We start from the raw sequence: 57,671 nt of genomic DNA, 5'->3' as shown, positions 1-57,671 counted from the left end.
GCTACAATACCGCGTTCTACTGCAGGTGAGGTAGATGAAGCGGTAACGGTTGCGAAACAGGCACAAAAAAACTGGGCATTAGTACCCGCGCCTAAACGTGCTGACTATTTATATGCCATCGGTCAAAAAATGAAAGAGAAGAAGGAGCATTTAGCGACCGTTTTAACAAAAGAGATGGGAAAGGTTATTGAAGAAGCTAGAGGTGAAGTACAGGAAGGGATAGATATGGCCTATTATATGGCTGGTGAAGGACGACGGTTATTTGGGGAGACAACACCGTCTGAGCTAGCCAATAAATTTGCCATGAGCGTACGGGCACCTATTGGCGTTGTAGGTTTAATAACTCCGTGGAATTTCCCTGTAGCTATTGCTACTTGGAAGTCATTTCCTGCAATTGTTGCTGGCAATACGTTCATTTGGAAGCCATCTAATGAGACACCAATGATGGCGTATGAAATGGGCAAGATTTTTGAAGAGGTTGGCTTACCAGGTGGAGTAGCAAATATTGTTTTTGGTACAGGACCAATAGTTGGTACGGCATTGATTGAACATCCAGACGTTAAGGTCATTTCATTTACCGGCTCTACAACAACAGGGAGTAAGGTAGCGGAGCTAGGTGGTAAAAACCTGAAGAAGGTTTCATTAGAGATGGGTGGGAAAAATGCAGTCATAGTTATGGATGACGCCGATTTAGAGCTAGCCACTGAAGGCATCTTATGGAGTGCGTTTGGAACTGCTGGTCAAAGGTGTACAGCATGTAGTCGTGTTATCGTGCATAAAGATGTAAGAGAGGAACTAGAAAAACGTCTATTAGACAAAATGCAAAAGCTAACAATTGGAAATGGCCTAGATGAAGGTGTGAAAATCGGCCCTGTCATTAACAAAGCCGCAATGGAAAAGATTAATCACTATGTGCAAATCGGTAAACAGGAAGGGGCGACGTTGTTAGCTGGAGGTAGAATCTTATCTGAGCCACCTTATGACAAAGGGTTTTATTATGAGCCTACACTATTTACCAATGTGAAGCCTGACATGATTATTGCACAGGAAGAAATCTTTGGCCCGGTCGTTTCTCTTATTGAAGTAGCAAGTTTGGATGAAGCAATAGAAGTAAACAATGGCGTAAAATTTGGCTTATCCAGTTCAATTTTCTCGCAAGATGTTAATACGATTTTCCGCGCACAACGAGATTTAGACACAGGTATTGTTTATGTGAATGCTGGCACAACAGGTGCTGAAATCCATTTACCATTTGGGGGCACAAAGGGTACGGGGAATGGTCACCGCGACTCGGGTGTAGCTGCCTTGGATGTCTATACAGAATGGAAAAGTATTTACGTGGACTATAGCGGTAAATTACAAAGAGCACAAATTGATACAGAATAACAGATCAATGAAAGGGGATGTTCTTGATGAAAGTTGTTGTATTAGGTGCAGGTTTAATGGGGAAAGAGGTAGCTCGTGATTTAATAAAAAATAGCAAAGTGGAGCGTGTGTTTTTAGGTGATATAGACGTGAATATAGCGCAAAAATTTGTGGATTCGTTAAATACAGATAAGATCGAGGTTGTAGAGCTTCATGCTGAGCGTGATGACTCGTTGATGGAGGTAATCTCAAAAGGCAATGTAGTCGTTAATGCATTATTCTATTCCTTTAATGAGCGTGTAGCAAGAGCGGCAATTGCGGCTGGTGTTCATTCTGTGGATTTAGGTGGTCATATTGGCGGTGTAACAGAAAAAATATTAGATCTCGATGAAGAGGCAAAAGCAAAAGGTGTAACAATTATTCCTGACTTGGGTGTTGCTCCAGGTATGGTCAACATTTTAGCGGGCTACGGTGCTTCGAAATTAGATGTGGTAGAATCTATTAAACTATTTGTAGGCGGTATTCCAACAGAGCCGAAGCCACCTCTTAACTATACACGAGTATTTTCTCTAGATGGTGTCTTCGATCACTATACAGAGCCATCAAAAATGATTCAAAAAGGTAAACTTCAAGAAGTTCCATCGTTATCAGGTGTTGAACCTATTTATTTTAAAGATTTTGGTGTACTTGAGGCATTTTATACATCTGGTGGTATATCGACATTGTATAAGACATTCCCAAATGTCCAAACATTAGAATATAAAACAATTCGTTATAAGGGACATGCAGAGAAATTTAAGCTATTAGCAGATTTAGGATTCCTTGATGCAGGTAATAAGGTAGAGGTAGAAAATCAGGAGGTTTCTGTACGTCCAGTTGTACGTGAGGCACTTAAAAAGAAACTTGAACTTGGTACAAAACCAGATGCTGTACTGCTGCGTGTTATTGTAGCTGGTGAAAAAGCGCAGCAACAAGTGACTTATGAGTTCGAAATGGTTGTGCGTAAAGATATGACGATTAATGAAACGGCTATGGCTCGTGCAACAGCAAATACAATTTCTGTCGTTGCCCAAATGATTGGAGAAAATAAAATTACAGAGCGCGGTGTATTTGCACCTGAATCAATTGTACCGGGCGACACTTATATTGAAGAGATGGCTAAACGTGGTGTTGCCATTAAGGAGACGTCTCATATATCTGCAATGATTGTGAAATGGTAGGTGCTTGGTCATGAATTTCGAATTTACCACTGAGCAGGAAATGTTACGTAAAACAGTACGGAAATTTGTGGATGATGAGATTATTCCACATATTGCGAAGTGGGATGCTAAGGGTGGCTTCGATCCGAAGATTTGGTTAAGACTTGCTGAGCTTGGTTTTATGGGTGTTTGTATACCAGAACAATACGGTGGCAGTGGTATGGATTACAATGCACTGGCCATCGTTTGTGAAGAACTGGAACGTGGAGATACAGCGTTTCGCACAGCTGTTTCAGTTCATACAGGCTTGAATAGCATGACCTTAATGCAATGGGGGACAGAGGCTCAAAAACAGCAGTATCTTGTTCCGCAGGCGAAAGGAGTTCGGATTGGGGCATTTGGTTTAACAGAGCCTGGAGCAGGGTCAGATGTAGTCGCAATGTCTACCACTGCTTTAAGGGATGGGGATTTTTACGTATTAAATGGGCAGAAAACATGGATTTCATTATGTGATATAGCAGACCATTTTATCGTTTTTGCCTACACTGATAAATCGAAGAAGCATCATGGCATTAGTGCATTTATCGTAGAGCGTTCCATGCCGGGCTTTACATCGAAGGCCATTAAAGGTAAATACGGTATTCGTGCTGGTAATACTGGTGAACTCTTTTTTGAAAATCTACGTATACCTGTAGAGAATCGCCTTGGAGAAGAAGGAGAAGGTTTTAAAATTGCTATGTCTGCGTTAGATAATGGCCGTTTTACAGTAGCAGCAGGAGCTGTCGGCCTAATCCAAGCATGTATCGAGGCAAGCGTAAAATACTGTCACGAACGCGAAACCTTTGGGAAGCCTATCGGTGAGCATCAGCTAGTAGGGCAAATGATTGCTAAAATGGAAGCGGGCTATCAAATGAGTCGCTTGCTTGTATATCGTGTTGGAGAGTTAAAAAACAAAGGTGTACGCAATACGAGAGAGACATCATTAGCAAAGTGGCAAGCTTGTGATTTTGCCAATAAAGCTGCGGATGATGCTGTACAAATTCATGGAGCATATGGTTATTCGGATGAATATCCAGTCGCCCGTTATTTACGTAACTCAAAAGCACCGGTTATCTATGAAGGTACACGTGAAATTCATACAATTATGCAGGCTGACTATGTATTAGGAAAACGTCAAGATAAGCCATTGACGAAGATGCTACCAAGATGGCCATTTGAAGAGTAAACGAGAGGGGTGCATTCCCCCTCGTTTTTCTTTTTTGGGGCAATTTGAATACTACTGCAATGCTCAGAACTAGTATTTGTCTGAAGGTAGTATTGATTCTAAAAAAATTCTAAAAAATGTAACTTTCCTATTCTTTGGTAGTCTAATTAATAAACAACTTTATGAAAGGAAGGGAAAATGATGAAAAATAAATGGATAACCATTTTACTCATCGCCGTACTAGCTATTTTGCCAGGAACTTTTTCGTGGATGGCGCTCCCGAAAGCGGAGGCACAGACAGCAAGTGCTGGTATGAAAACGCATAGCTGGCAAGTGTCCTTTACAGAGGCATTAAAGGAAAGCGAAATAACGGATGCCAGTGTATACGTAACAAATAGCAAAAATAAAAAGGCGCAAGCAACAATAACATTGGGGGACGATAAAAAAACACTTATCGTTAGCGATTTAGCGCCTGGTAGCTATAAATTACATGTGAATAAAGAAGCATTTGCATTAAGCGGAACTAAAACAGCCTCACAAGTAATACCATTTACAATCATTGATAAGCTAGAAGCGGTAAAATCAGAAAAAGAGCTGCAACAATATTTTGAAGCACTTTTAGCCAACCACTCACAAAAAGAATTGGAATATGAAACAACCGTAGAAATGGCAAGCAGAGAAGATAAAGCGAGCACAAACAACGCCTCTACAACAAATAATCAAGTCGAAGGAGTGGAGGAAGGTGATATAGTTGTTGTCAAAGGCGGCTTTATTTATGCAGTAAAAGATCATGGTATTACTGTAGTAGATGCTAAAGATCCGAAAAATTTAAAGTTAGCAACAACTATCAAGCTGAAGGGGTCACAATATATATCGAAGCTAGCAATATATGATAATTTGCTAATAGCGATTGGAGATGAATATTTAGAAAAAGTAGGCACAAGCATGTCGACAGCTACTTTATATGATATTTCAAATCCAAAGAATCCGAAGCTAATACGTGAAGTAGGGCAAGAGGGGTATTTACAAGATATTCGAATTGCAAATGGCACATTATATTTAATCGGAAATATGTATCCAAATTACTGGATGCTTAGAGAGCAAAAAACGCTGGATTTGAAACCGAAAATATTTGATAGTGTAGAAGGGAAAGAGTACGAAAGCTTACCTATAGAGAAAATTTCTATTTTACCAAATACAATGGATGGAACATATAGCTTAATTACTGCAGTGGATTTAAAAAATGGTGCTAAGACATCTGCGAATACTAAGGGATACTTAGGTGGTACTAGTGGACTTTATATGTCGGAGAATGCACTTTATTTAACAACACCAATTTATGATGTGAATCTAGTGCCTGCTGCTGGTCGCATCATGGATATGATCTGGATGCCAAGAACAACTGATACACAAGTTTTTAAATGGAATGTTGATGGAACTGCCATGAACTTTGTAGGTACTACGGAAGTAAAAGGATCAGTGTTAAATCAATACTCAATGGATGAATATGAAGGTAATTTCCGCATCGTTACGACTGAAGGAAATACATGGGATGAACAAAAAATATCACGAAATCACCTATTTATTTTAGATAAAAATTTACAAGCGCTCGGTGCTGTAAAAGATTTAGCTCCTGGTGAAAAAGTGTATTCTGTACGCTTCATGGGCGAAAAAGCATATGTGGTAACATTCAAGCAAGTGGATCCACTGTTTGTTATTGATGTGGCAAATCCGAAAAAGCCAACTGTGCTAGGGGAGCTAAAGATTCCAGGCTTTAGTAACTATTTGCATCCACTTGACGATACACATTTAATCGGCATTGGCTATGATACCGAGCAACGCTATGATGCCTATTCGAAGCGTAATTTTACGGTTACAACTAATATGAAAATGTCATTATTTGATGTTTCAGATTTCAAAAATCCAAAGGAACAATCAACAGTAAATATCGGTGGAAAAGGCTCGTACTCTGATGTTCAATACAATCCTAAAGCGCTATTCCACAATAAGGAATACAATTACTTTGGTTTCCCAGTTGTTCTTTATGATGCAGGGAAGGGTGATGAAACCGTCTACAAAGGTCAAGGCGCACAAATCTATGAAATCACTGCGGATAAAGGAATTGTACTAAAAGGAAATATTGTTAATAAAAGCACTAGTGATCAGTATGAAAGTTGGGAGCAGCGTGTACAGCGGGTAGTCTATATAGATGACGCTCTTTACACAGTAGCTAACAATGAAGTAAAGAGTTATCAGCTAAAAGACTTCAAACCACTTGATACCTTAACAATTAAATAAGCAGAAAGTCCAATAAACTCAAGGTTTATTGGACTTTTTTGTGTTAAAAACCTATTATCTCAATGATTCTGCAAAACGAGAGGTTGATTTCCGTTCCGACTGGGCGCTTTGCCGCTGACGCTTCGCTTTCGCGCAGAGCAGAGCTTCCTGGGGGCGTCCGATGAGCCGCTTCACTCGCGATGCTCGCTCCAGGGTCTCGGGCCAACAGATGTTTTTTGCGCGAAAGCGTAGTGCTAACGCAGCGTCAGCAGCACCGATGTTGGTCACGAAGGCGTTATCACAGGATGTGATGGTTTTAGTCTTCGTTCCTCTATCGCTAATCCCCGAGGAGTCGCCCAGCCTCCACTCCAATCAACATATCCACATGACATACGTTTTACAAAATGTTATCCAACTTTTGAGTTTTATCGGAACACTTTTACGTTTTATCGTCCAGCCTTATTCCAATCAACCTTTTCACTTAGAACATATATTTTCTTTCATAAGCAACAATTGTTTTTTGTGCGAAAGCGGAGTGTCAGCAACAACAGATGTACAATCGCTTTCTCTGTTATAAGTCTATTCTGATCGATTATGGTGAGTAGCATATCTTTCACTTTTAACATTAAATTAAATTTATCAAAGTACTACGTTATTACTGATTGGAGTGGAAGGCTACTCGACTCCCGTGGGAAAGCGAGACAGGCGAGACCCTGAGGCCAACACGATGTTGGTCACGAAGGCATTGTCACAGGACGTGACGCACTTAGCCTTCGTTCCTTTAGCGGAGGAAGCGGCTCGACGCTCGCCCACAGGAAAGCGAGTAGCCTGGAACGGAAATCACCCCCTTGTTTTGCAGAAGTTCATTGACACAATAGGTTTTCTGTAAAAAAAGTCCAATAAACTCAATCTTGAGTTTATTGGACTTTTTCTTTGGTTGGTTATTTTTGACGATATTGAAGGATTTCCGAAACTGTCACGAATTCATAGCCTTGCCCTTGTAAATAAGCAAGTACGGCATCAAGACCATCGGCAGTCGATTGATGAATATCATGCATTAAAACAATGGCATTATTGTGTAAATTATTTTTAACATGAGGTAGTAACTGTTGCGAATTGCGATACTTCCAGTCTAATGTATCGATCGTCCATAAAACAACAGGAATTGGAATTTGAGCGTTAATAGCATCGTTTGTTGCTCCGTATGGTGGTCTAAATACAGTTGGCTTTTGATTAATGGCCTTTTCTATCTCCGCAACTGTAGATGTGTATTGTTTCACTGCCGACTCTAGTGGCAGTTTTGTTAATACAGGATGGTTCCATGAATGATTACCTATTTCATGTCCTCGTGCAAGTACATCTTTAGCGATATTAGGATAATATTGTACACGGCTACCAAGCATAAAGAAGGTAGCTTTTGCATGGTATTTATCGAGAGTATCTAAAATCTGTTCAGTAACCTTTGGATGTGGGCCATCATCAAAAGTTAAGGCAATACGTTTTTTATTTGGATCACCTGTATTGATTGGCTTCGTCGGCTTTTCCATTGCAATTTGGAAATCAGAGGCTAACAACGGATTAATAAGTGAAAGGGGAAGCTTCACAATTGGCGGACCAGCTGCTCCACTAGCAATCTCATACTCATCAAAGTAGAATTGTAACGAATTATCAACGATAGCAAAGCGATTGAAGTTAGACCACTTTGGCTCAGTGGACTTTATTAACTCATCCTTGAAAAGCTCATCCTTTAGCTTGAGGTTTTGTTGTAAGTCATTACGTACATGAGTAGCTAATGACGATAAGCTGTTTTCATCATTGTTCAATAATGTTTTAATGGAAATTAGATCACCAGTTTCAATATTAATGAAGAATGTTTTTGTTGAAACCTCGTGATTGGCTCCACCTATATACAGCGTTTTTGTTAGCACAAAGGAATAGTAATGCTTTTGATATGGGAAAGTTTCTAGACTAATATTAAGCTCGCCCATTGCCTCTTTATCTTTATTTTTTTTCATCGATGACAGATAGTTTTCTTTTGAATCCGTTATGTACTGTAGTACAGCATCGTTAAAAGCTTTATTATCTGTTTCTGGATAGTGAATAGCAAAAGGTGTTCGCTTATCGTTAGAAACATCTGTTACAATACGTATACCTGGAAACGCAGAGCCTTCTGTGGATAGATTACTCGTTATTGAATCTGAATTTGTCTCTTTTGAGGCACTAATTTTTTGAAACTTAAAGTCATCCTTTGATAGGATGATAACTAAAATAATAGTTGTTAATGTAATAATGAGGCCAATTAATAGGAAATCAATCATTGGGCCGCGTCTTTTTCTGCGTTCCGGCATTTTGATGGATACGCTCCTTTCCTTATTTATTTTTCTATACAATCTGACGTGTTAGTCATTGAAAAAGTTATACGAATCTACGAAGTTTTGTTATCAATTTATGGGAAACCAATCTTCATAAATAAATTATCCATTAGCTTACCATTTTTAACTTATGAAAGCCAAAGTACTTTTGTTAAAAGTTAAAATTTTTTGTTGAGTTTTTATTTGCAGTTCGATACTATTGGCAAGGAACCTTAACTTCCTTCGGCGGGTGCCAAACACCCGTTGAAGAAGTTAAAGCCTCCGGCGGATGTCACGGAATCGGAAAGGAGTTCACATAGGATGTTAGCCTAAAATCATCGCATCCATGCGATAACGGCTAACTGACCTGCATCACGCAGGCCCAAGCACAAAGCCGATTCCAGACGCAATTATGCCGAGGCATAATTGAGGGAGGTAGATAACTGTAATGGTTTTACATGAAGTGGATAATGAATTTACGATGGACTGCTTATTGCTTGCAGGTCGAATTATGATTGAAAGTGGTGCAGAAACATACCGTGTGGAGGATACAATGCTACGCATGGCACATTCTCAAAATATGCTAGATGCGCAATGTTATGCCACACCTACAGGGATCATTTTTTCGTTGGGCAAGACACAGCCGACGAGAATTAAATCGATTTCCAATAGGGTAACAGATTTACAAAAAATAGCCTTGGTAAATTCAGTATCTCGGAGACTCACATCTCACATGATAACATTAGAAGAAGCTTATGACGAGCTAAAGTCGATACAAAAAACAAATTATTTTTTACCAATATATATTCAAGTCATATCAGCGGCTCTTGCGAGTGGTTGTTTCCTTATAATGTTTAAGGGAGGATGGTCTGATTTCCTTTATGCATGTTTAGCAGGGGGAATAGGCTTCCTAGTGCTTTTATTGATAAATGATTTAACAAAAGTGAAATTTTTCTCGGAATTTACGGCTTCATTAGTAGTAGGATATATTGCAGTCTTTGTAGTGGAATATGGCCATGGTACGGAATTAGATAAAATAATAATTAGTTCCGTTATGCCACTGGTACCGGGTATTTTAATTACGAATGCAGTTCGGGATTTAATGGCAGGTCATTTTATGTCAGGGATGGCAAAGGGCGTAGAGGCCTTTTTAACAGCTTTTGCAATCGGTGCAGCTATTGCCGTCACTCTATCGTTTTAGGAGGCAGAGGACATGGACTATATCATACAGTTGGTTCTTAGCTTTTTTGCGACTGCAGGAATCGCAATTATTTTTAATGTACCTAGAAAAACCCTAATTTATTGTGGTTTTGTTGGGGTAGTAGGCTGGATGATTTACTTCGTCCTAACAGAGCATGGCATGGATATTGTAAATGCCTCATTCTTTAGCTCTTTCGTAATTGCTATCGTTGCTCATTTGTATGCTCGACGCTTCAAAATGCCGATGATTATTTTTATTGTTGGCGGTATTATCCCGTTAGTTCCGGGGGGCATGGCTTATAATGCAATGAGAAATATTGTAGAAGATGATTATGTACAAGGGCTACAGTATGGATTAAAGGCATTTTTAATTACAGGTGCCATCGTTATAGGACTTGTATTTGCAGAGGTGCTTATACAGCTTATTTTCCGCTCTGTCCGTTCTAGTAAAGAGACATTAAAAAAAGTCTACAAGAAATAAGGCTCGGCTCTACAATAAACGTAGGGTAAGCATGGCGTATAAATATAAAGAAGGAGGTTACATTTTTAAGTGTAACCCCCTTTATAATATGAAAAAGCTTTCCTACAGATAAACATTATTGTTGCTGAAGCTAGCTAACCATACGCTTTCACACAGACAAACCTCCTCGCTTTGCGTAGAGCCATACCTTAATTAATATGATACTTTCAATGACATAAAAGTTTTTCAACAACAAGAAGGAGGTTACGTTCTTAAACGTAGCCTCCTTCTTTAAAATTGACTATTTAACGAGTAGTGCTTCAATTTCCTCGGCGGAAATTGGCTTACTAATATAGTAACCTTGAATAGCGTCGCAGCCATAAGTAATCAAAAGGTCTGCTTGTTCAGCAGTTTCGACACCTTCTGCTACAACTTTAAGATCCATAGATTTTCCGAGTTGCACCATACCGTTCATTAGCTTTTGGGTTTTTTCAGATTTTAATAAAGAACTTGTAAATGTTTTATCGATTTTTAATGTATCGATTGGTAAAATTTGCATGTATCTAAATGAACCATACCCGGTACCGAAATCATCTAGTATAAAGGCAATGCCTTCATTTTCAAGCTTACGCATTTGCTGTGTAATAAAGGTAGCAGCTTCTGCTTCTAGGGCGAATTTCTCTGTTATTTCGATTTGAATAAGGCTTGCAGGGCAGCCAGTCTTCGCTAACATTTCAAGAATTGACTTTGCCATGTTTTTATCACGGAATTCGCGTACAGAAGAGTTAATGGATACTTTTAAATTATGACCAGCATTTTTCCAGATAAGAGCCTGTTCACAAGCTTTTTCTAGCATAAAGGAACCAATATTATTAATAAGACCAGTTTCCTCAGCAATTGGAATGAGCTCATCAGGTGAGACTACGCCTATTACTTCATCTTCCCAACGAACTAGTGCTTCTACAGCTGTAATTTTGCCTGAATAAACATCAATTTGCGGCTGATAGAGGACTTTTAGGTTTTTTTGGTCAAGAGCTTGAAGTAAACGTTTTTCAATTAAAGCTTTACGATTTAATGCCTTATGTGATGCTTTTGATAGTGAGACGATTTTATCGCCACCTGCTTCACGGACAGTTGTAATAGTAGCAATGGATGCCTTCATTAGTTGGGAGAATGTAGTTTGATCTTCGGGATAACGTGTGATTCCGCCACTAATAGAAATAGGGACAGCAACATTACTGTTATAAATTGGATGCTGTTGTAAGTAAGACAGGAAGCCTTGAATAAACCATTCACTTAATGGTGTAATCACGACAAAATCATTTTCGTTAATACGTGCCATTGTGCTATCTTGGAAGTACATTTTTATACGATTTGTAAACTCTACAATAAGGCCTTGATCGATTTGCTGGTCGTGTAACTCTTTCAATGTATAAAATTTATCTATACTTAAATAAACAAAAGAGAAGCTTCTCTCATCCTCAATCATGTTGGAAATCACTTTTTCGAGTCTATGTGCATTCATGAGACCTGTTTCTGTATCGATATAAGCGATTTTTTCAAGCTGATGTTGTATTGTTTTTGATTTAGTGATATCTTTTTCAATTAAAAAAAATTGTTGCTCATTTGTTTCAAGATTAAATGTTGGAATAGCTGTTAGTAGCACCCAATAAGACTGACCTGTTTTTGTAACTTTTTCGACTTCACCTTGCCAAGTTTGGCCATTGTTTAAATTACGCCAGATAGTATTTGTGATCTTTTCGCTTTCTGTATTATCAGGGAATAGCTGCCAAAATGTTTTACCAATAACGCGTTTTGGTGTCCATTGACTCGTTTTTAGAAATTCAGCATTACATTCTAAAATGAACCCATCATAATCAAGTGTTACGGTCATAAATGTGGAGTCTAAACCCTGTTTTAAGTCTACGAGAGTGTTGCTACTTGAGACAGAATTAATCATTAATTCTGGTAACATAAACATCATAAGAATGAGATGCTCTCCTTGTTCAGTAAATGGTTTAGCTAGTAGCGCTGTTGTAATTTCTTCATTTGTATATGTGTTCAGTTGAATTTGATTTATATACGTGCTGTCATCATTTTGTAAAATAGATTGGAACGTTTCCAATGAAAGTTGACGTAGTAAATTCTCATGAATGAATGAAGCGGTATGTTCTTTAATAGTAGTAGCTGAAAAACCAAACAGCTGTTCAGCAAGTTTTCCCAAAATTATAGCTTGTCCATCTTGATTCATGACAATTGCAGGAAAAGGAAGTGAATTTAAATAATGTTCATCAATCGTAAATGATTTATGCATATGACTCATGATTATTCGATCTCCTTGAGTAATCTATATATACTATTATTATAGTTAATTCTCGGGAAATAGTCATTATGAATATGATTGTAAAAATTTGATAATGAAAAAAATTGGGACTTTTTTAGTGAGATGTAAGGGAAAATTTGAAGAAAAATAACATTTTTTAGTATGTATATAGGAAGAGAGAATTGTATGAACCGAATAAAAGGAATAGTATTTATCGTCTCTGGTGCGATGTTATGGGGAGCAACTGGACCTTTGATGGAGTGGTTACTCAACCATACGCCATTGACAGTCTCCTTTATGTTAACAGTTCGTTTATCGGTGGCAGGCATTTTATTACTTACATACTTATTGTTAACTGGAAAGGATATTTTCAGAATTTGGCAACAAAAACTATGGAGTAGACAACTCTTTGTGTTCGGGGTAGCAGGAATGTTGGGCGTTCAGTTTGCTTTCGTGGCGGCAATCAACGAAAGTAATGCTGTATTTGCTACCTTATTACAATTTCTAGCACCGATATTTGTTGTTGCTTATGTCTCTCTTAGTTTAAAGAAATGGCCACCCAAATATCAAGTGATAGGTATTATTGGTACACTTGTAGGTCTGTTCCTCCTACTAACGAACGCTTCATTTGACGCTTTGTTAGTTAGTAAAAAAGCCTTATTATGGGGAGTTGCTGTTGGTCTTACGTTTGCCTTCTACACGTTGTATCCTGCACGTTTGATGAAAGAATGGAGTGTACTACTTGTTGTCGGCTGGGGAATGCTTATAGGAGGATTTGCATTAGGAACTATTAGTCGTATTTGGCATTCAAATCTGTGGTTAGTCTTCACAGATCTTAAGATTACATGCTTTATGATTGCTTTAATATTCTTCGGAACTGTGGCTTTTGTGTTGTTTTTAAGCAGCATGAAATACATTACAGCAATTGAGACTAGTATTCTTTCTAGTATTGAACCGCTAACGGCAATGGTTATTTCAGTTATCGTGTTTGGTACATCGTTAGGTTTCTGGCAATTAGTTGGTGTGTTCGTTATGCTTGCTTGTGTAACATGGCTTTCTGTAGGTGGAGGAAAAGCATAAAAATACTATCTATATAGGAGTTATTCACTATATTCGAATTTTGTGGAACTCCTTTATTAAGAACAAGGGGGAACAATGTGAAAGAAATTTTTTCCTATGTAAAGCCTTATAAATGGACTGCATTTATTGCGTTTTGTTTAATGCTGTTGGAATTGTTTGTGGAGCTTGCTCAGCCACTTATCATGGCTAAAATCATAGATGATGGAGTACGAGCTCAAAATCAAGGGATGATTTGGCAATGGGGAATTGTTTTACTTGGCTTATCTTTCGTAGCCTTTATAGCCGGTGTCGTTAATTCATATTTTTCGTCGCATACAGCACAGAGCTTTTCCTATGATTTACGAAATGCATTGTTTGAAAAAATACAATCCTTTACACTAACTACTTATCAAAAATTTTCAACGGCTTCCCTTATTACACGGTTAACGAATGATGTGACGCAAGTTCAGACGGTGCTGTTTATGAGTTTGCGTATAATGCTTCGTGCACCACTTGCCGTTGTTGGTAGTATTGTCATGGCTTTTATTGTAAATGCAAAACTAGCGTTGTTTTTAATTATAGGTGCACCGATTATTTTTATCTTTCTTATTTTTATGGTGACAAAAGGTGTGTCTTATTTTGGAGTTGTGCAAAAAAGAGTAGATCGGTTGAATCGAGTACTGCAGGAAAATTTACAGGCTATTCGATTAGTGAAGGCTTATTTACGAGGTGCATATGAATCCTCTCGTTTTGATGAAGTTGCCTCACACTTAAAAATAGATACTGTAAAGGCTTTACGCACAATGGAGTATATTATGCCTGTATTGTTATTCATCATGAACATGAGTCTACTTGCAGTGCTGTGGTTTGGGACGAAACAAATAGCTTCCAATATAACACCACTAGGAGATGTTGTTGCCATTGTCAATTATGCAATGCGTATGACAGGCTCGTTTTCGATGTTTGCCTTTATTATTATTTTTTTCGCGCGTGCGAAAGCCTCAGCAGAGCGTATGTCAGAAGTTCTTTCAACTGAGAATGAGATTGAGCTTACATCGTCTTCAGAGAAAACATCGAATGGCTTGAATTTTGGAGAATTAGCTTTTGAGCATGTTAGCTTTACTTATCTTGGGGGAGAATCGCCTGTACTCTCCGATGTAAGCTTCCGAGTGAAATCTGGTGAAAAACTTGCCATTATGGGGGCAACAGGTTCAGGGAAATCAACGTTGTTACAGCTAATTCCTCGCTTCTACGCTGTTACAGAAGGCAAAATAGTAGTAGAGGGAAAAGATGTACAGCAATGGGACTTACAAGAACTACGTGAAATCATCGGCTATGTTCCACAACAGTCCTTATTATTTACAGGAAGCATTGCTGAAAATGTTCGTTGGGGCGATGCGGAAGCTGAAATGGATGCAGTGCTACAGGCTACAATGAAAGCACAAATCCATGCTTCTGTGGAGGATTTCCCAAATGGTTACGAGACAAGAGTCGGTCAGAAGGGCGTTAATCTTTCAGGTGGTCAAAAACAAAGATTATCGATTGCAAGAGCGTTATTAAGAAAAGGGCGTATATTAATGCTGGATGATAGTACAAGTGCGCTTGATGTTAAAACGGAGCAGGCATTATGGGAGGCATTGAGTGAAGAACAAGCAACAATGCTAGTAGTTACTCAAAAAATTCGGACAGCTAAAGGTGCAGATCGCATCTTACTCATTGATGCAGGAAAAGTGGTCGCATACGGGACGCATGAAGAGCTTTTACAAAACTCAGTGCTTTATAAAAAAATCGCAATCTCCCAACAGGAGGTAGAGGAATAATGGGATTTTTCCAAAAACCTTTTGGCTATGAGCCGATTTTGACGAAAGATGATGTGAAGCAAACTGTTAAGAAAAAGAAGGGACCTCGTGCGACACATTGGCAAAGTACATTACTACGTTTATGGAAAATAGTTGATGAACAACGTGTACTACTAATTATTGTGCTATTACTTGTCTTGGCGAGTTCCATTTTGACTCTCTTTGGGCCGTATTTGATCGGCAAAATGATTGACATGTACGTAATGCATGGAGAGCTTACAGGGCTAGGTAATGGAATTATGTTGTTAATCGGCATTTATGCTCTATTAGCAGTATCATTATTTTTACAAAACTATTGGATGATTGGTATTGCCCAACATACAATTTATAGATTACGAACGACTGTATTTACCCATTTCCAAAGACTTCCGATTGCCTTTTTCGATCGTCGTCAGCATGGAGAATTAATGAGTAGAATGACGAATGACATTGAAGCAGTTAGCTCAACATTAAATAGCTCTTTTATCCAAGTGTTTTCTAGTGTATTAACGCTTACGGGAACAGTGATTATCATGCTAAGTTTAAGCCCTTTATTAACGGTAATAACGATGGCGATTATACCAATTATGTTTTGGGCAATGCGTTGGGTCACACGGAGAACCGCACCATTATTTAAGGAACAGCAAGCAGCCATAGGAGCTCTGAATGGCATGATTGAAGAAACGATTTCGGGCCAGAGAATTGTGAAAGCTTTCTCACAAGAGGAACGAATGAAAGAGGAGTTCCGCGAAAAAAGTTTACGATTAAAAAGTACTGGCTTTTGGGCACAGACATACTCAGGATATATTCCAAAGGTCATGAACTTTTTAAACAATATGAGCTTTACAATTGTGGCTGGTATTGGCGGTGTTCTTGCTCTTTATGGGCATGTGTCAATCGGAGTAATTGTAATTTTTACAGAATATGCAAGGCAATTTACACGACCGTTAAATGATTTGGCCAATCAATTTAATACCGTACTCTCAGCGATTGCTGGTGCTGAGCGAGTATTTGCGTTATTGGATGAACAGCCTGAAGAGGAAGCGGCTTCAGCACAGAAGCACAAACTATTAGGACAGGTGAGCTTTCAACATGTGTATTTTAAATATGAGCTAGAAGCGGAAGCTTACACTTTGAAAGACATAAATTTTAATGTAGAACCCGGACAAACAGTAGCTCTTGTTGGAGCCACTGGAGCAGGCAAAACAACGATCTTGCAGCTTATTGCAAGATTTTACGAAGTATCAAAGGGTGAGGTTTTATTTGATGGTGTAAACATTCAGCAAATAGAACGACAAGCATTGCGCTCACAAATGGCTTTTGTGTTACAGGATCCGTTTTTGTTTGAAGCATCTGTACTTGAAAATATTCGTTATGGTAGATTAGATGCTACTGATGAAGAGATAGTGGAAGCGGCGAAGCGTGCAAATGCACATGACTTTATCAAAACGTTAAAGGATGGCTATGATACAGTACTTGCCGCAGATGGTAGTGGAATTTCGCAAGGTCAGAAGCAGTTATTGTCAATTGCACGAGCATTGATTGCCGACCCGAAAATTTTATTGTTAGATGAGGCGACAAGTAGTATTGATACCGTTACGGAGCTTGCGATTCAAGAGGCTCTTAATATGTTAATGCAGGGACGCACTAGCTTTGTTATCGCTCACCGTTTAAATACAGTGCACAATGCCGATCTTGTGCTTGTTATGCACAAAGGTGAGTTAGTCGAAGCAGGCCCCCAACAAAAGTTAATGGAATCCGGTGGCATCTATGCGCAGATGTTACAATCTTCATCCCATCATCTTGATGAGTAGGGTGGAAAGCAGTAAACTCTATAATATTAAAGATAAGTAAATGTACATTACTAAATTTAACTTCTTTCAGCGGGTGTCCAAACACCCGCTGAAAGAAGTTAGCTTCCGGCCGATTCCGGACCCAATTATGCTGAGGCATAATTGATTATTAGTAGTGTACATTTTTATTTTGTCTTTCGTCTAAAAACTAAATTGATACAAAAGATATTTATAACTCGTTTCACTTACGTTACATAAAACACTTGTAGCTGCCGCTTAGCTTTCGCAAAAAAAAACACTTGCTTAAAGAAGTTAAATTATTTGACTTTACAAATAATTCTGATGTAATTCGTTTACAAAAGTAGTATAATTATGGTTAAATATTGGAAGTTGTGAGTGACATATGATATATATTGATTTCGTCCGTCGGTTAGATTGGAATAATAGAATCAACTTCAAGTTGAGATTCCGAGAATGAGTATAGGAGAGAAATGATATTACGTTTGTTGGCCAGCATCTTTTTGCTTTTTAGTGCTCATCGTATATCATCTAAAAATCCTAAAGTTATGGTGAGGGGAAATAAAGGATTGAAATATCTGAATATTTCAAAAATGTAATTGGTAAACGTATAGTATGGTAATTTTCTACCTACTGATTCTAGTAATTTTCAGTCATTATAACTACCAATAGTCATATAAAACCTTTAAATTTCACTATATTTGAGGTAAAATTGTTAATAATTAGGAGTATCTAGTATAATTTGTTGCCAGCTTATTTTCTTTCTTGCTACAATAGGCAATAGTCTGATATAAGAACGGGGTAAATGATGAATATTTCAGTGATGACAGTGTCTTTTCCGTTAGATGGAGAAACATTAAATGAATTAAAATTATTGTGTGAAGAAGCGACCACACATGATTATCGTGTATATGAAACTGTTATGGGTTTGCCCATGGCAAGTTCCTTTGAATCGAAGGGCTTTATGGTACTTGCTTATGAAGATGACCAAGATGTATTAGTTGGTGTAGCTAGTGCAATAGATTTAATGGGCCTTCATACTTATGAATGGTCTTTAGTTGTAACACCTATGTACCGTCAAAAGGGAATTGGAACCGCTTTAATAGATGCTTTACAGACCGGACTTAAAGAGCGTGGGGCAGAAGGTCAATTGGCGGTAGTGATAGATGGATCACCTTTCGGACACACGTTTATTGAAAAGAAGGGCTTTACATATAGCTTTTCAGAGGCCACTTTAGAAACAAGAGCAGAGTCAGTAGAGTTAAAGAATGATATTGAAATCATTCCTTATGCAGGTGAACAGACAGAGCTAATTGCCATCTATAGTGCTGCGTTTGGAGACCTACCTGAAGAGTCTGAGGAACTAATCGCTTTTAATACGTCAACGAACGGAAGAAAGCTGTGGATAGCGCGTAAAGACGGTGAAATTGTTGGAACAGTGGCGACTGCCCAGGAAAACGAAATTCAATGGGTAACAGCATTGGCAGTCCACCCAACTTATGAAGGGCAAGGGATAGGTACTGCGATGCTTTCATTCTCTAAAGATTATGCGAGCAAAATTGGAGCGAAAATCGTCATGCTGGATGTAGAAATTGACAATAGAAAGGCGCTTTCTGTTTATGAGAAGGCAGGCTTTATGAAGGCTCAGCAAATAGACTATTATGTAAAACAATAAGTGAAGAGTGAGGAGTGTGCTTTATGCATCGCTTCTCACTTTTTTGTGTTCAGCATAAAGTCCATCAACCGGTGATAAGGATGCGGAGAATTTTCAGATGGAGATAAACGAACTACAAAAAAGGGTGGGGGAGTCTTTTCTTTGAAAAGGAGTGCAAGCGCAAAGCCGATTCTGGACGTAATTATGCCGAGGTATAATTGATCTTGGTAGTGTTTATTTATAATGTCGGCAAGTTGGCAGGGTGGAATTGTGTATAGCTCTAGTTCTTCAGGTGATTTAGGATGGTCAGAGGCTAAAGTTTATTACTCTTTAATGATAGGGGCAATAGCGTTATTAATCTTTAACGTTCGTCAGTTAAAAATCGACAATCCAATTCTAGAACTGCGTACATTTAAATTTCCAATGTTTACTTTGTCAGTTGGGTTAATATTCATCGTCATGATGTCCTTGTTCTCAACGATGACATTATTACCGATGTTTTTACAAATGGTTTTACTTGTTACAGCCTTTAAATCAGGGCTAATCATGCTACCAGGAAGTATTATTAGCGGCATCATGGGACCGGTTGCAGGTAAATTATTTGATAAATTAAATCCAAAAATTATTATCATCCCAGGCATTGGGCTAGTAGCCTTTGCGATGTGGCTATTCAGTGGTATTAACGGAGAAACAACATTAACACAAATTATTTTGATGCACAGCGTATTAACACCAGAGCTTTATCCACACGGTACAGCGATCTTTAATACGTTATCGCAAGTAGCCGGCGCAATTGGAACAGCTATTTTTATATCTAAAATGACAACAGGTACAAATAAATATATGGAAAACTCGGTAAATCCAATGGATCCAGTTGAAAAGTTAAACGGTTTAACATCTGGTTTCCAAGAGGCATTTACGCTTGGGTTAATCTTTATAATTGTTTCCCTCGTTGTATCGTTTTTCTTAAAAGGACAAAAAAGAAAGCAACAACCACTCAGCTCTTACACAATGAAAATTAGAAGAGCCTAAATTTTATATTGTAATTTAATATGGCTAATAACCATACGTTATGGCGATGGGTCTTTAATATGGAGGGATATGAAAAATGGATATGGGACAACTAAAACAACTAACCTCATGGCGCCCTAGAGGTTTTATTCAATGGTTACTGACGGTTCTTGCAGTAGTGACATTTTCCTTTATTAGTATTCTGACATACTATATTTGGAATCCAGTCGGCCTTCCGAACATAATGAGTCTCCTTGGAGCGATTGCATTGGTAATGCCTACGTTTTTATTAAGTATAACTGTTGTGATATTAATCTTATTAGGGTTAGCTGTCTGGAGGAAAGCTTTAATAGCTTGGACAATCTTGATTCCTTTAGTTTTACTATTAAGTTTTCTAACCGTAGAGCCAATCATTAAAATGTCGAATTATGCTAAAAATGAAAATGTTTCCGTCTCCCTTAGTTCTCATTTTTTCGGTAAAACAGAAATAACATCAAAATTCATACAGGACGTCGTATATGGAACAACTCCTGATGGCGTGGAATTAAAGCTTGATGTGTGGCCAGCTCATGGAGATTCAAAAGAATCTCTTCATCCCGCTGTTGTAAAAGTGCATGGGGGCGGATGGGTTTCAGGGAATAGAGGGAATACTCCTAATTGGAATCAATGGTTAAGTGAATTAGGATATACTGTGTTTGATGTAGAGTATCGCATGCCTCCTCATGCAGGATGGAAAGATGAAGTAGCTGATGTAAAATCAGCAATAGGGTGGATAGCAGAACATGCGGATGCTTACAACATTGATCCCCAAAAAATAAACTTAATGGGAGATTCAGCAGGTGGAAATCTAGCAATGCTGGCTGCCTATAGTATGGGAGATATAAAATTACCTCCTTCAACCAATGTGCCTTCAGTACATGTTAATTCTGTGATTAACCTATATGGACCGGTAGATATGACAGAGTTTTATAAGAACGACCCTAGCCCTGACTACGTGCAGAGTGTTATGGAACAATATATTGGGGGTACACCTTCACAATTCCCGGATCGTTATAAAATACTTTCTCCAATCAGTTACATTCAGGAAAATACCCCTCCTACTATTACGCTTTTAGGAACGAGTGATCGAATTGTTCCAGAAGAACAAGCTGAAATTTTGAATAGAAAACTAAAAGAAAATAACGTTCCCTATGAACTTTATCTTCTACCAGGAGCAGATCATGTTTTTGATGCAGTACCAGATAGTATGAGTGCTCAATTTGCTTATGAAAAAGTAAAAGCCTTTCTTCAAAAGAATAATAAATAAACATAAAGAAGCGTCATTCAAAGGTATGTATTAAATATGATTCTCCTTAGCGGGGGAATGCCATTTTTTCTTTCTCATAAAATGAGTAGACAAATGTGTCTGCTCTTTTTTATTTTTGTTCGGGGGTCGCCGGTAGGAGATGGGGCATGAACGTATCTATATTGGTAAGCTATTCTTTTTATCATAAATTTGTAACTATCTTCATATAGTATTAGTAAGCCTATGAAAGGAGTCGTTATCATGCGCATGCCGGCACTACCTAAAAAGAAGTCTCCTCCAAGGGAAGCACCAAGGTCATGGTGGAAAGTTGTGAAAGCGTATTTATCCAGAGGGAGGTTTTACCGTTTACCGCCTCGGAATCGATAAATGAGCATTGAATGTTCGATGCTAAAAAAAAAGTCGCTTTAAAAGCGACTTTTTTATTATTACACCTGTTCATTCTCTAATAGAAATGTATTTTTTGTTGGACCAATTAAATAAAGCTCATGCATTGCTCGAGTGAGCGCCACATAAAGTAGCTTGCGATCAATCTTCGTATCGTAGAAAGGTGTTTCAAAGGCAGCTACGATAACAGCATCAAATTCAAGGCCCTTTGCTAAATGGCTCGGAACAACGAGTAATAATTCCTGATTGATGGATTCATTTTCAGTTAGGAGTTGAGAAGCAATTTTATTGTCTTTTAATGCTTGCTGCATTGTAATTGCCTCTGCAGTTGTTTTACAAATTAAAGCAATGGAATGATGCCCATTGGCTCGAATGGCTTCAAAAATTCTTTTAATTTGCTGGGCATCAAATGATTGAGCCTGTATATAGGTTGGTACATTGCCATGACGAACAACTGGCTCTACTAATGGAAGCTGTTCATCCATTTGTGCTAAAACCTTGTTAGCAACCTCCATAATTTCAATTGTTGTTCGATAGCTTTTTTGAAGGGTTCTAAAACTTGCTCGCGGAAAAAGACTTTGAACAGGCTCCCAGGCAGTAAGAGAACGATAGCTGTGAATTCCTTGTGCTAAATCGCCGACCATCGTAAACATATCTGTTTCAAGCCCTGTTTTTAAAGCAGCAAGCTGAAATAAACTATAGTCCTGTACTTCATCGATAAAAACAACTCGCATTTTCCATTCATCTGGAATGCCCTTTATACGAGCTTGTAAATAATAAAGTGCAGCCAAATCTTCAAGCACCCATTGTTCTTTAGCATGAGCCTGTAAAAATTGCTGTTGCTCAATGTAATGCCATTCTGGAGCAAGCTCTGCTAAAAGTTCAGCATTTGTTAGAAGTGTACGATAGAGAGTCTTGATGTTATGTTTAGCAAAGCGTCGCATATAAACCGTTGCTGTTGATTTTGCCTCTTTTTCAATGGCAGGAATGCGTTCATCACGTTCATCAATAAACTTAGTGACAACACGACGACGTTTGTCATCATCACGAAATCCATCAAGTGCTTTGCCAAGTGCTTCATCATATTTTTTATGAAGCGTATTTAAAATAGCTTGTTTCTTTTGACGGGCATGGCTTGCTAGCACTTTTTTTATATGTGCCAGTCGTTTTTCAATCGGCATATAAGAAAATTCATATAAAAATAGCTTCTTTAAATGGGAGGCACGCATAATGCAATATTTTTCAATGAAAACATCCTCAAATTGGTTGGCAATTTCCTGCTCAATCTTTTGAACGTATCGTTCTATTACATCACGGTAATAAAGAGAGCCTTTCATTTCGGATATCCATGAAGCTGCCTGTTGGGGTTCACCTGCAACAAGAGACTCTAACTGCTCATTAGGGTTTTGAAGTTTCAGCTTTAGCTTAGTTGCAGCTAGAACGTAATCGGTAAAGGTTGTTTGACAAATTTTATCGACGCCAAGCTCTGGTAAAACATCACCAATATAATCGATAAATAACTTATTCGGTGCTAAAATCATGAGCTGCTCAGGGTTAAAATGCTCGCCCATTGTGTAGAGGAAGTAAGATATTCGGTGTAGGGCAATGGTAGTTTTTCCGCTACCAGCAGCACCCTGTACGATAATAGGCTGACGAAGATGTGCTCGTATAATTTCGTTTTGTTCCTTTTGGATGGTGGAGACGATTTCTGTCAAGCGCACATCTGCTTTTCCAGCTAACGCTTCTTGCAGTAATTCATCGTTTGTTGTTAAATCAATATCCCGTATATCAAGCAATTCACCATCTTTGATTTTATATTGTCGCTTGGCAAATAGGTGTCCCTTATGGATTTCTCCACGAACATCATATTCCATATCCCCAAGGCGACCATCATAATAGACGTTTGCTACCGGTGAACGCCAATCGACTATAATAGGTTCATGGGTTTCTCGATGGAACAAAGAAGTCTTGCCGATATAAAGAAATTCTTCAGGATCTCCTTTCTTTTGAAAATGAATTCGGGCAAAGTAAGGCTTTTTTTGAATAGCCTCTAAGCCTTCCTTTTGGTTTCGAGCCATTTCAAAGAAACGAGCATTTGCTAAAATATTAATATAGCCCAAACTTGAATCTAAATAATCAAGATCTGCCATCGACTTACGAATATTCTCCTGAGCAGATTGCAAACCTCTTTGAGATTCATTTAAAATTTGCTGCATGTAATTTTTGGTGTAAGTTAACCATTCCACTTCAGCCTGAAAATCTGGATGTTGTGCAGTCATTTTTTAGCACCTCCTAAGTACTTACAACTTTAAGTAGATTCTCATACTACTATATATAATATTTACCATCAAGTGAAATTGTAATAGGCTTATTTGTGGAGTTAAGTTAAATTAAATGTAGAAATTCGTTCCACCAACTGACTTGTTCAAGTTTTTTTACTAATGGTGAGCGAACTAGGGGGTTATCAAATTTGGATATTTTTGCACATAGAGGCGTTTCTGCACATTACCCTGAAAATACTATGGCTGCTTTTGTGGCTGCATCAAAGCTTCCGATTACAGGGATTGAACTAGATGTTCATTTAACAGCGGATAGGGAGTTAGTCGTTATTCATGATGAAACGATCAATCGCACATCTAACGGCTCTGGCTACGTAAAGGATTATACGCTACAAGAGCTTCGTGCATATGATTATGGTTCATGGTTTTCTTCTAAATTTGAGGATGAAAGCATTCCAACTCTAGGAGACATTTTAGAGCTATTTGCAGGCACAAATCATCGTATTAATATTGAGCTCAAAACCGATGTATTTCCATACGATGGGATAGAAGCACTTGTTATTAGAGAGGTTGCTGCATATCAAATGACAGAGAGAGTGATAATTTCCTCCTTTAATCATGAATCTATTCAGATCGTCTCACAAAGGGCGCCATATATTGAAAAAGCGGCGCTTTTTGCGGAAATTTTAGTCGGTTTTAACGACTATACAGCTCAAATTCCGGCAGATGCTATACATGTCAGTCTACCTACAGCATTTCGGAGATCCATTCAAGAAGCTCTTAATGAAGGAGCAACTGTCCGTGTGTATACAGTTAATGATGTCGAGCACGCGAAGCAATTACAGCAGCTTGGTGTACAGGCAATATTTACAGACGACCCGGAAAAGATAGTATCTGGATTGGCAGGATAGAACTTGGAGCGGCGGATAGAATCGCCAAAGTCGTGGATAGGACCGATAGAGCGATAGAAAGAATAGTCAAAGTAACGGATAGCCCCACTAAGGGAACGGATAGGCATAGGCTTTTTCGGATTTAACGCGCTGAGAATGTGCGAATGTCAGTGCGTTAAATCCTAGTATGAAAAGAATATAGTAATTAAAGTTTCTGTTGCTACCATTTTACGCGGTTTTCTTCGATACTGCCTAGCATTTGTTTGATTATAAGTGTTTCGCCATTGTCTAGTAGTACGGAGCCGTCGTAATAGCCAAACATTTGGTGTACTTCAGATTTTATGAGACCAGCTTTTGTTACGGATACACGCTCGAAGATTGGGGAGAATGTTAATGAAACTTGGTTAGTGAATTTTGTCTTAATTTTCCACCGTTGCATTAAATCCTCTTGATTATAATTGAACAGTACATCCTCATGTATTTTTGTCATTTTACCTTCAACGAAAACAGCATTTTCGGTCATTCCCGTTCCGTCTGTCCATTTACCACCTAAATTGAGTCCGATTCGTCTACCTCGAACTCGCTGCGAGGCCATTCCCCAGTTCCATGTGGATGTGCGAGGCCAAACGCCACGACTGTATTCTAGTACAGCGAAGTTTTCCTCAGGCGAAAATGTAAAATGGCGAGTACCAATTGTTACGACTCCAGAAGTAGGAAGTATATGATGCTTACCTGTAAATTGGAATGTTTTACGGTTCCAAGGAATGACTACATTTAATGACTCATCTGTAGGTGGATGCTGAATGACAAGCTTTGCACGTAAAGCATCTCCGTCAAAGTCAGGGATTGAAACTGATAGATGCGTTTCATTTTGCATATATGTTATATCAATCATCATTTCACTATTTTTGAAGGATACTGAATCTAGAACCTGTGTAGGCATTTTTAACTTTCCGCCCAATGGAATTGTAATTGTTTTTTCAAAGTAGCGCTGTGTTTCATATTCAAGGAAATAGACGAAGCAGACCGCTGCGTAGTCTAGATGGCTAATAGTAGCAGAGAAGATGATCTCATCACCGTAGACACACCAATAATTCCATTTCTTTTTGCGCATGATATGGCCACTTAAATTGCTGTTTATGAGAGGTTTACGTGCAAATCCGATGGCAGCTGGATTTAAATTACCTTTTTTATCGCATAAAAGAGTAGGTTGTATAATTTCTTTCTCAGCATGCTGCTTCACATTCAACATCCCTTCTGATTCAAAAAATAAAAATCTATAATCCTTACCCTTATTGTAGCAAAAACTATCTTAAAATTGGCAAAGATGGTACCAATTAAGACCACTTTCGTCATTTTTATGAATAAGGACCTAGCTAATAGAAATAACTCTTTATACATATGTTTAACATAAGGAGGGGAAGTGTGGCAAAAATGTATAACAGACAAGCCGCTGTACAGTATGCAAACTTGTGGTGGAACAGGCGTAATCCAGCATTTCCGAATTTTACTGTTGATTGTACGAACTATATATCTCAATGTTTACTTGCCGGAGGAGCACCAATGCGAGGTGCTCCAAACAGAGGGAAGGGTTGGTGGGTTCAACATGGAAATTGGAGTTTTAGCTGGTCTGTTGCACATTCCCTTAGATGGTATTTGGAAGGCTCTACAATTGGATTGAAGGGTAGGCGTGTACAAACTGCTGAAGAATTAGAACTTGGAGATATCATTTTTTATGATTTCCAAGGGGATGGGAGAATTGACCATTCCGTAATTGTGACAAGTATTCAAAATGGAATTCCATATGTTAATGCACATACTTCAGATAGTATTAATCGACCATATTTTTATGAAGATTCAACGGCCTATACGCCAAGCATGACTTATTATTTCATTCATATTGAGGATAGTTTTGCTTAAGGTGATAGCAGTGTTAAAGCTCATCAATTTGTGATAATGTGAAAGATAGAAGATATAAATTTAGCCTTGGCGTAATTGCGTCTGGATTTTGAATTGTGCACGCACAATTCATTCCTTTGAAAATCCGTGACATCCGCCGGAGGATTTGGGCCAATATGATTTTGGTCACTCAGTCGTTGCCACAGGACGTGGCGTTCTTAGACTGAGTTCCTCTATTTCAGTAGGTGTTTGGACACCTGGAAAAAGGAACTGTATCTGAATTTATCTCACCACCTTCAGAGGAGGGAGTCTTCTGTATCTGTCGCTTTGCTTTCGGTACAAGAGAGATTTGCTGAATGAAGATAAATTTTAATTATTGTAATGTTATAGAAGGAGATAAGAGTATATGAGTGAACAATATTTGTCTGTTAGGGATGCGATTATTCAACGTCGTTCTATTAAAAAATTTAATGGCCAGCCGGTGGATCGTGAAGATTTAATGGCCATTATTGACGATGCAGTATGGGCACCGAATCATGGGAATCGTGAGCCTTGGCGTTTAGTCGTTGCATGCGGTAAGGAGTTATCTGCTCTTCATAATTTATTGCGTGATCTAGCGATACCGAAATGGCAGGAGCTTTCAAGTGAAGATTTAGCGAAGCAAATGACGAAATTCACATTACCAGGTGGCTATGCTTTTGTGATCGTTCCAGAGGATGCACGCCAAAAAGAGCGATTAGAAGATTACGCAGCGGCAAGTATTTTTATTCAAAACATTCAATTGCTAGCTTGGGATAAAGGAATCGGTTCATGCTGGAAAACACCTGCGTTCCTAGATAACCCAAAATTCCGTGAAGCCTTAAAGGTTCAGCCGGGTGAGCGCGTGATTGCGATGTTACAAGTTGGCTATTTTGATGAAGTGCCAAAAGGGAAAGAACGTAAAACATCAGCAGATATTGTTACGATTTTTGGAGAATAGCAAAAACAAGAGGCTGGGACATAACTAAATGGTTCCTTTATAAAGCCGAATAGTCTCTAAATTAACAAAACACGATAAATAGAAAAACCGAACTATTCCGAAACACTTCATGAGCGTGTCATTGGATAGTTCGGTATTTTTGTTGGCTGAAACACTTTTGTCCCAGCCTCTGTTGTTTTACTTTTGTAATTCAGCTACTTCAAATAAATAATCACTTAAAACACGTAGTCCTTTATCGAAGTTTTCTAAATGGAAGTGTTCATTTGGTGCATGGAAGTTTTCGCTGGATAAGCCGAAGCCCATTAGCACCACTGGTAACTCTAAAATTTCATCAAAGGCAGCCACGATAGGGATTGATCCTCCTCCGCGTGTGTAAGCAGTTGGTACATTATATACTTTTTCGTATGAGCGACCAGCAGCTTGGATAAATGGATGATCAAACGGTGTTAAGAATGGACGCCCTTTATCGAATTCAGAGATTGTCACTTCAATGCCTGTTGGCTTATGTTTTTCAATGTGTGCTTTTAAAAGTGCAACAATTTCATCTGGCTCTTGATTTGGCACAAGACGGCATGTGATTTTTGCGCCAGCCTCAGCAGGAAGCACTGTTTTAATGCCTTCGCCAGAGAAGCCGCCAAACACACCATTGACCTCTAATGTTGGGCGAGCCCAAGTACGTTCTAAATAGGAATAACCAGCTTCACCGAATAATTCCTTCACGCCAACTTCTTCCTTCACGGATTCTTCATCAAAACCAAGCGCACGGTAAGCTTCGCGTTCCTCTTCAGATAATGGTAAAACTTTATCGTAGAAGCCCTCAACTTGAATTGTGCCATGCTCATCGCGGAAGGATGCTAAAATGTCGGCTAATGCATGAATAGCGTTTTGTACACCGCCACCGTAAAGTCCAGAGTGAAGGTCACCTTTTGAACCACGAACATCAATTTGAATACCTGTTAAGCCACGTAATCCATAGCATACAGCAGGCTTACCAGGACCATATAAACCTGTATCAGAAATCAAAATTAAGTCAGCAGCTAGTTTCTCTTTATGTTCTTCAACATAGGCAGGAAGGTTAGGACTACCAATCTCTTCTTCACCTTCATAGATGAATTTCACGTTCACTGGTAAAGTACCAGTTGTCGCAAATAATGCTTCAATCATTTTTAAGTGCATAAACACTTGTCCTTTATCGTCACTAGCCCCACGAGCAAATAATTTATTGTCACGAATCGTAGGATTAAATGGCTCGGTTTCCCATAAATTTAATGGATCAACAGGTTGTACATCATAATGACCGTAAAAAAGAATAGTAGGTTTACCCTCTGCATGTAACCAATCAGCATAAACAACAGGGTGACCAGCAGTTTGCGTAATAGAGATGTTCTCAAGATTTAAATTTTTAAAAGCATTCGCAAGCCATTCAGCGGCATTTTGAATATCTCCTTTATGCTCTGATAAAGAACTAATACTTGGAATACGTAAAAATTCATTTAATTCATTTAAGTGTGCTTCGCGATGTTCTGTAAAATACGCATCTAATTGCTGTAAATTTGTCATCTAGTATCCCTCTTTTCAAATATTTCGATAATAGAAATAGTATAGCATAATGTGGTTGGGGAATCTTGTTATAGCAATGGTTTTGGAGATTTTTATTAATGCTTAGCCCAGTTCTATACTAGTACTACGAGAACATCAAGTGAAGATTATTGGCAAGGTGATTGAAAGAAGTTTTGTGGGAAAAGAAAAAGCTGCAGCGTTGGCAGACGCTACAGCTTAAATCCATCCTTATTTGTTGGTCATTCCATATATCATTCCAGATATATAAGGAATTAACCAAATGAACCATACTAATATACTTAACGTATGGAATTTTATCATCATTTTTGAGTCTTTTTTTATCAATACAATAGAAGCCCAAATTGCATGGAATAACATTAACAAGATTGCTAATAAACCTGTTATGCCATGGAAACTAAATAGAGATCCTTGTGAGGCCATTTTTTCCATCATGGTAGTTCCCAGTGTATCGCATAGTAAGCCTAACCAAAAAATAATCACATGCCATAACTTTAATGTTTTTTGGAACTTTTCTGCCCATACTCCTACGGAATAAAAAATTAGTGCTGCTGTAATAAATATAGTAGCAATTATTAGCATTTCAATCACCCGATTCATAGCACTATTTAAATGTCTTTTTCCTTAAAAAAGAATATCTACACCTATTGCTCAGACTTATTATAAAAAAGCAATATGAACATCAGATGAACAACAACATAGAAATTAGCTTCTACATGTTGGAGTCCAGACAATAAAACACTGTACGTTACTGAAACTTTTCGTAATTAAACTTCGTAAATATAATAAATGTTTTAATTATACATTAATGGGAGTTGTTATTATGGAGAAATTCAGTAGTCCGGAAGAAGTTATAGATATTTGGTTAAAAGAAGGTTACGAAAAAGTTTATGATGCTACATCAAAAGAGTTTCAGAAGATAGTCACTTTAGAACAATTTATTGAGCTAGGCACATCTTTTAATAATGGTGTTAAAAATTATCAATTAGAAACAATGACGGTATTACAAAATTTAACATATTATGTATGGGTAGATGATAAACGTGAGAAAGCAGTTGTAGCTTCCTTTGATAAATTCAATCAAATACAGAGTTTTTATTTAACGCCTTTTACTGTTTTTCCAAAAACGGATCAACAATATACAAAAAATAAATACATAATGCCAATTAGAGATAAGTGGTTTGTTTTTTGGGGCGGTACGAATGAATTTGTAAATTATCATTATTTATATGAAAGTCAGCGATATGCTTACGATTTAGTAAAAGTTCAAGATGGACAATCTTATCAAAATAGTCAAATTCGAAATGAAAATTTTTATGCTTTTGATGAAGAGATTATAGCGCCAGCAGATGGTAAAGTCGTAAAAGTTGTAGATGGAATAAAAGATAATGTGCCTGGTGAGATGGATGAACATAATCCAGCAGGAAACTATGTCGTGATTGAACATGTAAATAATGAATTTAGTATGATTGCACATTTTAAACAGAACTCGATTTTAGTAAAATCAGGTGAAATCGTAACGGAAGGGCAACTTATTGGGAAATGTGGAAATTCTGGTAATTCTTCAGAACCTCATATTCATTTTCAGGTAATGGATACGCCGAATATTGTAAATGGAACGTCAATTCGTATTCTATTTAAAGATGGTAAAGAGCCAATACAAGGAGACACGATATCGAATACATACGAATAAAAAAATAGTAAATTATCAATTCCAAGAACAATAGGTTGGTTCTTTTCATAACGGGGGCTACTTTTAATGATTCGTATGAAGAGCTAATAAAAGCAGTGAGCAGTGCCATATTGGAACTTGCTCACTTTTTTAGATGCTCACAAAAGCAAAATGAAAAAGTAGCTGGGACAAAACTGAACAAACCCTTAAAAAGTGCGAGAAATCAATTTAAAAACGTTGATTTCTCGCGTTTTTTTTGTGTTGAATTTTTAAATTTTGCTTAAAAAAATATGCTTATGTCATAAGCGACGTAAATTATCAGTGCTGTCAGAGAGTGTTGCATGAAGGTAGATGTCGATATTTTTCAAGAGTTGGTTGATAAATTAAAAAAAGTTGGGTGATAAATCGATAAAGTTGGTCGATAAACAATCAAAAGTTCTCGACAAATCTCAAAACTGTAGCTCATTAAAGATTTTTGTCGCTGCCGTTGCGCTCCGCTCCACTTTTGCTGCAGAAAAATGAGGTTTTGTCCCAGCTTTTTAAGAGCTACTTAACTAAATAAGCGGCATAAGGGGGTCACTTCAAAATGAAGTGACCCCCTAATCATTAGTGACAAATCATATTAAACTCGGAATTGAGCTGCTAAGTCTCTTAACTCTTCTGCTAAGTTTGCGAGTGCATAAGCAGATGATGAAATTTCCTCCATTGATGCCATTTGTTCTTCGGACGTAGCAGAAATACTCTCTGTGCCGGCTGTAGTAGATTTAGTTACGGAATGGATCGTATTCATACTACCAACTATTTCTTCAGTTCCTGCTGCCATTTGCTCGACTGCTGCAGATACTTCTTCTACCTGCATCGTAACACTTTGGATGGCACCTTGAATTGAAGCGAAAGTTGTACGTGTATTTTCTGTTGTTTTAATTCCTGCTGTAACTTCCGTCGTTACCAACTTCATTGATTCAACAGCCTTTTGAGTATCTTTCTGTGTCTCTGAAATCAATACTTCAATTTGGTTTGAAGAAACAGCAGACTGTTCTGCTAATTTCCTAACCTCATCTGCAACTACGGCAAAGCCCTTCCCATGCTCGCCAGCACGTGCGGCTTCGATTGCGGCGTTCAGGGCAAGTAGATTTGTTTGTTCAGCAATCGCTGTAATAGAATCAATAATTTGACCAATTTCATAAGAACGCTTTCCTAACAAGTCAACAACTTCGGATAGACCATTTACTCGATCTGTGATGTCTATCATTTGTTCATTCATTTGATTTGCTGCATTTATACCAGTTATCACCAAGGATAATGAATCCCTTGAAAGCTCACTTACAGCTTGAGCGTTTCCAGCTACTTGTTGAACACCTGTTGAAAGCTCATTGACGGTATTGAATGTATTAGAAACATTATTTAGTTGCTCTACAGATCCATGAGCGATAGTTTCCATCGTATTTGCAACCATCTCTGTTGCTTTTGTAGTTTCTGCTGCATTAACATTCAATTCTTCAGATGCTGCGGCTACATGATTAGCAGTTTCAGTGACTTTTGTTACCGTATTGCGAATATTATTAATCATCGAATTAAATGATTGAGTTAATTGACCGATTTCATCTTTGGATGAATAGGTACCTTGCACAGTCAAATCACCTTCGCCTGCCTTTAACATATTAGCCTGTAACCCTTTAACTGGATTCACAATTAAACGTCCAATCCATATTGCCAAGGTAACAAACGAAATAATGGCTATAATAGTGAGAATGGCAGTAACAAGTATAGTAGTGGATAAACTTTTTTTATTTGCTTCATTCAGCTCATTAGCATCTTTAGAACATAGAGTCATAAGATTACGTGCATCAGTTGCCACTTGCTCACGATAGTTATCCATATCTGTAGTGTATAGGGAATAGGCTTCCTCGTTTCGGTTCTTACTAGCCAAATCTCTGACCTCTGTCATGGCACTAATATATTCGTCAAGATTAGATTTAATAGATTCTAATAGTTTTTTTTCATCTTCTTTTCCAGTATAAGAGTCTTCGAATTTTCCGATTAATTCTTCAATACTTTGAGTTCTTTCTGTGATGTTAGCTTGTAGCTCGGCATTGCGTTTAGAATCCAAAGTAATCATAAGCTCTAAAAGGAAAGCATCCATCGCACGAGTGTCAGTTCGAATTTGACCGATATATTGGATTGGTAAAAGGGATTCGCTATACATAGATTTGGTTTTTTGTGCCATATCATTAATGTAATAAAAACCGCCACCTGAAATAATTAGCAAAAAAATAACAGCGGACGTAATGAGTGTTAAAATTTTCTTTCTAATAGAGAAGTTTTTCAAAAATATTTCCTCCAATGCCTCGATTATTTAAAGTGGTATATACTAATAACTTTGGATATATTGAGTAATATATATTTTGTAATAATATACCACATCTAAGGCGTTAATAAAAAATGAGTGAATTGTGGGATTTTTGCAAAAAAGTGGCTCAACGGACGCGCTCAGTAGGAACGGATATCAACCACACGTTAGGGTAATGAGCCATTTATATTTAATGGATTTACAAAAAGGAACAAGGTGCCGTTTTTAACAATATTCAAAATTTTAAGTTTTTTTTGTTAATGTAATTAGTGAACTATATTTTATGAGGGGGTTATTAAATGTCTTCTACGACAACTTTAATCGAGGATTTTCAAAGTTTTTTTAATCGTTTTCAAAAAGTATGGAATAGTTGTAACGCAAATGAAATGAATGCTTTAATTTCACCAGATATAGAGGTGCGGTGGGTAGGACCTGGAACTGATATTTCAGATTGGGGATACGAAGAGACTTGTAATGGTTGGGTAGAGGCATACATTATGTAGGTCATGATCCGAAATGGCATTTTAAGGATTTACATATTTCTCCTGCATCTAAAAACGAAGTCATTGCAACGTTTTGGGTAACTTTTGAAATGGATGGGAAATTTATAGATGTAGTAAAATTATTTGTTCAGAGATTTAGGAAAGAACAAAGATGAATGGAAATTGATAAGGGAATATTGTGAGCACCTGAATTCGGAATCTTTTATTTCTAATTAACCTAGGTTCGCGCTAAATAACTTCTAATAAAAAGCTGAATGAGAGAGTATCATTCAGCTTTTAGTGTGCTTATTTTCGAATAACCAGTAGTACGCCACTAAAGATTAATATGGTTCCAACCCAAAAGGATAAGCCGATTTGTTCGCCTAGTAATAGCCATCCCAGGAAGGTGCCGACGATTGGTTGGAAGAAGAAAAATAAGCCACCACTTGCAGCATTGAGCATCTGTAATCCACGATTCCAGAGTAAGAAGCCACACGCAGTAGAGATAACGCCTAAGTAGAGTAGGCCACCCCAGATTGATGGTTCTGCCATAGCATGGAAGTCTAAATTTATTAATCGTGGAATGGCTAAAGGTGTTAAGACAATGATAGCGACAAGTGTTCCGTAGCCAGTGACAACGATTTGTGAATACTGCTCCGGTACCCTTTTAATAAGGACGGACATCAGTGACCAGGTTAGGGCAGCGATTAGTAGAGCAATCCCGCCTAATTGATGTGAGGGATCGATATGTGCATTACCTACTATCATATAGACTCCAAATGTCGCTAGAATAATAGAAACAGCTTTTCGTAAGGTAAGTTTTTCTTTTAAAATGATCCGCGCAAAAACAACCATAAACGCCGGTGTTGTTGCAGTAATGATGGCTCCCATTTGAGCAGTAGACAGCATAGTACCTATTTCTTGAGCAACGATAGAAATCGTATTTCCGATTAGCCCAATCATAAAGATTAACAGCCAATCCCGTTTATCTATTCGCCAAGATTGCTTTGTAATAGTGCCAATGATGAACAAAGCGATTATTGCAATCATATAACGCAGCCATACTAATTCTAATGGTGGAATAGTATCGACAACTACTTTTACTACTACATACATGCCGCCCCAAATGCTAGCAGCAAGTGATAAATATAAGGAACCTAATAAGGTTTTTTTCATTTTTTCCCCTCCGTTATCTCTAGACAATGCCTGTCCTTAACGGAGATATGAAGATTCTCCGTTAAGGGAGAATAACTTCAGGTACATCATGTTCAAATAAAGGTGGGAAGATCATAATAGCCAGCTCCTTTTATAACCTATTTTATTTATCATATAACATTTTTTTGTATTTGATTAGAAAAAAATGATCCAATTCAGATCGCGTTATGTCACTTACGCCACCTGTTACGATTGCTACTTTATCTTTTAGTTTCATATTTAATCCCGCCTTTTATTTTGCTGTTGCTTCACCATCGATGACGAATTCGGCACCTGTTGAGAATGAAGACTCATCAGAGGCTAAAATTTGCTTCTCCTTTTCTTATTGTTCTCCACACCTGAAGCTAGTGAATATTAATATCCTTCCTCTTGAGTTGTTTGAATAATCCGAACTCCGTTTTGGTAATTTGAGGAAAAGTTATTGAAAGTACAATAAAAAAGAAGTGAGAAGGGCGTGTTAAGAAGCTTTCTATCGAAAAAGAAGTATAGTAATAAAACAATATTTACGAATATTACAAGTGAAAGCATCTAAGCTTACACGATTGTAATGTAATTGAAAGCCAATACGATAGAGTGTAATACATTATTTTGCGAGAATGTGTATAGAAGCAAGAACAAGAAGCGGAGGAATACACAATGAATGAAAAATTAGAAGGCGTATATGAGGAATACAATCGTTACATATACCACTTATGTTTAAAACTTACTCGCAATAATGTAGAAGCTGAAGATTTAATGCAAGAAGTATGGGTAAAAGTTGTGCGCTATGAGGATAGCGTTGCCGAGGTGGAGCATATTAAAGCTTGGCTTACAACAATTACAATGAATACATTTAGAGATCGCTATCGTAAAAAAGCACGACGCAGTAAATACATGATGAACCAACCTGAAACATTAGACGTACCGATTTTAGATTTGGTTCCCAATAATGACATTTCAACTGAAGAAAAAATTGAAAAAGATATTGTAACTAAATTAGTACAGGATAAAATGGGTCAATTAGATGGGATTTATCGTAAAACATTATGGTATTTCTATATAGACCAATATTCACTTGCTGAAATTTCTTCAATTATGAAAGTTTCAATTGGTACTGTGAAATCTCGTTTATTCCGTGCAAAAGCTCGTTTGAAAGAAATGCTAATGGCTGATGTATCAATAGTAGAGTCTGTGCTACCAGCATGATGACATGCATTGGTCGCACTAAATAATTACTTAGACGGAAGTATTCGTTCGGCCAATTCAAAAAAGATGCATTGCAAAATTACTTTGCGATGCATCTTTTTTTGATTTTATCGCTGGTAAAACAGAGAACAACGCTGATAAAACCTCGAACATCGCTGATAAAACCTCGAACATCGCTGATAAAGCATCGAACATCGCTGATAAAACCTCGAACATCGCTGATAAAACCTCAAACATCGCTGATAAAACCTCGAACATCGCTGATAAAACCTCAAACATCGCTGATAAAGCATCGAACATCGCTGATAAAACCTCAATCAATGCCGATAAACAACAATTTTATTTCTCATTCACTTAAATGCAGGGCTAAATGAATTTCTAAATAATGTGCGGGATTGTGTAAATCTCGATCTAATAATTGCTCGATTTTTTCAAGTCGATGGTATAGCGTATTTTGATGAACGTGTAAGGTGGAAGCTGTCTTCGAAATAGAACGATTTTGATCAATGTAACAACGAAGTGTTTCAAGTAAAGTTTCATCCTTTAACTTGTATAATGGAGCTAATATATCATGGACAAATTGTCCAAGCTCTTCTTCGCTTTGCTTACTGAATAATCGATTAATACCTAGCTCCTCATAACAAATAATTGTTACTTTATCTTCTTTTTTTGTGTGGCGCAGAGCCTGCCGGAGAGCTTGTTTACTTTCTTCTGCACTCTGGGCGACCTTAAGTAAGTGATCCTGTACAGTTCCTATGCCAATTGCAACTTGTTGATGATAAAACTGAACCCAACTGATGATGGCTTGCGTTAATTGTTGTTTTATTTTTTGACGAAACGCTGTTTCTCCTTGTAGTACCCAAACGACCGTTTCACGCTGTGTAAATATAAAATGCTGATCTTTAAAATATTGCTGTACATGTTGAATAAATTGCATACTATTTTTATGAGAAAAGTGTTTCAGCTTAAATTTTACGACGAATGTTGGCTTCTTGATATCAAGTCCTAACTCATCATAACGAGAATCAACGAGAGGGGCTCGTCCAGAGATAAGCTGTTGGAAAAGCTCAAAACGTTCTTTAAAATTCGTTTGTCCAGCTGCTTGTATTTGTAATGATTTTAAAGTTGAGCTCATCGCCGCATTTTCAATAATCATACGTTGCTGACTCGTTAATTGCTCCACACCCTGAATAATTAAATAGCCAAAAGTTTCTTTTTCATTTCCAATCGGAAAAACATAGCCTATATCAATTAATTGTTCCTCGTTAATTGTTGCGAGCTTGTCCATCTGAGCCAGCTGTAAAAACGTTTTACGATCTGCTAAATTTACATATTGAACGTCTAATTGTAATAATTCCTTCGTTGTTTGAATGATTTTCATTTCTTGTACATTTTGCAAGGATAGTTTAATAAAGATTTGATGTATTTCATCTTGCTTTACAAAGTAAGCATTTAGCCGTTCTATTTCTTCATATGCTTCCGCATTTCTTATAGCAACTGCTGCCTGCGATGCGAAGCTTTCTAGAAGTCTTAAATCACTTTGTTGAAAAGCACGCTTATTTGTATATTGATGGACAACCATCACACCGAGTTTTCTTTCATTAAAGGCAATAGGAACAGCCATCGATGTAATATTCTCGATTGTTCCTAAATGTATGGCTTCCGCTAATGCGTCTCGATTAATTTTCGCGATATTCCTCATGATCTTTAATGCTTCTTGATAGGTGTAAATGTCTGATATACCTGTTTGAAATGTATAACCTGCCATTCCCTCGCCTAATTGGGGAGCATAATCAAAGATACGCTCTGTCACCCCAGTACTAGCAACTGTATATAAACGCTCCCTTTCAGAATTGAATAACATTAAAAATCCACGGTCAATTACTGGAATAGCTTGAATGGCAAAATCCATGATGGTCTGCAATAGCGTTTTGATTTTCAAAGTTGAATTCATCGCACCCATTAGCTGAATGATTGCTAATTTTTGTTCACGTTGCTGTATGAGGATTTTCTGATAAAAGGTCTTTTCTAGCTGCCAAACTAAAAATTGCTCATCATAGCCTGTAAAATCTCCAAAAATAATCCCTTTTACCATATACTCATTTGGCTCAGGTATGTATAACGTTGCACTGAAGCGTTGCTGTTGTTTATCCCAATGTATTCCTTTAAGGTCGGGGTTTATATCACAGGGCCGACCAGAAAATAAAGACCATTCCTTTGTTGCACTATAAATATAAAAGCTACAATTGTCATCGTTCAATATAAATTCATTTTCCCTTAGAGACATCGTTATTTCGACTCCATTCCCTAAATTTCAGAATATATTCTAATGAACTTTTATAAACATTGTAAGATATTCTAATGATTTCGTCCTTTATTTTTCTTAATATTTAGATAATTTGATGAAAGGGGTGGAGTTATGAATGTCGAACTGAAAAAACGCAGTAATTTAATTTTAGGCGTTTTGTTCTTTGGATGGATGGTTTCTTACATTGACCGGACTGCTATTAGCCTAGCTTTAATTAGTATTGGCAAAGATTTGTCCTTATCAGCCACTGAGCTAGGATTTGTTTTAAGTGCGTTCTTCTTTGGATATGCTGTGATGCAAATTCCTGGTGGATGGCTAACGGATAAGTACGGACCGATTAAATTATTAATTGGTGCCGTTGTTTTTTGGTCAGTTTTCACTGCATTTACAGGACTAGCTTGGTCACTCACTTCATTGCTCTTAATTCGATTTTTATTTGGTATTGGGGAAGGGGGATATCCTGCCGCAAGTACAAAAGCAATTTCTATATATTTTCAGAAAGAACAACGTACAAAGGCTCAAGCGACTATGATGTCATCCAATATGATAGGTAGTGCTATCGCTCCTATTATTTGTGCTCCTCTATTATTGGTAATGGATTGGCGCAATGTATTTTTCTTAATTTCTGGTTTAGGACTTATTTTTGTAATCGCTCTTTTGTGGAGTACGAAAAATACACAGACATTTATAGCAGAGGAGCAAAAAGAAAGCGAAGAGAAGAGCTCTTTTAGCAAAGTATTAAAAAATACTTATCTAATGCGTGTGCTTTTTATTTTCTTCTTTATTAATATTGCGAACTGGGGATTGAGCTCATGGATGCCAACATATTTAATGCAGGTGCATGGTTTAGATTTAAAAAATGTAGGATTCATAGCTGCTATACCAGCTATTTTCGCAGCTATTGGAATGATTATAAGTGGTCGAATTATTTCAAAGTTAGGAGGGCGCTCGAAATATGGCGTAATTTTTGGAGCAGTTGTGCTAGCTGTTTGTTTATTTCTCATGTCTACAGCCGCTTCTGCAGCACTAGCTATTACGTATCAATCAATAGCCTTTATATTAGTCTCTTTTATGGCCTCGTTTATATTTACGACGCCACACCATGTTGTCAATCAGCAAAATGTTGGGACAGCTTTTGGTGTAGTAAATTTTGGTGGACAAGCGGCCGGGATTATTTCGCCAATAATTATGGGTTATTTAATTAATGTATCAGGTGGTTCCTTTAAAACATCATTTATATTTTTAGCCATTATGTGCGTAATCGCAGCTGTAATCGCTGTTACGCTACCAGTTAACCATCAGCAACAAACAAATATAAAATCTGTGGAGGGATACTAACTATGAAACAATTATTATTTGAATGGATGCAACAAAATGAAGAAACGTTTAGTCAGATGGCAAAGAAAATTTGGGACAATCCTCAGCTAGGCTATGAAGAAACATTTGCTTCCTCGCTGCAACAAGATTTTCTGAAAAAAGAAGGGTTTGATATTGTTACGCCGATTGGTGATGTACAAACGGCCTTTTATGCACAGTGGGGATCAGGTAGTCCAATTATTGGTTTTTTAGGGGAGTTTGATGCGCTTCCAGGGTTATCACAGCAAGTCAGTTCATTATATTCGCCTGTGGAGGAGGGGGCACCTGGTCATGGCTGTGGTCACAATTTATTAGGAACGGCTGGAGTAGAAGCTGTAGTTGCCTTAAAAGAAGTGATGAAGCTTAACAATTTACAAGGAACGATTCGTTATTATGGATGCCCAGCGGAGGAATTGTTATCTGGGAAATCGTATATGGCACGTGCCGGTGTTTTTGATGATTTAGATGTTGTCTATACGTGGCATCCATTTACGTTTAACATGACTGCGAACTTCTCTATGCAAGCACTCACTGCCATTGAATTTTATTTTTCAGGTCGGACAGCACATGCTGCTGGTGCGCCGCATCTAGGGAGAAGTGCGCTTGATGCTGTTGAATTGACGAATGTCGGGGCCAATTATTTACGGGAGCATGTGCCAGACGGTTCTCGTATTCATTATCAAATTACAAATGGTGGCTTAGCACCCAATATTGTTCCAGATAAAGCAAGTGTCTATTATTACCTACGCGGAGCAAATCGTGATGCTGTCAAAGATTTAGAACGCAGACTCATTAAAGTGGCAAAAGGGGCAGCGATGATGACAGAAACAGAAGTGCATTGGGAGCTGAAGGCAGGGTGTTACGATACATTACCGAATTTCACATTAAATGAGCAAATGTTGACGCAGTGGAACGAGCTACCACCATTATCTTTTACAGAGGACGAGCTCACTTTTGCAAAATCACTACAGTCTTCATTAGATCCTTCTGTTCTTGCAGGTACCGCCCAACAATCTTTTGTACCGAATGAAATAAGTGAAGAGGTATTGGTGGAGCAGGTATTTCATATGCCACAAACTTTTCGCCAATCCATGCAAGGTTCTAGCGATTTAGGGGACGTTTCGTGGATTGCACCTCTTGGTCAGGTATTTACAACTTGTGCTCCATATGGGGTCCAAGTGCATACTTGGCAAGCAACTTCTGCTTTTGGATCTTCACTTGGTATGAAGGGGATGCATTATGCGGCAAAAGCGATGGCAGGAGCTGCTCTCGATTCCTTACTAGATCCAGATGTTATTAAAAAAGCGAAGGAGGAATTTGTGAATTTAAGAGCTGGGAAACATTATGAATGTGCTATTCCAGAAGAAGTAAAAGCGCCAAATTTCGGTTTAAACTAAGCGTCTAAAAATAGTTTAGGTGGGGGATCATCCTCACTCTTTGGAAGCATAAAAGGCTAGTAGGTGAGTGCCCCGACAATCCTGTGGAAAAACTGGCGAGCAGAGACTTTATATTATGTCATACAACCGATGAAACTTGGCAGTCGGTGGTAAGGGGGATAAACACCAAAATTTGGCCAAATGAAAACACCTTAAAAAGTTAGATGCATGTCTAACTTTTTAAGGTGTGAAAATGAAGCGTTTACTCAAATCGATTAGGTTCCGCATTGAGTAATTTTGAAAATATATCACGTAATGTTTGTACTTCCTCAGCTGTCAGCATACCAAACATATTGTGTATAAGATCGCTAACTTGCAGACGGGATTCTTCCAAAATATTTTCGCCATCCGCTGTAATTTTCAATTGAGATGCTCGTCGATCTGTAGCATGCTGTGTTTTTTCAATAAAGCCAGCATTAATGAGCTTACTTGTTAATACAGTGACACCACCAGTCGTCACTTTTAACCGATCAGCAATGGCAGAAGGGCGCTTTGGTCCCTCCTGCGATAAGTAGTCTAAAATTAAAATATGGGATTTTGAAAAGCCGAGTACATTATGATTATTCCACTCGTTTGCCCACTTACGCTCAATGGAAGATACTACTTCAAACAATGAGGTAATGGCTCTTTCTTTTTCTTGATCCATATAAGGTCAACTCCAAAACTGTTTTAACTTTCTTGTGCCAATCTTGTCATCGCGTTTAACTCATAAGCACGTACTTTGCGTGGAATAAAACGACGGATATCCATCTCATTGTACCCAACTTGAATACGTTTTTCATCAATTAAGATAGGGCTTCGTAACATTCTTGGGTGAGCCTGGATGATTTCAAACAACTCTTGAATAGAGAGCTGCTCAATATCAATATTAAGATTTTTAAAATCATTTGAGTTAGTTGCAATAATTTCGTCTGTTCCATCTTCTGTCATGCTTAAAATCTCTTTAAATTCAGCAAGTGTTAGTGGATGTGAAGTAATTCGTTTTTCTTTATATTCGATGTTGTGATCTTTTAACCATTTTAGTGCTTTTCTGGATGAAGAACAGCTCGCTTGTGAATAAATTGTAACTGTCATTCTTCATTCCCCGCTTTCTTTTTAGGATTATATTTAATATATATCTTATTAGTAAGTTAATTAGGTTGTATATATATCTTACTAGTAAGCTATATATAAATCAATAGTTATTTAAAAAAACTTAAACAGAAATGCTATTTTTTTAACTACATTAAAATATACGCAAGAAGGAGCGAAAAGTTTCACAAATTCAGCTTACAATGATGTAAGTTTATCCAATATTAATAATAGATGCTAATAGAATAAAGAGAGCTGTTCAAATATAGAGAGAAATAGTCTGAATTAATGGAGATAGATATATTGTTAATCCACTCATTATTAATATGATTGAATACAGGTTTTTATGCTTAGATAAATAAACTTTTTATTTGGGGCTGAGAAGAGGAGTGTTTCTAAGAGCTCGGGTGGTTCAGGGAACTGCTCGGGTTGGTCGAAAAACTGCTCAGGTAAGCCAAGTAACTGCTCGGGTAGACCAAGAAACCACTAAGGTAGGTAATATAACTGCCAAAATGATACTACCCATATCCGATTTTAAGCACAAAAAAGAGGGCAGTTCCGAGTGATCCATGAATCACACCGGTAACTGCCCATGTTAATAATATTTCTAGCTTTGTTGTCCTGAAGTAAACCAGTCTTGGACATTCCAAACCTTTGTTGCTAAACCTTCATAGAAATCAGGTTCATGGCTTACTAGAACGATTGTGCCTTTAAATTCTTTCATGGCACGTTTTAGCTCATCTTTTGCATCGACATCCAAGTGGTTTGTCGGTTCGTCAAATACTAGCCAGTTTGCTTCTTCCATCATGAGCTTACATAAACGTACCTTAGCTTGCTCACCACCAGATAAAGAATTAAGTGGGCGAGTAATATGCTCTGTTTTAAGTCCTGCGCGAGCTAATGCTGCACGTACTTGTGCTTGCTCCATAGAAGGGAAGGCATTCCACACATCATCAATTGGTGTGATTTTGTCCGCCTTTACCTCTTGTTCAAAGTAAGAAGGGTAAAGATAATCACCACGAATAACTTTTCCGTCCAATGGGTTTATTTTGCCTAGCATCGTTTTTAATAATGTTGATTTACCGACACCATTCATACCTACTAGAGCAATTTTTTCCCCACGTTCAATAGCAAAAGTAAGCGGGGGAAGTAACGGCTTGTCTTTGTCGTATCCAATGACTAAGTTTTCAGCCTCTACTACATAACGACTTGAAGAACGTGCCTCTTTAAAGCCAAATTCAGGTTTTACAGCTGTTTCAGGACGATCGATACGCTCTAAGCGGTCAAGTTGCTTGGCGCGAGATTTTGCACGACCAGTAGTTGAGTAGCGAGCTTTATTTTTTGCGATAAAATCTTCTTGTTTTTTTATGAATTCCTGTTGTTTTTCATAAGCATCGATATGCTGGCGCTTATTGATTTCAGCAAGCTCTAAAAACTTTTCATATGTCGCCGTATAGCGAGTTAATTTTGAAAATTCTAGTTGGAAGATAACATCCACTGTTTCATTCATAAATTCTGTATCATGTGAAATTAATAAGAAAGCGTGTGGATAATTCTTTAAATAGATTTTCAACCATGTAATATGCTCTTCATCAAGATAGTTCGTCGGCTCATCTAGTAATAATACTTTTGGTTTTTCAAGTAATAGCTTAGCTAGTAAAACCTTTGTACGTTGACCGCCGGAAAGAGCAGCAACATCACGTTCTAAGCCGATTGCATCAAGACCAAGACCTCGTGCAACCTCCTCAATTTTCATATCAAGAGAATAGAAATCACCTGCATCCAGAGCATCTTGAGCCTCTGCCATTTGCTCTAGTAAAACTTCCAATTCTTCAGGTGTTGCTTCAGCCATTTTTCCTGTAATTTCATTGAGCTCTTCTTCTTTTTTATATAAAGGAAGGAAGGCGTCACGTAATGCATCACGCATAGTTCGACCAGCTGTCAATACAGTGTGCTGATCTAAATAGCCGTAATGCGTTCCAGGAAGCCATTCAACCTTCCCAGTATCGTGGATAGCTTGACCCGTAATGATGCCCATTAATGTTGATTTACCAACCCCATTTGCACCTACTAGACCAATATGATCACCTTCAACTAAACGAAAAGAGACATCTTTAAATAGCGTGCGGTCACCGAATGAATGACCTAAATTTTCTACTGTTAATATTGCCATATATGTTCCTCCGAGATAGCAGTTAAGCTTTTTTATAACCGCTAGATATTTTCATTTTAAAGATCTGCTAATTGTTTGTTTAATTCCGCTAGTGTTGCTTCCATATTCGCAAGGCGTTGCTCTGCTTTTGCCACTTGATCATTATGACCTGTAGATTCAAGCTTTTCGATGTCACCTTGTAAATTCATATAATCCATTTTTAGCTCTCTAATTTGATATTCAATATCACTTTTTGATGGCATGATGATTGCTCCTTTTTGTGTATATTTGAATGCGTGTAAAAGCGATGGAGGTTTTTTTATCCCCCACCGCTTATTAGTTACTATCAATCGGGTACTTATGATGCTTGAATTCACTTCTTGTTATTGAAGATAAACGAAAGTGAAAAATTCTACTATATTGTATCATATCCACCTTAAAAGAATCACTAAGTAGAAGCGATATTATGACGATCATAAGCGAAATCTAAAAGCAATGACTGTAGCGCTTCATTGTTACCTGTAAGATTAAGCTGTCGCTGTTTTTTAACAGCCCGTTCGCTTCGAGCCTCGTGTAATAGAAATTCCATTACAGCATTTTGAATTTGTGATTGCTTCATTTTGCGACCAAGTCCAAGGTGGATAAAGCCGTTCAGTTCACGAGGGAATGCGTGTAATAGCTCAGCTTCTGTTTGTGCAAGTGTGATACAAGGTACACCATAAGAGGCGATTTTGTAAGGTGTATAGTTAGCATTACAAATAATAACATCTGCTTTTGGTAATAGTTTTAGGAGTGCGTTTTTATCACGAAGAATGGCGGTATTACGACGACTAAGCACCATCATTTGCAAATCATCTGTTGCATGTCGATAGCTATCATCAATCATCACTGTAATTTGTAGTGGGATTTGTAGCTGCGTTAAGTGTCGAAGAGTACGGTAGGTTAAGTTATGCTCGTCCCCATCCTCAAAAGCAACAACAATATGAGGTGGGTTTTCAGGTGTTTTACTGTCTGGTCTATCATCAAAATTCTGGAAGGCCTCTGGTAATGCAAAGTTGAAGCTTCCGCCAATATAATGAGATGGTAAATAGTCTTTAACTTCTTGATAGAGTGCTAACAATACACAGTCACAGGCTTGACCACCCTCACCAAAATCATCAAAGTGAATGATTGTTTTGCAGAACGGTCGTAAATTTTGTACTTGCCAGCTTTCGGAGTTACGGCCATCCCTAACAATTAAATCAGGTTGAATACCTTTCATGTGCTTTGGTAGCTCATCGAAATGTTCAAATAAAATCGGCGAGAGATTTTCATTCATTAAAATTTGAATCCCATCATTTGAAGGGGTCTTTACAAATATGAAAACTTTTTCATTTGCAAGTAGCTTTGCCAGCGTTGCAACCCGTTCAAAAGGATACAGCCCTTTATCAATACAGCTTTCAATAATGAAAACAATCGTCTTTTTTAGTTCCATTGCTTGAATTTCGTTTTGCAAATGTATCCCATCCTTTCATCCGTCTATTTAAACTATGGTGAATGATGGGCAAGTATGTGTAAAAAATTAGGATTAGATAATTTATGTCATAATGTGAAATGTAGCAGCCCCTTTCTCCAAGTAGTTTTTGAAAACTCCTAAAATTAAATGAGTAAGAGCTCCTTCTTTGACCGATAAATAAAGTAGAGTTTGCGGGAAGATACATATGATTGTTTAGGTTTTTAAATAGAAGCTTGCTGATTTTGTTCCAGCAGTGCGACTTCTGGAGCGAACGGATCTTAGAAGGGGGTACAACCAATGGGAATGCGCGCAGCGATTGTTGTAGGGGCTACTGGATTAACAGGTGCCTCTCTTGTAGAACAATTATGTGAAAATGATGAATATGTTTCAGTGACGGTTATTGCACGAAGAGCACCGGCATTTTCGCATCCAAAGCTAGAAGTGAAAATTCGTAATTTTGATACTTTAGAGGAAAAAGATATCGAATTTGCACATGAACTTTATTGTTGTTTAGGGACGACGATTAAAAAGGCAGGATCTCGTGAGGAATTTGAGAAAGTTGATTTTGAATATCCGCTAACTATTGCCTCGTTAGCAAAAAATCGAGGAATCCCACATATGCTTGTCATCACAGCAATGGGAGCAAAAGAAAATTCTCCATTTTACTATAATCGAGTAAAAGGAAAGCTCGAACATGATCTTATGGAGCTGGGCTTACAAAGACTTTCCATTATTCGCCCATCTTTATTAGTCGGGGAGAGGGAGGAATTACGCTTAGGTGAAAAGGTGGGAGAGAGGGTTTTAAAGTTAGCAAAGCCACTTTTAGTTGGGCCATTAAAGCGTTCAAGAGCTATAGAAGCTTCCCAAGTTGCGAAGGCGATGATAGTTATTGCACTGTACGGCGATAAACAGCCTGTTACAATTTATCAATCACAGGAATTAGTAAAGTTGGATTTTCCTGAAACGCAGGATGAGGACGTTTCAAGGGAGCAATTATTTAATTGGAATAATCGTAAATTATCGGGTACTAGCGATGCAGAAGATAAAGTAAATCGTGAAGTCGTTATTAATCGAGATAAATATAAAATAGAGGAAACCTTTGTAGATAAAGAAGTAAATTTCCAACATCGTGAGGATAAATAAAGGTCCATCACCGAAATTTCTTTATTAAAATGTATTCAATGCAGATAAGTTGATTGGAGTGGAGGCTGGGCGACTCCTTGGGGATTAGCGATAGAGGAACGAAGGCTAAAAGCATTACATCCTGTGATAACGCCTTCGTGACCAACCTCGGTGCTGTTGCTGTCGCTACGTTGCACTGCGCTTTCGCACAGACAAAACCACTTTGCTGCCGCTACGTTAACACTACACTTTCGCGCAAAAAACATCTGTTGGCCCGAGACCCTGCAGCGAAGCGAAGCGGCTCATCGGACGCCCCAAGGAAGCTTTGCTCTGTGCGAAAGCGAAGCGGCAGCGATAAAAGCGCCCAGCCGGAACGGAAATCAATTCCACGTTATGAGCCAAATATTATTTTAATAACAAGTAATCCACATGCCGAAGTTTCTTTCTAAAGCAATATTTCTTGCATAGACTACATTCCGCCTAAAGACTGAATTTACGGTTTTAACCACTACATTTCTTTCCGTGCCTCTTTTCATTTGTTACAATATTATTGTAGAAGATAAATGTGGAGGCAAAGTGAAAATGAAAATTTTACTCGTTGATGGCACAATGTTTGGTCGTAAAACTGGTGCTATTTTAGAGCAAGCGGAGCAATATATTAAAGAATTAGATGCTAGTTTCGAGTTAGAAATTATGCATTTTAGTCAATATAAGCATCAAATTGTAGACGGTTCACCGTTAAATGATGACATGAAGGAAATGATTCAAAAGTTTGAGGAAGCGGATGCATATATTATCGCGACACCGATTTTCCAAGCATCGATTCCGGGCGTTTTGAAAAACGCATTCGACTTCTTGCATCCAAAAACAATGCGCTATAAGCCAGTATCTATCGTGGCCAATGGTGGCACATATCAGCACCATTTAGTAGTAGAAAATCAGTTGAAGCCAATTTTAGACTACTTCCGTGCACTTGTAACTCCGAACTATGTATACACACATACATCTCATTTTGATGCAGATAATAATATTGTCGATGAAGATGTTCATAATCGTTTACGTGAATTGGCTCGTGTTTTTGTACAGTATTGTGAAATGAGCAAAACATTGCCGAAAGAACCGATTGATCAACATTAAAATAAAATCTTTATCCCTTGTGCAGTGGAAGGAAATCACTGTGCAGGGGATTTTTCTTTTCAAGTATCCATTTACGATGTGATAAAATAGAATTTTAGTGAAACGGAAGGGAGGGCTGCTCATGCAGGACATCGCTTTACTAGAAAAACAACGCTGTAGTCTAATATTGACTAATAAGGCAAAGGAAGCGGTAGAGGAATGCTCAGCAAATGAGCATGCCTTTTTTGCCTTACAAAATACATTCACCGTCTATATCGAAAAGCGCAAGGCAAAAACAGTTGGTGAAACATTTTTATCGATTTATTTTAATGCGGAGCAAAATGAAAAGTTAACCGACGTCCTTGCTGAGAAAACAGCCATTATGGATTGTGTGCTAAAAGTTGAAGGATTGCTAGCTACAAATATTCGTTTTGTACATATGCGAGGCCCAATCAATACAAACCGACGCTTACCAGCAGCATTACAATTAGTTACAAGACCTAATAATGGAGCAGGGATTCCGCTCGATCTTCATAAAAAAATAAGAGAGCTACCGATAGCTGAGGAGCGCACAGAATATGTGAAAAAGCGTATCTCGAGCTGGGAAGGCTATTTAAAAATTCAAGAACGCGATGCGACCATAGATGATATTCATACAGAATTTAAGCAAAGCTATTTTAATGAAGATTTTACTAGGTTGACAATTGTCTGCCCTTATATAAAATCGAAGGAATGGAAGAAGCTTGAAGGGTTAAGTGTGAATATTCAAGGGGTACGTGGTGAAATTGGACAAGTATTAAAGGCTAATGCAGGGAAACAGACAATAGAAATTGACTTAAAGCCTTTTGTACAGGATTTAGCACGTAAAGATCAACTTAACCTTCGTTCAAAGCAGGCGAGCTTTAGTAATTTTGCGACATTGAGTCAAATTAGACGATTACGCAATGGTTTTACAAAGCTAGAAAAAGGCGAGGCAGTTAACCCTAATTTAGAGACAATACTATTTGAAAAACGTCCAACTGTCCGAGCATCAAAGCTTCGAGACGATATTGTTTTTCACAATAATTTAAACGAATATCAACGGCGAGCTGTTTTAGGAGCATTGTCTGTTGAAGACTTGTATGTGATTCAAGGACCACCTGGTACAGGGAAGACAACCGTTATTTCTGAAATTTGTCAGCAAAATGTCAAGGCAGGCTTAAAAACACTCGTGGCCTCTCAATCAAATCTAGCCGTGGATAATGCATTAGGACGACTTCTTTCCAATCAAGAAATTCGAATTTTACGCTATGGTAGAACGGAAAGCATTGAAGAAGAGGGTAAAAAATTTATTGAGGAAAATGTCGCGCTGCATTGGCGTGAGCAAACTCTTGCAGCGATTGAAGAGGAAATCACAGCTTTTACAGAACGTGAACAAGAACTAAAATCAAGTATTACCAAGGCCGAGGAAGAGCTAGAAAAGCTTGAGGCATGGCTTGAGGAGCTAACAAAGGAAATAGCTGCAAAAGAACAGGCTGCAATTGACGAGCCAATATTACAGCAGGAAATACAAGCGTTAAAAAAAGAATTAAAGGCTACAAAAGCTGAGCAGCAGGAGAACGAGGCACATAAAGAGCATTACGAAAAACAGCTGGCGCAAATCGAGCCTGCTGTAAAGTCGCTTGAGCAAACCCTTGCCGAAAGCCCATCTATAGAACAGCTAAAGCTTACTATAGAGGAAACTACTCAAAAAATTGAGCAATTGGAAGCGGCTGCTCAATATAAGGAGCTGCAAGAGCAAAAGCAACATCTGGCACTGCAGTTCAAAGATATCCAATTGAAATATGAAGAGGAAAATAATCGTCTTCGATTAATGAAGGAAGCCGAACGATATATCAGCACTTTAACGTCATATGAGCGAATCCAACGATTTTTACAACACTATCACATTCGCCCATCTTATGTGCTATCACAGCAAATTAGTCGTTTGCAGCATTTAGAGGATGCCAAAGATTTAGAGGCATGGGCAACCATCAATTCACGTTTACAAAAAGCTATCGCAAAGCTTGAGTCGTTGGTATCTTATGAAGAAAAAGAACATGCCCTTGCTAAAAGTAGATTGCAGCCAGTTCAATCGTTTTCCTTGCAAAATCTAACAGGTGTTTTTGCGCAACTCAATACTGCCTTTCAAGATGATCAAACACCACCTGTCGCGCAACTTGAGAGTTTCTTGCTCGGATTATATATGCGTCGTGATTTTGTCTGGCAAAAAGGTATAGCTCTTAAACAACAACAAGATCATAAAGATCGGGAGTTTGAGTCATTACGTAAAGGTATTGGTGGCTTATTACATCAAGAGTGTGCTATTACAAGCTTCGACGTTCAAAGCTTACAGCGACAATTGCAGCCATATTTACAGCATACAGAACGACTTCAGCAACTAGTTGAGACATTCCAAATTGATGCTGAGCCAGAAGAGTCTGTAGAGCATTTAAAAATGCTTGTATCGCAATCAAAATCTTCTCTTCAAATAGCACGTCAACAGCTTGAGGCAGTTGAGCATGCTAATACACAGCTCCTACCAAAGAAAGCGGCACTTCAAACAGCGCAGACTAGCTTACAAGAGATTGAACAACAGCTAACACAATTAGAAGAAAACATTAAAGAAATTAATATAGCTGGATTGAAGAAAGAGAAGCAGCTCACAGCTTGCACAAAGCTTCTACAATCAACACCGGAGCGCACTTCCGAGGAAGTAGTGGAAGCAATTGCATCCTCGAAAACAGCAATAGTGGAATTACAGCGCAAGGAACAGCAGCTCCCTCTTCGAAAAAAATTACAAGAGCAATGGCGTGACAAGCTGCACAATGCTACTGAATATGATTTAGATGAAATTCGTAAATTATATGTGCGTCATGCGAATGTTATCGGTACAACATGCGTAGCTTCGGCAAGTAAGGAATTTATGGAAAACTACCCGACATTTGATGTTGTTATTATTGATGAAGTTTCAAAGGCAACACCACCAGAGCTATTGTTGCCAATGCTTAAAGGTAAAAAAGTTATTTTAGTGGGCGATCATCATCAGCTACCTCCATTACTTGGAGATGATACGTTGGAGGAAACGTTAAAAGCAATGCTCGATGAAAATCCAAACTTTGACGGCGCGCAGGAATTAAAAAATTTACTGCGTGAATCGCTGTTTGAACGCTTGTTTAATAATTTACCGCAAACACATAAGCAAATGCTGGCATTGCAGTACCGAATGCATGAAAAAATTATGCAAAGTATTACACCGTTTTACGCGAAAGAGGAAAATGGTCTGCAATGTGGTTTACCTGATTCAGATGCAGCGCGAGACCATTGCCTAGAAGGACAATTTGTTAACCGTGATGATCATTTGCTATGGGTCGATATTCCAACAGAAAAACCTTATTTAGAGGAGCAGGTTAAGGGCGGAACGAGTCGTTACAATGAGGGTGAATTACAAACAATTCGACGTATTTTAATCGATTTGAACACATCTGTTATTGAAGCTAAAGCAGCTGGACGTATGCCTCAAGATGCACAAAAAAGCGTTGGGGTTATTAGCTTCTACGGGGAGCAAGTTAAGAAAATTAATCGCCTTCTTCAGCAGGAATTACAGCTACCACATCTTCAATTTAGAACCGGGACAGTCGATAAGTTCCAAGGTATGGAGATGGACGTCATATTAGTTAGCATGGTACGTAATACGCCTAAAGGGGGAGACGTTGGCTTTGCAAGAGATTATCGCCGCTTAAACGTTGCCTTATCTCGTGCACGAGAACTATTACTACTTGTCGGAAGTGCTGAGATGTTTGCCAAACGTGCGAAGCATCCAGATACACGAGAGATGTACAGCAATCTGTTAGAGACAGTGAAATCCTATAACGGCTTGCGTAATCATGAAGGACAGGTGATGTAGATTGTCAAAATTACAGCAGCGCTTAATGCGAGAAATTCAGCAAAATCGGAATGTTAATATCGTCAAAACCGATGAATGGAGCATCCCGATTCGAACGGTAGAAGTGACCTATGAGCCAGTTCGTCGTTCTACTATGGATGTCCTGATGACAATGCTGTTAATGAGCATACAGGAAGCGGATTTTGCAAACGCACAAGAATTAAGTGAGCTATTACTAGTCGATCCGTTATTTATTGAGGATCTAGTATCATTAATGTCTCGAGTGAGTCTTATTGAGCAAACGGAAGGCTTCTATAGATTAACCTCTAAAGGACAGCAGCAACTGGAACGTGGCATCTTTGAAGAGGAGCTAGATGTAGAAATGGCCAACCTTTACTATAGCCCAGGCCATCTTGCATTTCTTGCTGTCGACGAGGACAATATGGAAGAATATGATGATCTACCAGAGCCATATCGTTATGTCGATGAAGAGGCTGAGAAGCAGGAGCATTTTGAAGAAGAGATGTTAATAGAAGCGCTACAGCAAGAGGATGAAGAAAAAGCTGGAGCGGGAGCCTCACAAAAAATAATTTCAAAAATTGTTCAAACCGACGCTAAACAAATTAATGATATCCCATGCCTTGAATTTGTCCTTCACGATAAAGAACAAAATATTTTGTTCGTTCGTATATGGAATGCGCTGTTAAATCAATGGGATTCGCACCTAGAACAGCAGCTCACAGAAAAAGAACAACTAAAGTGGCGTGAACAATACTTATAAAACAAAAAACGAACGAGTGCAACGTTCGTTTTTTTGTTTTTCATAGTTGAAATCTTTTGATGTTATCCAAAAGATACACGCTATGTGAGGTGGTTGATTGGAGTGGAGACTGGGTGACACCTTGGGGATCAGCAAATAGAGGAACGAAGGCTAAAACCATCACGTCCTGTGATAACGCCTTCGTGACCAACATCGGTGCTGTTGCTGTTGCTGTCGCTACGTCGCACTACGCTTTCGCACAGATAAAAACACTTTGCTACCGCTACGTTAACACTTTGCTACCGCTACGTTAACACTTTGCTACCGCTACGTTAACACTTTGCTACCGCTACGTTAACACTACGCTTTCGCGCAAAAAACATCTGTTGGCCCGAGACCCTGCAGCGAAGCGGCATCGATAAAAGAGCCCAGTCGGAACGGAAATCAACCGCTTTCTTTGCCGAAGAGCATGCTCATTTGGGGTGTATGTCGATAAAACGGAAAAGTTGGGTGATAAAAACAAAAAGTTAGGTGACAAATTAAAAAAGTTAGGCGATAAATTCAAAAAGTAGGGCGATAAAATGGTAAAAAGCCTCGATAAATTTTTAAGCTTGCATATATTATTACAAAAAAAGGAGGGGACAGATGTTTACGATTAGTTTATGTATGATTGTCAAAAATGAAGAATGTATTATTGAAAGATGCCTAGACTCCGTTCAACATTTAGTGGATGAAATCAATATTATTGATACGGGCTCAACTGATCGTACAAAAAATATCGTCCAAAACTATACCTCTCGAATTTTCGATTTTACCTGGTGTGATGACTTTGCCAAAGCTCGTAACTTTTCTTTTCAACAAGCTACAAAAGATTTTATTTTATGGCTCGATGCAGATGACGTGATCACAACAGAACATCAGCAAAAGTTCCTACAACTTAAGCAATCTCTTTATCATCCTAATGTCGATGCTGTGTCCATGGATTATTATGTAACGTTAGATGCAGATGGCTGTGTAGAATCAAGTGAAAAAAGATTTCGTCTCGTAAAACGTGCACGTAATTTTCAGTGGCAGGGTGCCGTCCATGAGTATTTAGATGTAACAGGCCAGCTCTATCATAGCGATATAGCAGTTACACATTTGCCGAGAAAAAGTGATATTCAACGCAATATTAATATTTATGAGCGTTTAAAGAAAGAAGGGCACCCATTTTCAGCTAGAGAAACATTTCATTATGCAAATGAACTAAAATTCCATCAGCGATTTTTAGAAGCAATCAATCACTATAATATTTTCCTAGATTCCACAAATGGAACTGCTGATGATAATATTGAAGCTTGCTTAAATTTAGCGGATTGCTACCAACAACTACACGATTCAAAACAAGCAACACAAGCTATTTTACAATCATTATTATATGATCGACCTAGACCAGAAACATGCTGCCGAATTGGTCATTTTTTTATGGAGCAATTGAAAAATAAAGAGGCCATTTATTGGTATTCACAAGCATTACAGCAGCCTATAGAACAAACAATGGGTATTCAAAAGTATGCTTATTCCACATGGCTTCCACATTTACAATTAAGCTTGTTATACAATCGCTTGCGTCTCTATGAAAATGCGCATCAGCATAATGAAGCAGCGCGTAAATTTAAGCCAAAAGATCAGCGCATACTAGACAACCGAAAATACTTGTTAAGTCAGTTAAAGAAGTAAGGCCGTCATGGGAAGGGAACATCAATAAAGTTTATATATATTCCATAACCAATTAACACCGATACAAAAACAACAATCGTCATACAAATCACATTCCGAGGTCTGAAAGTTCGAGCATCCATTCATTCATCCCCTTTCGATTTTGTGAACATTCTGTTAACTCAACATATGTTTTAAGAGTTTGAGTATGCAGTTCCTCTTCGATATTTTTATTTGAAGCATAGAAAAGAAGAGCAAATTCACGCTAATTGTGAATTTGCTCTTTACATTAATTGTCTACCTGATCAGATTTCAGGCGTACCAGATCAATTTTCCAGGCTATCCGATCAATTCTCTGAGGTACCCGATCTGTTTTCATCACTACCTAATCATTTTTCCGGCAATGACTATTATGAAGACTAAGTAGATGGCTCTAAATAATTTCTGCCACGAACTTATGGTATATTAGACATTACATAGTTAGTAAAGGAGTACGAATATATGGTTAAAAGTGTAGTTATTGCTGAAAAACCTTCAGTTGCACGTGATATAGCAAATGTTTTGAAATGTAATAAAAAAGGGAACGGATATTTAGAAGGTGACAAATATATAGTTACTTGGGCATTAGGTCATTTAGTGACATTAGCTGATCCAGAAGCCTACGATAATAAATATAAAACATGGAATTTAGAAGACCTTCCGATGTTGCCAGAACGAATGAAGTTAGTCGTTATGAAGCAAACGGGTAAGCAATATAATGCGGTCAAATCACAGTTAACTCGTAATGATGTCAATGAAATCATTGTCGCTACTGATGCTGGGCGTGAAGGTGAATTAGTTGCTCGATGGATTATTGACAAAGCAAATGTGAAAAAACCAATTAAACGTTTATGGATTTCATCTGTCACAGATAAAGCGATTAAAGAAGGATTTGCAAATTTAAAACCGGGTAAAAACTACGATAATTTATATGCTGCTGCAGTCGCTCGTTCTGAAGCGGATTGGTATATCGGATTAAATGCGACACGAGCATTAACGACAAGATTTAATGCACAGCTGAACTGTGGTCGTGTTCAAACCCCAACCGTTGCGATTATTGCTGCACGTGAAGATGAAATTAAAAACTTCAAACCACAAACGTATTACGGTATTGAAGCACAAACAGATTCATTAAAGCTTACATGGCAAGACGCAAATGGTAATTCACGTAGCTTCAATAAAGAAAAAACCGACGTTATTGTTAAAGCATTAGGCAACCAAGATGCAAAAATCGTTTCAATTGACCGTAAGCCTAAAAAATCATTTGCCCCAGGTCTTTATGATCTAACAGAATTACAGCGAGATGCCAATAAATTATTTGGTTATTCTGCAAAAGAAACATTAAATATTATGCAAAAGCTATATGAATCACATAAAGTGCTGACATACCCTCGTACGGATTCGCGTTATTTATCATCTGATATTGTAGGCACATTACCTGAGCGCCTAAAAGCATGTGGCATTGGCGAATATCGTACATTAACAAATAAAATCTTAACAAAGCCAATTAAAGCGAATAAATCATTTGTAGATGACAGTAAAGTATCCGATCACCATGCCATCATTCCAACTGAAGGTTATGTGAACTTATCTGCATTCAATGATAAAGAGCGTAAAATTTATGATTTAGTAGTAAAACGATTTTTAGCTGTATTATTCCCAGCACAAGAATACGAGCAATTAACAGTACAAGCTCAAATCGGTAATGAGAAATTTATTGCCAAAGGGAAAACCGTCACTATTGCTGGTTGGAAAGAAGTATATCAAAATCGTTTTGATGATGAAGAATCAACGGATGATGTCAAAGAGCAGCTGCTTCCTCGTTTAGAACAAGGACAAGTGTTAAAAACAAAGCTAATTGCCCAAACGTCTGGTCAAACGAAGCCACCCGCACGTTTTACAGAGGCGACATTACTATCAGCAATGGAAAATCCTACGAAGTATATGGAAACGAACGACAAAAAACTTGTTGATACGTTGAAATCAACAGGTGGGTTAGGGACCGTTGCAACACGAGCAGATATTATTGAAAAGCTCTTTAATTCATTCTTAATCGAAAAACGTGGCGGTAAAGAAATTTACATTACATCTAAAGGTCGCCAATTACTTGACTTAGTGCCTGAAGAATTACGTTCCCCTGCAACAACAGCTGAGTGGGAGCAAAAGTTAGAGCTAATTTCAAAAGGTAAGTTGAAAAAAGAAGTGTTCATCAATGAAATGAAAAAGCACACTCAAGAAATAGTCGCTGAAATTAAAGCAAGTGATAAAAAATATAAGCATGACAATATCTCAACAAAATCATGTCCTGATTGCGGCAAGCCAATGCTTGAAGTTAACGGTAAAAAAGGTAAAATGCTTGTCTGCCAAGACCGTGATTGTGGACATCGTAAAAACGTATCACGCGTCACAAACGCACGTTGCCCACAATGTAAGAAAAAGCTAGAACTTCGTGGTGAAGGTGATGGCCAAATCTTCGTATGTAAATGTGGCTATCGTGAGAAGTTATCTGCATTTGAAGCCCGTCGTAAAAAAGAAGGCGGTGGCAAAGTAGATAAACGTAGTGTACAGAAATACATGAAACAGCAAGAAAAAGAAGTAGAACCAATTAACAATGCGTTTGCGGATTTGTTAAAAGGGATGAAGTTTGATTAGCGCGGATAAAACACATAGTTAATATCATAAAAGAAGTTGGGACAAAACCTCCATAAATAACAAAGCAGCCCAGAAAATTTTACGGATAGTAAAATTTTCTGGGCTTTGTATTGCAGAGAAATAGGGTGAAGAAAATAGAACGACTTGTTCTAAACAAGAAAAAAGAGAAAGCGAACAGGCTCGATTTCTCTTTTTTCTCTTATATCAGTTGGTTGTGACCTAGCCTCTCTTTGTTGTTTTTTTTGTAGCTATTTAATAGGAAGTTTTTCAATGAAATGAAATAGGTATAATTTTTTTTAGAAAAAGTGTTGACCTTTTTAGAATATACGTGTAATATTATACGAGTCGCTAAGATAACTAGTGAAAAACAATTGAATTAAATAAATTAGTTGTTGACATCTAGTATACGACGTGATATTATATAAGAGTTGCTGCTAAAGAAGTGGTAACGAAATGAACCTTGAAAACTGAACAAGCAAAACGTAATCAATAAAGTTTTTAGTAGCTAACCTTGAGTTAGTGAACGAAACAAAATTTTGGACATCAAACATGATGCCAGCAAAACAATTTGAGCTAATCAAATTTCTTTTT

The 57,671-nt window shown here is 37.9% G+C and carries 40 protein-coding genes and 1 pseudogene (1 of these 41 running past the window's edge); 26 read left to right on the top strand and 15 right to left on the bottom strand.

Annotation, left to right across the window (positions count from 1 at the left end; genetic code table 11):
• From ACQKNC_RS19220 to ACQKNC_RS19205, 4 genes are all read left to right on the top strand, one after another.
• Nucleotides 1-1,386: the 3' portion of an aldehyde dehydrogenase family protein gene (locus ACQKNC_RS19220; RefSeq protein WP_427426353.1), read on the top strand. 93 nt of this gene lie to the left of the window's left edge; 1,386 of the gene's 1,479 nt are visible here — the last part of the coding sequence; the start codon falls outside the window, past its left edge; the stop codon is at nt 1,384-1,386.
• A gap of 26 nt (nt 1,387-1,412) precedes the next feature.
• Nucleotides 1,413-2,585 (top strand): saccharopine dehydrogenase family protein, encoded by a 1,173-nt coding sequence (locus tag ACQKNC_RS19215; protein WP_427426352.1) that lies wholly within the window; start codon nt 1,413-1,415, stop codon nt 2,583-2,585.
• Between the two features lie 10 nt (nt 2,586-2,595).
• The gene (locus ACQKNC_RS19210; RefSeq protein ID WP_427426351.1) at nt 2,596-3,789 is read left to right on the top strand and encodes an acyl-CoA dehydrogenase family protein; all 1,194 of its coding nucleotides are present in this window, start codon (nt 2,596-2,598) and stop codon (nt 3,787-3,789) included.
• Nucleotides 3,790-3,969: 180 nt separating this feature from the next.
• Nucleotides 3,970-6,066, top strand: coding sequence for a beta-propeller domain-containing protein (locus ACQKNC_RS19205; protein ID WP_427426350.1), 2,097 nt, complete (start codon nt 3,970-3,972; stop codon nt 6,064-6,066).
• Nucleotides 6,067-6,986: 920 nt separating this feature from the next.
• Here the strand turns inward: ACQKNC_RS19205 and ACQKNC_RS19200 are convergent.
• Entirely contained in the window at nt 6,987-8,393 is a 1,407-nt protein-coding gene (locus tag ACQKNC_RS19200) for a polysaccharide deacetylase family protein (RefSeq protein ID WP_427426349.1), read from the bottom strand.
• A gap of 451 nt (nt 8,394-8,844) precedes the next feature.
• On the opposite strand from ACQKNC_RS19200, the gene ACQKNC_RS19195 reads away from it, so the two are divergent.
• Nucleotides 8,845-9,597 (top strand): threonine/serine exporter family protein, encoded by a 753-nt coding sequence (locus ACQKNC_RS19195; RefSeq protein ID WP_427426348.1) that lies wholly within the window; start codon nt 8,845-8,847, stop codon nt 9,595-9,597.
• Nucleotides 9,598-9,609: 12 nt separating this feature from the next.
• Nucleotides 9,610-10,077, top strand: coding sequence for a threonine/serine exporter family protein (locus tag ACQKNC_RS19190; RefSeq protein ID WP_427426347.1), 468 nt, complete (start codon nt 9,610-9,612; stop codon nt 10,075-10,077).
• 280 nt (nt 10,078-10,357) lie between these two features.
• On the opposite strand, the gene ACQKNC_RS19185 is transcribed toward ACQKNC_RS19190, so the two are convergent.
• Nucleotides 10,358-12,379 carry an EAL domain-containing protein gene (locus tag ACQKNC_RS19185; RefSeq protein ID WP_427426346.1) on the bottom strand — a complete coding sequence of 674 codons (2,022 nt, stop codon included), beginning with the start codon at nt 12,377-12,379 and terminating at the stop codon, nt 10,358-10,360.
• Nucleotides 12,380-12,565: 186 nt separating this feature from the next.
• Between ACQKNC_RS19185 and ACQKNC_RS19180 the strand changes: the two genes are divergently transcribed.
• The 6 genes and pseudogenes from ACQKNC_RS19180 (at nt 12,566) to ACQKNC_RS19155 (ending at nt 21,058) form a co-directional block, all read left to right on the top strand.
• Nucleotides 12,566-13,459 carry a DMT family transporter gene (locus ACQKNC_RS19180; RefSeq protein ID WP_427426345.1) on the top strand — a complete coding sequence of 298 codons (894 nt, stop codon included), beginning with the start codon at nt 12,566-12,568 and terminating at the stop codon, nt 13,457-13,459.
• A gap of 77 nt (nt 13,460-13,536) precedes the next feature.
• Nucleotides 13,537-15,258 carry an ABC transporter ATP-binding protein gene (locus ACQKNC_RS19175; RefSeq protein ID WP_427426344.1) on the top strand — a complete coding sequence of 574 codons (1,722 nt, stop codon included), beginning with the start codon at nt 13,537-13,539 and terminating at the stop codon, nt 15,256-15,258.
• Nucleotides 15,258-17,090, top strand: coding sequence for an ABC transporter ATP-binding protein (locus tag ACQKNC_RS19170; RefSeq protein WP_427426343.1), 1,833 nt, complete (start codon nt 15,258-15,260; stop codon nt 17,088-17,090). Before ACQKNC_RS19175 ends, ACQKNC_RS19170 begins: the two co-directional genes overlap by 1 nt.
• 805 nt (nt 17,091-17,895) lie before the next feature.
• Nucleotides 17,896-18,762: a GNAT family N-acetyltransferase gene (locus tag ACQKNC_RS19165; protein ID WP_427426342.1), complete on the top strand. Its 867-nt coding sequence runs from the start codon at nt 17,896-17,898 to the stop codon at nt 18,760-18,762.
• A 219-nt stretch (nt 18,763-18,981) separates the two neighbouring features.
• Nucleotides 18,982-19,763: pseudogene (locus ACQKNC_RS19160) on the top strand (MFS transporter); the annotation flags it as partial.
• 86 nt (nt 19,764-19,849) lie between these two features.
• Nucleotides 19,850-21,058, top strand: a complete 1,209-nt coding sequence (locus ACQKNC_RS19155; protein ID WP_427426341.1) for an alpha/beta hydrolase fold domain-containing protein — start codon at nt 19,850-19,852, stop codon at nt 21,056-21,058.
• Between the two features lie 425 nt (nt 21,059-21,483).
• Here ACQKNC_RS19155 and helD read toward each other — a convergent pair whose 3' ends face one another.
• Nucleotides 21,484-23,721, bottom strand: a complete 2,238-nt coding sequence (gene helD, locus ACQKNC_RS19150; RefSeq protein ID WP_427426340.1) for an RNA polymerase recycling motor HelD — start codon at nt 23,719-23,721, stop codon at nt 21,484-21,486.
• A 191-nt stretch (nt 23,722-23,912) separates the two neighbouring features.
• On the opposite strand from helD, the gene ACQKNC_RS19145 reads away from it, so the two are divergent.
• Nucleotides 23,913-24,632, top strand: a complete 720-nt coding sequence (locus tag ACQKNC_RS19145) for a glycerophosphodiester phosphodiesterase (RefSeq protein WP_427426339.1) — start codon at nt 23,913-23,915, stop codon at nt 24,630-24,632.
• A 199-nt stretch (nt 24,633-24,831) separates the two neighbouring features.
• Here the strand turns inward: ACQKNC_RS19145 and ACQKNC_RS19140 are convergent, their stop codons facing one another.
• A complete protein-coding gene (locus ACQKNC_RS19140) occupies nt 24,832-25,854 on the bottom strand; it encodes a DUF2804 domain-containing protein (protein ID WP_427426338.1) in 1,023 nt (340 codons plus the stop codon).
• 182 nt (nt 25,855-26,036) lie between these two features.
• On the opposite strand from ACQKNC_RS19140, the gene ACQKNC_RS19135 reads away from it, so the two are divergent.
• Complete coding sequence (locus ACQKNC_RS19135) at nt 26,037-26,531, top strand: amidase domain-containing protein (protein WP_427426337.1); 495 nt, start codon at nt 26,037-26,039, stop codon at nt 26,529-26,531.
• A gap of 385 nt (nt 26,532-26,916) precedes the next feature.
• Nucleotides 26,917-27,489 (top strand): nitroreductase family protein, encoded by a 573-nt coding sequence (locus tag ACQKNC_RS19130; RefSeq protein ID WP_427426336.1) that lies wholly within the window; start codon nt 26,917-26,919, stop codon nt 27,487-27,489.
• A 177-nt stretch (nt 27,490-27,666) separates the two neighbouring features.
• Here ACQKNC_RS19130 and ACQKNC_RS19125 read toward each other — a convergent pair whose 3' ends face one another.
• A complete protein-coding gene (locus tag ACQKNC_RS19125) occupies nt 27,667-29,049 on the bottom strand; it encodes a dipeptidase (protein ID WP_427426335.1) in 1,383 nt (460 codons plus the stop codon).
• Nucleotides 29,050-29,277: 228 nt separating this feature from the next.
• A complete protein-coding gene (locus ACQKNC_RS19120; protein WP_427426334.1) occupies nt 29,278-29,649 on the bottom strand; it encodes an HsmA family protein in 372 nt (123 codons plus the stop codon).
• Nucleotides 29,650-29,890: 241 nt separating this feature from the next.
• Here ACQKNC_RS19120 and ACQKNC_RS19115 point away from each other — a divergent pair, with 241 nt between their 5' ends.
• Nucleotides 29,891-30,760, top strand: coding sequence for a M23 family metallopeptidase (locus ACQKNC_RS19115; RefSeq protein ID WP_427426333.1), 870 nt, complete (start codon nt 29,891-29,893; stop codon nt 30,758-30,760).
• 601 nt (nt 30,761-31,361) lie between these two features.
• On the opposite strand, the gene ACQKNC_RS19110 is transcribed toward ACQKNC_RS19115, so the two are convergent.
• A complete protein-coding gene (locus tag ACQKNC_RS19110) occupies nt 31,362-33,068 on the bottom strand; it encodes a methyl-accepting chemotaxis protein (RefSeq protein WP_427426332.1) in 1,707 nt (568 codons plus the stop codon).
• A 320-nt stretch (nt 33,069-33,388) separates the two neighbouring features.
• On the opposite strand from ACQKNC_RS19110, the gene ACQKNC_RS19105 reads away from it, so the two are divergent.
• Entirely contained in the window at nt 33,389-33,592 is a 204-nt protein-coding gene (locus tag ACQKNC_RS19105) for a hypothetical protein (RefSeq protein ID WP_427426331.1), read from the top strand.
• A 285-nt stretch (nt 33,593-33,877) separates the two neighbouring features.
• Here the strand turns inward: ACQKNC_RS19105 and ACQKNC_RS19100 are convergent, their stop codons facing one another.
• Nucleotides 33,878-34,747, bottom strand: a complete 870-nt coding sequence (locus ACQKNC_RS19100) for a DMT family transporter (protein ID WP_427426330.1) — start codon at nt 34,745-34,747, stop codon at nt 33,878-33,880.
• Nucleotides 34,748-35,422: 675 nt separating this feature from the next.
• Here ACQKNC_RS19100 and ACQKNC_RS19095 point away from each other — a divergent pair.
• Complete coding sequence (locus ACQKNC_RS19095) at nt 35,423-35,971, top strand: RNA polymerase sigma factor (protein WP_427426329.1); 549 nt, start codon at nt 35,423-35,425, stop codon at nt 35,969-35,971.
• 57 nt (nt 35,972-36,028) lie between these two features.
• On the opposite strand, the gene ACQKNC_RS19090 is transcribed toward ACQKNC_RS19095, so the two are convergent.
• Complete coding sequence (locus ACQKNC_RS19090; protein ID WP_427426328.1) at nt 36,029-36,271, bottom strand: hypothetical protein; 243 nt, start codon at nt 36,269-36,271, stop codon at nt 36,029-36,031.
• Between the two features lie 46 nt (nt 36,272-36,317).
• Nucleotides 36,318-38,258 carry a helix-turn-helix domain-containing protein gene (locus ACQKNC_RS19085; RefSeq protein WP_427426327.1) on the bottom strand — a complete coding sequence of 647 codons (1,941 nt, stop codon included), beginning with the start codon at nt 38,256-38,258 and terminating at the stop codon, nt 36,318-36,320.
• A 132-nt stretch (nt 38,259-38,390) separates the two neighbouring features.
• Between ACQKNC_RS19085 and ACQKNC_RS19080 the strand changes: the two genes are divergently transcribed.
• Together ACQKNC_RS19080 and ACQKNC_RS19075 are read left to right on the top strand one after the other, a co-directional pair.
• The gene (locus ACQKNC_RS19080; protein ID WP_427426326.1) at nt 38,391-39,617 is read left to right on the top strand and encodes an MFS transporter; all 1,227 of its coding nucleotides are present in this window, start codon (nt 38,391-38,393) and stop codon (nt 39,615-39,617) included.
• A gap of 2 nt (nt 39,618-39,619) precedes the next feature.
• On the top strand, nt 39,620-41,032 hold the full coding sequence (locus ACQKNC_RS19075; protein ID WP_427426325.1) for an amidohydrolase: 1,413 nt from the start codon (nt 39,620-39,622) through the stop codon (nt 41,030-41,032).
• Between the two features lie 241 nt (nt 41,033-41,273).
• Here ACQKNC_RS19075 and ACQKNC_RS19070 read toward each other — a convergent pair whose 3' ends face one another.
• The 5 genes from ACQKNC_RS19070 to ACQKNC_RS19050 all read right to left on the bottom strand — a co-directional run bounded on the left by ACQKNC_RS19070 (nt 41,274) and on the right by ACQKNC_RS19050 (nt 45,789).
• Nucleotides 41,274-41,717 carry a MarR family winged helix-turn-helix transcriptional regulator gene (locus ACQKNC_RS19070; protein ID WP_427426324.1) on the bottom strand — a complete coding sequence of 148 codons (444 nt, stop codon included), beginning with the start codon at nt 41,715-41,717 and terminating at the stop codon, nt 41,274-41,276.
• A 23-nt stretch (nt 41,718-41,740) separates the two neighbouring features.
• A complete protein-coding gene (gene spx, locus ACQKNC_RS19065) occupies nt 41,741-42,145 on the bottom strand; it encodes a transcriptional regulator Spx (protein ID WP_427426323.1) in 405 nt (134 codons plus the stop codon).
• Between the two features lie 604 nt (nt 42,146-42,749).
• Nucleotides 42,750-44,315: an ABC-F family ATP-binding cassette domain-containing protein gene (locus ACQKNC_RS19060; protein WP_427426322.1), complete on the bottom strand. Its 1,566-nt coding sequence runs from the start codon at nt 44,313-44,315 to the stop codon at nt 42,750-42,752.
• 56 nt (nt 44,316-44,371) lie between these two features.
• Entirely contained in the window at nt 44,372-44,557 is a 186-nt protein-coding gene (locus tag ACQKNC_RS19055; RefSeq protein WP_427426321.1) for an SE1832 family protein, read from the bottom strand.
• Between the two features lie 185 nt (nt 44,558-44,742).
• Entirely contained in the window at nt 44,743-45,789 is a 1,047-nt protein-coding gene (locus tag ACQKNC_RS19050; RefSeq protein ID WP_427426320.1) for a PseG/SpsG family protein, read from the bottom strand.
• 297 nt (nt 45,790-46,086) lie between these two features.
• On the opposite strand from ACQKNC_RS19050, the gene ACQKNC_RS19045 reads away from it, so the two are divergent.
• The 6 genes from ACQKNC_RS19045 to ACQKNC_RS19020 all read left to right on the top strand — a co-directional run bounded on the left by ACQKNC_RS19045 (nt 46,087) and on the right by ACQKNC_RS19020 (nt 57,080).
• Nucleotides 46,087-46,932: an NAD(P)H-binding protein gene (locus ACQKNC_RS19045; protein ID WP_427426319.1), complete on the top strand. Its 846-nt coding sequence runs from the start codon at nt 46,087-46,089 to the stop codon at nt 46,930-46,932.
• A 561-nt stretch (nt 46,933-47,493) separates the two neighbouring features.
• Nucleotides 47,494-48,048 (top strand): NADPH-dependent FMN reductase, encoded by a 555-nt coding sequence (locus ACQKNC_RS19040; RefSeq protein WP_427426318.1) that lies wholly within the window; start codon nt 47,494-47,496, stop codon nt 48,046-48,048.
• Between the two features lie 121 nt (nt 48,049-48,169).
• Entirely contained in the window at nt 48,170-51,952 is a 3,783-nt protein-coding gene (locus ACQKNC_RS19035) for a DEAD/DEAH box helicase (protein ID WP_427426317.1), read from the top strand.
• A 1-nt stretch (nt 51,953) separates the two neighbouring features.
• Nucleotides 51,954-52,712, top strand: a complete 759-nt coding sequence (locus tag ACQKNC_RS19030) for a hypothetical protein (protein WP_427426316.1) — start codon at nt 51,954-51,956, stop codon at nt 52,710-52,712.
• A gap of 624 nt (nt 52,713-53,336) precedes the next feature.
• Entirely contained in the window at nt 53,337-54,410 is a 1,074-nt protein-coding gene (locus ACQKNC_RS19025) for a glycosyltransferase (protein ID WP_427426315.1), read from the top strand.
• A gap of 480 nt (nt 54,411-54,890) precedes the next feature.
• On the top strand, nt 54,891-57,080 hold the full coding sequence (locus ACQKNC_RS19020; protein WP_427426314.1) for a DNA topoisomerase III: 2,190 nt from the start codon (nt 54,891-54,893) through the stop codon (nt 57,078-57,080).
• Nucleotides 57,081-57,671 lie beyond the last annotated feature (591 nt).

The organism is Lysinibacillus sp. NPDC094177 (assembly GCF_050279145.1).
Lineage (GTDB): Bacteria > Bacillota > Bacilli > Bacillales_A > Planococcaceae > Lysinibacillus.
Note: the sequence above shows the minus strand (reverse complement) of the source record. Positions and strands in the feature narration are given on the sequence as shown.

Excerpts from the sequence above, each read along its gene's own strand:
- ACQKNC_RS19205 (WP_427426350.1), top strand. The coding sequence starts at position 3,970 with ATGAAAAATAAATGGATAACCATTTTACTCATCGCCGTACTAGCTATT.
- ACQKNC_RS19190 (WP_427426347.1), top strand. The coding sequence starts at position 9,610 with ATGGACTATATCATACAGTTGGTTCTTAGCTTTTTTGCGACTGCAGGA.
- ACQKNC_RS19180 (WP_427426345.1), top strand. The coding sequence starts at position 12,566 with ATGAACCGAATAAAAGGAATAGTATTTATCGTCTCTGGTGCGATGTTA.
- ACQKNC_RS19090 (WP_427426328.1), bottom strand. The coding sequence starts at position 36,271 with ATGTTCGATGCTTTATCAGCGATGTTTGAGGTTTTATCAGCGATGTTC.
- ACQKNC_RS19055 (WP_427426321.1), bottom strand. The coding sequence starts at position 44,557 with ATGCCATCAAAAAGTGATATTGAATATCAAATTAGAGAGCTAAAAATG.
- ACQKNC_RS19155 (WP_427426341.1), top strand. The coding sequence starts at position 19,850 with ATGGATATGGGACAACTAAAACAACTAACCTCATGGCGCCCTAGAGGT.
- ACQKNC_RS19040 (WP_427426318.1), top strand. The coding sequence starts at position 47,494 with ATGAAAATTTTACTCGTTGATGGCACAATGTTTGGTCGTAAAACTGGT.
- ACQKNC_RS19075 (WP_427426325.1), top strand. The coding sequence starts at position 39,620 with ATGAAACAATTATTATTTGAATGGATGCAACAAAATGAAGAAACGTTT.
- ACQKNC_RS19125 (WP_427426335.1), bottom strand. The coding sequence starts at position 29,049 with ATGACAAATTTACAGCAATTAGATGCGTATTTTACAGAACATCGCGAA.
- ACQKNC_RS19200 (WP_427426349.1), bottom strand. The coding sequence starts at position 8,393 with ATGCCGGAACGCAGAAAAAGACGCGGCCCAATGATTGATTTCCTATTA.
- ACQKNC_RS19070 (WP_427426324.1), bottom strand. The coding sequence starts at position 41,717 with ATGGATCAAGAAAAAGAAAGAGCCATTACCTCATTGTTTGAAGTAGTA.
- ACQKNC_RS19130 (WP_427426336.1), top strand. The coding sequence starts at position 26,917 with ATGAGTGAACAATATTTGTCTGTTAGGGATGCGATTATTCAACGTCGT.
- ACQKNC_RS19020 (WP_427426314.1), top strand. The coding sequence starts at position 54,891 with ATGGTTAAAAGTGTAGTTATTGCTGAAAAACCTTCAGTTGCACGTGAT.
- ACQKNC_RS19100 (WP_427426330.1), bottom strand. The coding sequence starts at position 34,747 with ATGAAAAAAACCTTATTAGGTTCCTTATATTTATCACTTGCTGCTAGC.
- ACQKNC_RS19095 (WP_427426329.1), top strand. The coding sequence starts at position 35,423 with ATGAATGAAAAATTAGAAGGCGTATATGAGGAATACAATCGTTACATA.
- ACQKNC_RS19035 (WP_427426317.1), top strand. The coding sequence starts at position 48,170 with ATGCAGGACATCGCTTTACTAGAAAAACAACGCTGTAGTCTAATATTG.
- ACQKNC_RS19045 (WP_427426319.1), top strand. The coding sequence starts at position 46,087 with ATGGGAATGCGCGCAGCGATTGTTGTAGGGGCTACTGGATTAACAGGT.
- spx (WP_427426323.1), bottom strand. The coding sequence starts at position 42,145 with ATGACAGTTACAATTTATTCACAAGCGAGCTGTTCTTCATCCAGAAAA.
- ACQKNC_RS19060 (WP_427426322.1), bottom strand. The coding sequence starts at position 44,315 with ATGGCAATATTAACAGTAGAAAATTTAGGTCATTCATTCGGTGACCGC.
- ACQKNC_RS19105 (WP_427426331.1), top strand. The coding sequence starts at position 33,389 with ATGTCTTCTACGACAACTTTAATCGAGGATTTTCAAAGTTTTTTTAAT.
- ACQKNC_RS19210 (WP_427426351.1), top strand. The coding sequence starts at position 2,596 with ATGAATTTCGAATTTACCACTGAGCAGGAAATGTTACGTAAAACAGTA.
- ACQKNC_RS19085 (WP_427426327.1), bottom strand. The coding sequence starts at position 38,258 with ATGTCTCTAAGGGAAAATGAATTTATATTGAACGATGACAATTGTAGC.
- ACQKNC_RS19025 (WP_427426315.1), top strand. The coding sequence starts at position 53,337 with ATGTTTACGATTAGTTTATGTATGATTGTCAAAAATGAAGAATGTATT.
- ACQKNC_RS19170 (WP_427426343.1), top strand. The coding sequence starts at position 15,258 with ATGGGATTTTTCCAAAAACCTTTTGGCTATGAGCCGATTTTGACGAAA.
- ACQKNC_RS19215 (WP_427426352.1), top strand. The coding sequence starts at position 1,413 with ATGAAAGTTGTTGTATTAGGTGCAGGTTTAATGGGGAAAGAGGTAGCT.
- ACQKNC_RS19120 (WP_427426334.1), bottom strand. The coding sequence starts at position 29,649 with ATGCTAATAATTGCTACTATATTTATTACAGCAGCACTAATTTTTTAT.
- ACQKNC_RS19165 (WP_427426342.1), top strand. The coding sequence starts at position 17,896 with ATGAATATTTCAGTGATGACAGTGTCTTTTCCGTTAGATGGAGAAACA.
- ACQKNC_RS19195 (WP_427426348.1), top strand. The coding sequence starts at position 8,845 with ATGGTTTTACATGAAGTGGATAATGAATTTACGATGGACTGCTTATTG.
- helD (WP_427426340.1), bottom strand. The coding sequence starts at position 23,721 with ATGACTGCACAACATCCAGATTTTCAGGCTGAAGTGGAATGGTTAACT.
- ACQKNC_RS19080 (WP_427426326.1), top strand. The coding sequence starts at position 38,391 with ATGAATGTCGAACTGAAAAAACGCAGTAATTTAATTTTAGGCGTTTTG.
- ACQKNC_RS19115 (WP_427426333.1), top strand. The coding sequence starts at position 29,891 with ATGGAGAAATTCAGTAGTCCGGAAGAAGTTATAGATATTTGGTTAAAA.
- ACQKNC_RS19185 (WP_427426346.1), bottom strand. The coding sequence starts at position 12,379 with ATGAGTCATATGCATAAATCATTTACGATTGATGAACATTATTTAAAT.